Here is a 56,338-nt window from a genome sequence, read left to right on the forward strand (position 1 = left end):
TCGACGTCCAGTGCAGCGGCTTGCGGGCCTCGTCGAGTACGAGGGTCCAGGCGCCGCCCTCGGGGGCCGGGCCCTGCGGCACGTCCGCGAGGGTCTTCAGCGAGAGCAGCTTGAGGCCGCGCTCGGCGCCGAGGAAGTCCGCCACGAAGTCGTCCGCGGGGCGGGCCAGGAGTTCGGCGGGCGTCGCGCACTGCACCAGATGGCCGCCGGTGCGGAAGATCGCGATCTGGTCGCCGAGCCGGACCGCCTCGTCGATGTCGTGCGTGACGAAGACGATGGTCTTGCTCAACTCCTTCTGCAGGCGCAGTAGTTCGTCCTGGAGCTGGGTGCGCACGACCGGGTCGACCGCGCCGAACGGCTCGTCCATGAGCAGGACGGGCGGGTCGGCGGCGAGCGCGCGTGCGACGCCGACGCGCTGCTGCTGGCCGCCGGAGAGCTGGTGCGGGTAGCGCTTGCCCGCGTCGGCGGCGAGGCCGACCGTTTCGAGCAGCTCGGCCGCCCGCGCCCGCGCCTTCTTGCGTCCCCAGCCGAGGAGCAGCGGCACGGTGGCGATGTTGTCGAGCACCGTGCGGTGCGGGAAGAGCCCCGACTGCTGGATGACGTAACCGATGGAACGGCGCAGTTCGGCGGCGTCCTGCTCCAGGACGTCCTTGCCGCCGACCCGGATGGTGCCGGAGGTCGGATCGACCATCCGGTTGATCATCCTGAGGGTGGTCGTCTTACCGCAACCGGAAGATCCGACGAGGACGGTCACGCCGCCTTCCGGCATTTCCAGGGAGAGGTCGTGGACGGCCGTCGTGCCGTTCGGGAAGCGCTTGTGGACCGTATCGAACTGGATCATGAGGTGTCCCTTGCCCGGTCTGCATATCGTCATGCAGAGTTCTCTGTACCTGAATAGGTTGTCAACGGTCCGGCGTTAATCGCTGGTTACTTATGACCGCCAGGCAAGATCCAATGTCCGGTTTGAGGGGAGTTTGGGCTCTATGTCGTCTCGGGATGTGGACACGCCGAGTGCGGTGGCGGCGGACCTCGTGGTTCTGGACGGGGTCAGCACCGGCGTCGCGGACGTCGTGCGCCTCGCCGACGGGACCGCGCGGCCGGTCCCTGGCACCGATGCGATGAAGCGCGTCGAGGAGTCCTGGGACGCGGCCCGGCAGATCGCCGCGACCGGCCGCGTCTACGGCCGTTCCACCGGAGTCGGCGCCAACCGGAACGAGGACGTACCCACCGAGGCCGCCGCCGAGCACGGCCTGCGCCTGCTGCGCAGCCACGCCGGCGCCATCGGCGAGGAGCTCCCCGCCCGCCAGGTCCGCGCCATGCTCGCCGTCCGCGCCAACCAACTGCTGGCCGGCGGAGCGGGGCTGCGGCCCACCGTCGTCACGGCGCTGTGCGAGGCGCTGGAGACCGGGGCGTACCCCGTCGTGAACGAATTCGGATCCGTGGGCACCGGCGACATCGCGGCGCTGGCGCAGGTGGGGCTCGCGCTCGTGGGGGAGCACCCCTGGCGGCGGCCGGAGGGCGGGCACTGCCTCGAGGACCTCGTCCTGGAGGGCGGGCGCTCCCCGCGGGACCTCGTCCCCGCCCCCCAGCCCCTCGACAACAACGACGCCCTCGCGCTCATCAGCAGCAACGCGCTCACGCTCGGACAGGCCGCGCTCGCGCTGCACGAGCTGCGCGGGCTGATCGCGGCCACCCAGGTCGTCGCCGCGCTGTCGCTGCTGGCCGTCGACGGGTCGCACGAGGCGTACGCGGCGCCCGTGCACGCCGCCCGCCCGCACCAGGGGTCGGTCGAAGTGGCCCGGCGGATGCGGGAGTTGATCGGCGCGGCGGACCGGCCGACGCCGCCGCTCGGACGCATTCAGGACCCGTACGGCTTCCGGTGCATCCCGCAGATCCACGGGCCCGCGCACGACGCGGCGGACGCGCTGGAGGCCGTCCTCACGGTGGAGATCAACGCCGCCGCCGAGAACCCCCTCATCTCACCCGAGGACATGGCCGCGTACCACCACGGCGGCTTCTACCAGGCCCAACTCGCCCTTGCCCTCGACCACTTCAGGCTCGCAGTCACCCAGGTGGCGCGCCTGTCCACCTCCCGGCTCTCCACGTTGAACGAGCCGGCGTACACCCGCCTGCGCCCCTTCCTCGCCGACCACGAGCCCGCGTCCTCCGGCGTGATGATCCTGGAGTACGCCGCCGGGGCCGCCCTCGGCGACCTGCGGGCCTTCTCCGCGCCCGCCTCGCTCGGCCACGCTGTACTCTCCCGGGGCGTCGAGGAGCAGGCGAGCTTCGCCTCGCTCGCCGCGCGTCAGACACTGCGGGCGTGCGGTGCGTACCGTCTTGTCGTCGGCTGTGAACTGGTCGCCGCCGTACGGGCGCTGCGCCAGCGCGACCTGCGGCCCGAGCCGGAACTGCCGGTGGGCCGCGCGTTGGAGCTGGCCGAGTCGGTACTCGACCCGGAGCAGGCCGACCGGCCGCTCACGGACGATGTGACGGTGGCGGCCGCGCTGCTCGACCGGTTCACGGACATCTGGAGGGGGAGCACGTCATGAGCGTGGAGGGGAACACGGGCGTGGACGGGAACGCGGGCGTGGACAGGAGTGTCGCGGTGACGGACAGTCCCGCCGCGCGGCTGCAGACGCTGTTCGAGGGGCACCGGCTGACGCCGACCCAGCGGCGCATCGCGCACAGCATGGTGCGGCGCGCGGCCGACGTGCCGTTCCTGTCCAGCGTCGAGCTGGCCGAACTCGCCGGGGTCAGCCAGCCGTCCGTCACCCGCTTCGCGGTCGCGCTCGGCTTCGACGGCTACCCGGCGCTGCGCAAGCACCTGCGCGAGGTCGCGCCGGCGGAGCAGGCGACGGACTCGGGGTCGTACAACGAGTACCAGCAGGCCGTCGAGGCCGAGATCGAGAACCTGAAGCACCTCGCCGAGGTGCTCGCCGACCCGCGCCCGGTCGCCAAGGCGGGCCGCCTGCTCGCCGCGTCCCGCCCGCTCCCGGTACTCGGTCTGCGCGCCGCCGCCTCCCAGGCGTACGGCTTCGCGTACTTCGCCGCCAAGGTCCACCCCGACGTACGACTGCTGCACGAGGGCGGCACGATGCTCCACGACCGCATCGACGCGGCGGTCCGGGCCGGGGCGACCTCCTTGCTGTGCTTCGCACTGCCCCGCCATCCGCGCGAGGTCGTCGACTCCCTCGCCTACGCGAAGGAGGCCGGCCTCACCGTCGTCACCGTCGCCGACTCCGCCTTCGCACCGGTGGCCAAGGTGTCCGACCTCCTCCTCCCCGCCGCCGTCGGCACCGGCCTCGCCTTCGACACGGCCTGCGCCCCCATGCTCCTCGGCCGCGTCCTCCTGGAGGCCATGTGCGACGACCTGCCGGACGCCCAGGCCCGCCTGGAACAGTTCGACGTGCGGGCTGCGGCGCGGGGGTTGTTCGTGGAGTAGGCGGGGGGTGCTGGGCGGGGGCTCGCGGGGGCGAGTGCCGCGTGCCGCAGGGTTTGGTGTCGTTGGGGCGGGCATTGCTTGCCGCGGGTTGCGGCGTCCTGGCGGCGGGCGTCGCGTCCTGCCTCGCTCTTCGCGCGTCCCGCGTGCTGAGGGCGTCGCGTGCCGTGGGGTCTGGCGCCGGCGTCGCACGCTGCCGTGAGCCGTGAGCCGTGAGCCGTGAGCCGTGAGCCGTGAGCCGTGAGCCGTGAGCCGTGAGCCGTGAGCCGTGAGCCGTGAGCCGTGAGCCGTGAGCCCCGCACCCCGAACCGCCCGCCGTGCGGGCGGGCCGTGCGGGTCGCGATCGGTGGGGGGCCTCGGTGGGCGGGTCGGGCTCTCAGATTCGTCTCACCTTTGGTCGCTAGCGTGCGCGCCCGTAGATGCGGTAAACGCTTGGGCACGCTAGGCATGTCTGTAGACGCGAAGGCGCTGGACGGGAGGCGGATCGTGGGGCGCGGAGGGCAGGGGCTGGCTCGGGTGGCCGTCGTCGTGAGGGCCGGGGCGGCACCGTTGTGGTGGTGCGGGGTGTTCGCGGCCGGGGTCGGGGTGCTGGTGCCGGGGCTGACCGGGCGCCGGATCGGGGTGATGGCCGGGGCCGCGCTGTTCATCGTCGCGGCCACCGTGGTGGCGTACTGGCGCAGGAAGCGGTACGCGGCCCTGGTCCGTTCCGCCGCCCGCGCCGGTAAGCACGACGTGCTCCAGGACCGCGCCGTGACGGTGCGCAACTGGCGCCGGGGCCACCGCTGGTGGCTCGTCCTCGCCTTCGTGGCCGCGCTGGGCAGCTCGTTCGCGGTGCCCGCCGCGGGCGGCATGCTGCTCGCCGGTGCGGGCGTCGGCCTGTGGCTGAAGGCCGGCTGGCTGGGGCGCCGCGAACGCGCCGAGGAGGCGCTGATCTGGGTGCGCGTCGACTGGCTCGGCCGACGCGCGGGCGCCCCCGTGGGCAAGCCGGTCAAGGCCTGCCGGGCCACCGGCGTCGCGGCGGGCGACGCCGCGCCCGGCGGAGCGCGGCGCCGCTGACGGCGGCGAAGAGCACCTGCTTGCCCGCCGGAGCGGACCTGCTCGCTACACCTCCAGGTCCGCTTCGATCTTCTTCAACTGGTGCCTGGCCATCGCCAGGTTGGACCGCTTGGAGTCGAGCACCACGTACAGGAAGAGGCCGTTGCCGCCGCGCCCCTTGATCAGCCGGATCAGGTGGTACTGGTCGGACAGCGTGATCAGGATGTCCTCGATCTCGCCCTTCAGCCCGAGGTGCTCCATGGTGCGCAGCTTGGCGCGTACGACGTCGGTGTTGCCGGCCGCCGCGACGGTGAGGTCGAAGCTCTTGCTGCCGCCGATCGTGCCCAGCGCCATTCCGCTGGTGTAGTCGACGAGGGCGGCTCCGGTCGCGCCCTCGATGGATGCCAGCGCCTCTTTGAGCGCGGTTTCGGTGTTGGCCATGGTGCCGTGTTTCCTTTCAGCTTTCCGATGTGGTCGGGGTGTTGGTGGTAGGGGATGTGGTGGTGCGCGCGGGTAGTGCGCCGCGCGCCGTGCGGGTCCGCGAAGTGCCGGAGGCGGTCTTCGCGGACGCCTTGGCCGGAGCGACCGGTTCGCCGCGCGCCGTCGCGGCGTCGACGAGCTCCCCGATCCGGGTGCCGGAGCGGCGCCCCTCCAGATGCAGCCGGCCGACGTTGACCCGGTCCTGTGCCAGCAGGGTCAGCACGGCCGAGGCGCCCGCCGCGTACGTCGCCACATAGCCGTCGACGCCGCGCACGAGCAGCTCGCGGAAGTCGCCCTGCCCGGTGGCGTCCGCCATCCGCACGGCGACCCCGAGGGCGGCCGCGGTGAGCGCGGCCAGGCCTTCCGGCTCCACGCCGGGGGTGTCCTGGGCGAGGACGAGACCGTCGACGCTGGCGGCGAGCGCCCCGGTCAGCTGGGGCACGCGCGCCCTCAACCGGTGGAGTTCGTCGAGGACTTCGGGCTCCGCCGACATCAGCAGTCTCCTCTCGGCACGCTGTCGCAGCGCGCGGATCACAGGGCCTCCCGCGGTTTGGGGCTCACAGGGCCTCCAGCGCGTCTCGGAGCCGCCGCAGCAACGCGACGTCGGGATCGGCGGAGGGCTCGGTGAGCACACTGGGTACGGGAGGCGGCTGCGCCGGGGTCGCTGCCGTCACGAGCCCGGCGGCGGCCAGTCGGCGCAGGTCGACCAGGGTGTGGAACGCGGGCCGCCCCAAGGCGAGCGAGACCTCCGCCGCGGTGCGTACGCCGTCCACCCGGCCGAGTACGGCTTCCTGGCGCAGCGGGACCGATGGCCCGGCGGCCAGGCGGGAGCGCACCAGCGGCGCGGTGTCCGTCGCCGGGTCGGGCCAGATGCGGTGCAGCAGCTCGCGGCGGCGCACGGTCTCGCGCTCCAGCGCGGCCACCGGCACGGGGCGGACGGGGCCGAGCCAGTGCGCGGCCCCGTACCGGAAGCGGGTCGGGGTGCTGCTCGGCCCGAGCACGAAGTACGCCGCGTCGTACAGCGAGCCCAGGTGGCACAGCTCCAGCGCGCCCTCGGCGATCCGGCCGCTGTCGACCAGGAAGCGGCCCACCCGGCGCCGCGCCCCGGCCGCGGCGACGGCCTCCCGCCACACCTCGGCGTCCAGCACGCCGCGGGCGGCGAACAGCACGTCGAGCCCTGGTGTGGCGGGGCTCTCGGCGTGCACCACCTCGCCGTCGGCGAGGTAGAGCGTGCCGCGCTCGCGGATGAGGACGCCGGTGGCCCGCTCGGCGGCGAGCCGGCTGAGCATCGGCGACACGCCGCCCGCGGTGCCCGCCGCTCTGTCCCGCAGGGGGAGCCGGGGCGGCGGAGGTGTCCTGACCGTCGTCATCCCAGCACCAGCCGTCCGGCCATCTCGCCGAGCCGGATGCGGGCCAGCGCGAGATTGCCGTCCGCGCGGGCCAGCCACAGGTGCAGGAACACGCTGCTGTCGAAGGTGGTCCGGACGAACCGCAGCAGGTGGTAGCTGTCGCGGTTACTGATGATCAGGTCCTCGACCGGTGTCTCCCGCTCGGACCAGTCGGAACCGTCGGCCGGGGCGAACGCCCGGTGCTCCGCGGCAAGCCGGGCCAGCTCGGCGGCCTCCGCCGCGGTCGTCTCGTGGTCACCGCCCGGCGCGTCCCCGACGGTGCCCAGGGCCAGGCCGCTGGTCCAGTCGACCACCGCGGCACCCCGGGCACCGGGCAGTGTCATGGCTTCCAGTAGGCACTCGTCGATTCCGGGCACCGTGTCTCCCCTCCCGCCAAGGGTTCGGCCGAGTGACGCCGAGGTTACGCACCGTGTGCGCGAGGGGTGAGGGTTCTGGCATTTCCCTGTGGAACATGCCCCGGGGTGACTAAGGTGGGTCAACTGACCATATTTTCCGGCCTGTTGAAACCGCCCTGGAGGCTTGCCCGGAGCTAAAGCCCCGTGAGCGCCGACGAGTGGGCCCCGCCCGACTCCGCGACGATCTCGTCGAGGGTCTGCGGCTCCCGTACGACCGCGAACCGCACCCCGCCCCGCCCGTCCGGCGCGAAGCCGTAAATGCCCGGTCGGACAAGGGAGTTGTACGCGTAGTGGTGGGCGAAGTAGTACGCGCCCGTGTCCAGCGCGGCCGCGTAGTCGCCCTGTTCGAGCAGCGGCAGCGCGCGCCCCTCGGCGAGGAGGTCGCCCGCGAAGCAGGCGGGGCCCGCGATGTCCTGCACGACGTCCGGTCCCGGCTTGGGGTGGCCCTTCGCGTCGTACGCGGCGATCCGCAGCGGCCAGGCCGCCGGCGCGTACACGGTGCGCGCCGCCACCTGTACCCCGGCGTGTGTGACCGCGACCGCCCGGCCCCCGGCGGACTTCGTGTACTCGACCCGGGCGAGCACCGTCCCGTGCTTGGCGAGCAGCGACCGCCCGAACTCGGTGACCAGCCCGTACCGCCCGTCGAAGAGCCCGGGCACCACCTCGGCGAGCAGCCGCGCGTACTGCGCGTACGTCGGCGCCGTCGCCTCGGAGCCGAAGTTGACCGGCAGACCGCCGCCGATGTCGATCGTGTCGATCTGCCGCCGCCCGAGGCGCCGGTTGATCTCCTCGGCCAGCGCGTACGTCTCCGCCACGCCCTGCGCCATCAGCGACAGCGGGATGCCCTGCGACCCGGAGTGCGCGTGCAGCCGGGTCAGCCAGGGGCGGTCGGCATACGCCCCGACGAGCCACTCGCGCGCCCCTTCGTCCCGCAGTGCGACCCCGAACTTGGAGGTCGCCGTGGCGGTGGACAGCGCCTCGATGGAACCCCCGCCGACCTGCGGGTTCACCCGGATCCCGATCGGGGACCGGGTGGCCGCGGAGCGCACCATCGCGTCGATGCGGTCCAGCTCCTGCGGGTTGTCCGCGTTGACCGCGATCCCCAGCGCCAGCGCCTCGCGCAGCTCGGCGGGCGTCTTGGCGGGGGAGTCGAGCACGGTGCTCTCCGGCGGTACTCCGGCCGCCCGCGCGAGGGCGAGCTCTCCGGGGCTCGCCACCTCCGCGCCGATGCCCTGCTCGTGCAGCAGCCGCAGGACGGGCACGAGCGGGGTCGCCTTCACCGCGAAGGCGTGCAGCACGGGGGTGCCGGGAGCGGTCACCGCGTCGAAGGCGGCCCGCAGGGCGACCGCCGAGCCCCGGATGCCGACGACGTCGAGGAGCGCGACGATGGGGCTTCCGGGCCCGAGGAGTCCCTGCTCCACGGCGGCCCGGACGGCGTCGTCTCGCCGGACGACACGTTGCGCGTCCGGTTCACCGCCGCTGCCGGATCCCTTGCCGGACATCCCGGATCCACTACCGCCGGCAACCCCGGATCCACTGCCGGAAAACACTGCTGTCCCGTCCGCCCCGTCGCTCACCGGATCCCCCGTCCTGTCCCTGTCTGCGCCCATACATCCCAGCCAAACACCCACGACGTGCCCGCGCTGGCCGATGCACCTATTGACTAGCTCTATTCAAGAAGTCAGGATGTGAATATCTACTGCAACAGTCCGCAACAGTCCGCTGGACTACTGCAACAGTCCGATGGAACAGTCCGCTAGGAGGCAGACCATGTCAGGACCCCGCCCCGTCCGAGCGCCGCGCGGTACGGAACTGAGTGCCCTGGGATGGCAGCAGGAAGCCGCCCTGCGGATGCTGCAGAACAACCTCGACCCCGAGGTCGCCGAGCACCCCGACAAGCTCGTCGTCTACGGCGGCACCGGCAAGGCCGCCCGCGACTGGCGCTCCTTCGACGCCATGGTCCGCACGCTGCAGACCCTCAAGCAGGACGAGACGATGCTCGTCCAGTCCGGCCGCCCCGTCGGCGTCATGCAGACCCACGAGTGGGCCCCGCGCGTCCTCATCGCCAACTCCAACCTGGTCGGCGACTGGGCGAACTGGGAGGAGTTCCGGCGCCTTGAGCAGCTCGGCCTGACCATGTACGGCCAGATGACCGCCGGGTCCTGGATCTACATCGGCACCCAGGGCATCCTCCAGGGCACGTACGAGACCTTCGCCGCCGTCGCCGCGAAGAAGTTCAACGGCACGCTCGCGGGCACGATCACCCTGACCGCCGGTCTCGGCGGCATGGGCGGCGCCCAGCCGCTCGCCGTGACGATGAACGACGGCGTCGCGATCTGTATCGACTGCGACCCGCGCGCCATCGAGCGCCGCATCGAGCACCGCTACCTGGACGTCAAGGCGGACTCCCTGGAGCACGCCCTCCAGCTCGCCGTCGAGGCCCGCGACGCCCGCCGCCCGCTCTCCATCGGCCTGCTCGGCAACGCGGCGGACCTGCTGCCCCGCATGCTCGCCGAGGGCGCCCCCATCGACATCGTGACCGACCAGACCTCGGCCCACGACCCGCTCTCCTACCTCCCCGTCGGCGTCGACTTCGACGACATGGCGTCCTACGCCGCGAAGGACCCGGCCGGATTCACCACCCGCGCCCGCGAATCGATGGCGCGTCATGTGGAGGCCATGGTCGGCTTCATGGACGCCGGCGCCGAGGTCTTCGACTACGGCAACTCGATCCGCGGCGAGGCCCAGCTCGCCGGGTACGAGCGGGCGTTCGCCTTCCCCGGCTTCGTCCCCGCCTACATCCGCCCCCTCTTCTGCGAGGGCAAGGGCCCCTTCCGCTGGGCGGCCCTGTCCGGCGAGGCCTCCGACATCGCCAAGACCGACAAGGCGATCCTCGACCTCTTCCCGGAGAACGAGTCCCTGCACCGCTGGATCAAGATGGCCGGCGAGCGCGTCCACTTCCAGGGCCTGCCCGCCCGTATCTGCTGGCTCGGCTACGGCGAGCGGGACAAGGCCGGCGAGCGCTTCAACGACATGGTGGCGTCCGGGGAGCTGGCCGCGCCGCTCGCGATCGGCCGCGACCACCTCGACTGCGGTTCCGTCGCCTCGCCGTACCGCGAGACCGAGGCCATGCTCGACGGGTCCGATGCGATCGCCGACTGGCCGCTGCTGAACGCCATGGTGAACGTCGCCTCCGGGGCCTCCTGGGTCTCCATCCACCACGGTGGCGGTGTCGGCATGGGCCGCTCCATTCATGCCGGCCAGGTGTCCGTCGCCGACGGAACCAAGCTCGCGGGCGAGAAGATCCGGCGTGTGCTGACGAATGACCCCGGGATGGGGGTCATCCGTCATGTGGACGCCGGGTACGACCGCGCCGACGAGGTCGCCACCGAGCGCGGTGTGCGCGTTCCCATGCGGGAAGGCGAGTCCGCGTGAGCCAGCACGATTCCGCGCCTGCGGCGCGGGGCGGCAACCCCCCGGTGGGGGCTGGTGCCTCGTCGCCGGCTGCCGGTGCGGCTGCGGCTGACCGTGGCCCACAGCCTGCGGCGGCTGGTGGGGCGGCCGCCGGGCCCCGGCCCGGCGCCTCCTTTCACGAGATGTGGCGTGAGCTCAAGCTCATCGGGCTGCACCCGGAGTCCGGTGGCTACCGCAGGTTTGCCTGGACTCGGGCCGATGCCGAGTGTCGGGCGTGGTTTCGGGCGCAGGCCGAGGCTCGGGGGCTCAGGTATGAGCTGGACCGGAACGGGAATCAGTGGGCGTGGCTGGGGGACCCGGCCGAAGGGGACGCCGTTGTCACGGGGTCGCATTTGGACTCCGTGCCCGACGGTGGGGCCTTTGACGGGCCCCTCGGGGTCGTGTCGTCCTTCGCCGCGCTGGACGAACTGCGCGGCAGGAACGTGGAGTTCAGCCGACCCCTCGCCATCGTGAACTTCGGCGACGAGGAGGGCGCCCGGTTCGGGCTGGCCTGCGTCGGCTCGCGGCTCGCCGCCGGACAGCTCACCGTCGAGCAGGCGCACAAGCTCACCGACGCCGAGGGGATCACCCTTCCGCAGGCCATGGCAGCCGCAGGCTACGACCCCGACACCATCGGGCCGGACCCGGAGCGGCTCGGCCGGATCGGTGCCTTCGTCGAGCTGCATGTCGAGCAGGGGCGCGCCCTCGACCTGAGCGGCGACCGGGTCGGTATCGCCAGTGCCATCTGGCCGCACGGGCGGTGGCGGTTCGACTTCCGGGGCGAGGCCAATCACGCGGGAACGACACGGCTCGTCGACCGGCGCGATCCCATGCTGTCGTACGCCGAGACCGTCCTCGCGGCCCGCCGCGAGGCCCAACTCGCGGGCGCCGTCGCCACCTTCGGCAAGATCTCCGTCGAGCCGAACGGCGTGAACGCCATCCCCTCCCTCGTCCGCGGCTGGCTCGACTCCCGCGCCGCCGACCAGTCGGCCCTCGACACGGTCGTCACCGGCATCGAGAAGGCGGCCCGCGAGTACGCGGACGCGCACGGTGTCGAACTCGACGTCGTCCGTGAGTCGTTCACCCCCGTCGTGGAGTTCGAGCACGCCCTGCGCGACGAGCTCGCCCGCATCCTGGGCAAGGACAAGGAGCAGGGGCTGACGGTCCCCGTCCTGGGTACCGGTGCGGGACACGACGCCGGAATCCTCTCCGGCACCGTCCCGACCGCCATGCTGTTCGTACGCAACCCCACGGGTGTCTCGCACTCCCCGGCCGAGTACGCCGCCGAGGACGACTGCCTGGCCGGGGTGACCGCACTCGCCGACGTACTCGAAGGGCTGGCCTGCAGGTGACGCAGACGTACTGGCTGGAACACGCCTGGCTCGACACCCACGTCGAGCCGGGCGTGGCCCTGACGGTGTCGACCAGCGGCTCCGCCGCGGGGGCAGCGGGGCGCATCACCGCCGTGCGCACCGGCGTCGGTGCCCCGCCCCCGGGCGCCGTAGTCCTCCGCGGCCTCACCCTCCCCGGGCTCGCCAACGCGCACTCGCACGCCTTCCACCGTGCCCTGCGCGGCACCGTCCAGGTCGGCTCCGGCACCTTCTGGACCTGGCGCGAGGTCATGTACTCCTTCGCGGACCGGCTGACCCCGGACACTTACCACGCGCTTGCCCGCGCGGTGTACGCGGAGATGGCCCTCGCGGGCGTCACGGCGGTCGGCGAGTTCCACTACGTGCACCACGCCCCCGGCGGCACCCCCTACGCCGACCCGAACGCGATGGGTGAGGCGCTCATCGCGGCCGCCGCCGACGCGGGGATCCGCATCACCCTCCTCGACACCGCCTACCTCTCCTCAGGCTTCGGGCAGCCGCCCAACCAGCACCAGTTGCGCTTCTCCGACGGCACGGCCGATGCTTGGGCGGAACGCTGTTCAGTTCTCAAGGACCGGGATCACGCTCGGATCGGTGCGGCCATCCACTCCGTACGGGCCGTGCCCGCCGGGCAGTTGGCGACGGTCGCGCACTGGGCCGAGGAGCGGCGGGCCCCGCTGCATGTGCATCTGTCCGAGCAGACGGCGGAGAACGACGCCTGCCAGGACACGCACGGGTGCACGCCCACCCGGCTGCTCGCCGACCACGGTGTCCTCGGCCCGCGCACCACCGGCGTCCACAACACGCACCTCACGGACGAGGACATCGCCCTGATCGGCGGCTCCGGGACGGGCACCTGTATGTGCCCCACCACCGAGCGCGACCTCGCCGACGGCATCGGACCCGCCGTCGCCCTCCAGCGAGCGGGCTCGCCCCTCTCGCTCGGCTCCGACAGCCACGCCGTCATCGACCTCCTCGAAGAGGCCCGCGCGATGGAGCTGAACGAGCGCCTGCGCACCCGCACCCGCGGTCACTGGACGGCGGCCGCCCTCCTGCGCGCCGCCTCCGCCGACGGCCACGCGGCCCTGGGCTGGGACGACGCGGGCATCCTGGAGGCGGGCGCGCTCGCCGACTTCACGACGATCGCCCTCGACTCGGTCAGAACAGCGGGACCGGTGCCGCGCCTCGGTGCCGAGACGGCCGTATTCGCCGCGACGGCGGCCGACGTACGCCATACGGTCGTGGGCGGCCGGCATGTCGTACGCGACGGCGCGCACACCCTCGTACCGGATGTGCCGACAGCGATCGCGGACGCCGTCGAAGCCCTGCGCGCCTGACGCCCACCCGCAGGCGCACCACTGCCGACAAGGACGCCATGAGCACCGTCATCACCAACATCGCCAGTCTGGTCACCAACGATCCCTCCCTCGGTGACAAGTCCCCCCTCGGTCTGATCCAGGACGCGGCCGTCGTCATCGACGGCGACCGCATCGCGTGGACCGGTGAATCAAGCAAAGCACCCGCCACTGACAATCGGGTCGACGCCGGTGGCCGCGCGGTGATCCCGGGCTTCGTCGACTCCCACTCGCACCTGGTCTTCGCGGGCGACCGCACCCAGGAGTTCAACGCCCGTATGTCGGGCCGCAGCTACACGGCGGGCGGCATCCGCACCACGGTCGCCGCGACCCGCGCCGCCAGCGACGAGGACCTGGAGCGCAACCTCACCCACTACCTCCGCGAGGCCCTCCACCAGGGCACCACCACCTTCGAGACGAAGTCGGGCTACGGCCTCACCGTCGAGGACGAGGCGCGGGCCCTGCGCATCGCCGCCGAGCACACCGACGAGGTCACCTACCTCGGCGCGCACATCGTCTCGCCCGACTACGCCGACGACCCGGCCGCGTACGTGGCCCTCGTCACCGGCGAAATGCTCGACGCCTGCGCCCCGTACGCCCGTTGGGTCGACGTCTTCTGCGAGAAGGGCGCCTTCGACGGCGACCAGGCGCGCGCGATCCTCACCGCCGGCAAGGCGAAGGGCCTGCACCCGCGCGTCCACGCGGGCCAGCTCTCGTACGGCCCTGGCGTCCAGCTCGCCGTCGAGCTGGACGCGGCGAGCGCCGACCACTGCACCCATCTGACGGACGCCGACGTCGACGCGCTCGCGAGCGGCGACACCGTCGCGACACTGCTCCCCGGCGCCGAGTTCTCCACCCGCGCCGAGTGGCCGAACGCCCGCCGTCTGCTCGACGCGGGCGTCACCGTCGCCCTCTCCACGGACTGCAACCCGGGCTCGTCCTTCACCTCGTCCGTCCCGTTCTGCATCGCCCTCGCCGTACGGGACATGCACATGACTCCGGACGAGGCCCTCTGGTCCGCCACGGCGGGCGGCGCGGCGGCCCTGCGCCGCACCGACATCGGCCGCCTCACCCCCGGCGCCTACGCCGACCTGGCCTTCCTCGACGCCCCGAGCCATGTGCACCTGGCGTACCGGCCGGGCGTACCGCTGGTGTCGGAGGTGTGGCGCCGCGGGGCTCCCATCAGCCGGCGCTAGCGGTAGCGGCTCCGGTCACGTAGCGGCAGGGGCAGTGGCAGCGGCTCCGGTCAGGTAGCGGCAGTGGCAGTGGCAGCGGTAGCGGCTCCGGTCACGTAGCGGTCGCGCCCGCCCGCCACCGCTGGTCCTCCCGCCCCTGCTCCGGAGCGAGGAAGAGCCCGTCGCCGTACGGCGTGACCGCGTGGTCCGGGGCGATGTCCGGGCGGATCACGCCGTCGCCGTCGACCGTGAAGCGCAGGTTCATGCCGTTGCGGCCGTAGACCGACCGGCACTCCCAGATGCCGACGCCCCGGTCCGTGGAGCCACGGCTGTCGAGGCAGAAGTCGGGGTCGGCGTACGACTGGAGGACGCCGCGGTCGGTGTCGACGCGCCACATCTGGGTGGGGGACGAGGTGCAGCGGGCCGTGATGACGTCCGTGCCCAGGTCCATGTCGCCGTCGCGGATGTCCAGGCAGCGGCCCGAGTCGGCGTTCACCACCTGGGCGTAGGTGCCGTTCGGGGGATGCGGCGCGGCGCGCGTCGGCGAGGGCTTCGGCGTCTTCGAGGGGGTCTTCGAAGGCTTCGGCTTGGGTGTGGGCTTCGGCGACTTGGTGGTGTGCGTGGGGGTGGGGGACGGGGACGGCGTCACCGACACCGTCGCGGTCACCGTCACCGGTGGCGGCGCCGCGGGAGTGCGTACCGAACCGGCCGTCTGCGCGGGCTCCGATCCGCCCGACGTCAGCAGGAACAGCAGCAGCGGCGCCACCGCGACGCCGAGCGCCGCGGAGGCGAGGACCAGGCGCCGGGAGGGCAGCCAGGCCCAACCGGCCTTCGGCGTCCGGGGAGTTGGCGTCTCGCCCGCGCCGCCCGCCGCGTATGCCGCTCCGCCCCACGGCAGCAGCCCCTCGGCCAGCGCCTCGCGCGGGGTGTCGCGCAGGGCGACCAGTTCCTCGTACGCGGCGGCGCAGTGTGCGCAGTGCGCCATGTGGGCCTGCAGGTCGGCGCTGTAGCGCGGGTTCTCGGGGTGCGCCGCCTCCTCGATCAGCCGGCGGAAGTCCTGACAGCGTGGGTTGCCGGAGCGGGCGAGGCGTGCCTTGAGACAGGCCTGGCGCAGCGTCTGGAACGCGGGCCCCTTGCCGTACGTCACGTCCTGGGGCGTGGCCCCGATGAGCAGCGCGGTCCTGGCGTCGGGCTCCCCGTCGACGACGCCGTACCAGACGAGTCCCTGGACGCGGGTCGGCAGCGCCTGGAACGCGTCGAGCATCGGCGGTACGGGGCCGGCCGGAGGCAGCACGGGACCAGTCGGAGACAGCACGGGTCCAGTCGGAGACGGTGCCGGTCGAGCCGTGGACGGTGCGGAGCCGGCCGGACGCGGCACGGCTGCGCCCGGACCGCCCGCCTCGCGGAGGTGGGCGAGCAGCCCGGGGTCGAGGCGGCTGCCGCGCTCGTCCAGGACCCAGGAGGCGGCCACCCGCCCCGCCAGGAGCAGCAGTTGGTGCCGCCACGGCCCCCGAGGATCGATGCCGCGCTCCGTGTCGCGGGCCGCGAGGGCGAACGCCTGCGCCGTGAGCTGCCGTGCGGCGGACTCGCCCACGGTGCACAGGCGGGCGTACGAGAGGACCGCGGGCCGGTGGCGCAGCCGCAGTTCGCGCAGCGCCGGATACGCGGTCGCGGTCTCGGCGCGCAGCAGTTCGGTGAGCCGCGCGTCCGAGACGGTGGCGAACATGCCGCCACCCTCGGTGCCGCCTTCGTCCCCGTCCCCGCCCGCGGACCCGCCCCTGACCTCGTACCCGTCGCCGCGCGCGTACCCGTCCCCGGTGTCGTCAGCGTCGGTCCGGCCGGCCCCAGCCATTCCCGTGCCTCCTCGCATCCCCATGCTCCGCCCGCCGGAGTCTTGACCTACCGGCGGGTATGGGGGGCCCATAGTGGTGGAGGTGAACCTTTGGGGAAAGGGGTTCCCGCGAGTAACCCGGCCCGATGCCAAGCTGTAACTGCGCCCGGCGCCCCCTCATTTGGGGCACCGGGCGCAATCGACAACCAGAGGCCGTCACTCCTCGACGGTCGTCCTGGGCCGTCACTCCTCGACGGTCAGACCCTTCCGCAGCCGCACGAGCGTGCGCGACAGCAGCCGGGAGACATGCATCTGGGAGATGCCGAGCTCGTCGCCGATCTCGGACTGGGTCATATTGGCGACGAAGCGGAGCGAGAGGATCTTGCGATCGCGCGGCGGGAGTTCGGCTATCAGGGGTTTCAAGGACTCCACGTACTCGATGCCTTCGAGCCCGTGGTCCTCGTAGCCGATGCGGTCCGCGAGCGCGCCCTCGGAGTCGTCCTCCTCGGGCTGGGCGTCCAGCGAACTGGCCGTGTAGGCGTTCGAGGCGGCCATGCCTTCGACGACCTCGTCGTTGCTGAGGCCCAGTCGGTCCGCCAGCTCTCCCACTGTCGGCGCGCGATCGAGCTGCTGGGCGAGTTCGTCACCGGCCTTGGCCAGGTCGAGCCGGAGTTCCTGCAGCCTGCGCGGTACGCGCACGGACCAGGAGGTGTCGCGGAAGAAGCGCTTGATCTCGCCGACGATCGTCGGCATCGCGAAGGTGGGGAACTCCACACCGCGGCTCAGCTCGAAGCGGTCGATCGCCTTGATCAGGCCGATGGTGCCGACCTGGATGATGTCCTCCATCGGCTCGCTGCGGGAGCGGAAGCGGGAGGCGGCGAACTTGACCAGCGCGAGGTTGAGTTCGACGAGTGTGTTGCGGACGTACGAGTAGTCGTGGGTGCCCTCTTCGAGGGACTCCAGCCGCCCGAAGAGTGTCTTGGACAGGGCCCGCGCGTCCACCGGCCCCACCTCGTCGTACGGGGGGATCTCCGGAAGTCCGGCGAGTCCGTCGAAACCGCCGGTTCCTTCGAATCCGCTGGTTCCTGCGGATCCGCTGGTTCCGTCGAAGCCGCTGATTACGTCGAAACCGTTGGTTCCAGCTGTTTCGTCGAGGAGCTCCGGGCGTTCCAGAGGGGGTGTCGACGTCGCTGTCCGGGTCTGCGATGCGTCGAGCCGGGGTGACATGGTGTCCTCCATCGTTCTCGGCATATGGCCGCCGATGCCAATTCGTGCACTGCGGTGTGCGGCGCCTCCAAAGCCGGCCGTGTCGAATAGGTGTCTCTACTAGCCCTACCCGCTTTCGCAAGGCCGCCGCAAGTGCGTTTCATTGCGAAATGTCCATTTTCGGGGGGTTGTTCGGGTGTCAGGGGTCGTGGGGAAGGCGTAGTGTTCCAGTGCGTACATCAGCAGTCGCGACGCTCGGGAGAGAGACGGCATGGACCGCGGGACGGTCGGCAGCGCACAGTCGGGCCGGCTTCTTGTCGAGGTGCGGGAAGAGGGCTCAAGCGCCGTCGTGACCCCCGCGGGTGAGTTGGATCACTACACGGCCGATTTGTTGCGTGAGCCACTCGATGACTGCCTCGAAAAGGGGTACGCCCGCCTGGTCGTCGACTGTTCACGCCTCGAGTTCTGCGATTCCACCGGCCTCAATGTGCTGCTCGGCGCCCGGCTGAAGGCCGAGGCCGCGGGCGGCGGGGTCCATCTGGCCGGGATGCAGCCGGTGGTGGCCCGGGTCTTCGAGATCACCGGGGCAGAGGCCGTCTTCACCGTCCACGAGACGCTCGAAGCGGCCCTGGCCGACTAGTCCGACCGGCCCTCCTCCATCCGAGTAGTGCCTCAGTTTCCCCTGCGTGATCGGCGCGTTACCCGCGTCACATCTTCCGTGTCGAATAAGTGGGTGTTCGGACGGTTCGGTCGGGCAGGAGACATCCTGAATATGTCGGCAGCGCATATGTCGGCAGCCCACGCGGGGAAGGCGGCGCACATGCCGTTGATCCATATGTACAGAGCCTTGAACGCACTGAGTCTTGAAACGTACTGAGTCTTGAATCGTGAACCGGTGAATCGGTGAGGTGAAGCGCTGATGAGCACCACCCGGCCTTACTCGCCGGGCGACCGCGGCCCGGAGTCGGGCGATGGCGGCGCTTCCGGGGTGTCCGGAGACGGCGTGACGCCCGGAGGCGGCGCGCCCCCGGGCGGCGTGGCCGCCCCCTCCGCCCGCCGCCAGGCCCGCAGGCTGAGCTTCGACGGCGAGAGCGGCGTCGTGCCGCTCGCCCGCGACTTCACCCGGCAGGCGCTGTACGCGTGGGGCTGGCTGCCTGCCGCGAGCGCCGACCGGCGGGCCGCCGCCGAGGACGTCCTGCTGGTCGTCTCCGAGCTCGTCACCAACGCCTGTCTGCACGCCGAGGGCCCGGACGAGCTCTGGATCGCCTGCGACAGCAAGGTGCTGCGCGTCGAGGTCTCCGACCGGGGCACGGGCCAGCCCGCCCCGCGCACCCCACACCGCGCCGGACGCCCCGGCGGCCACGGGATGTTCATCGTGCAGCGGCTGTGCCTGGACTGGGGGGTCGTCAGGACTCCGGGGGTCGCGGGCAAGACCGTATGGGCCGAGCTCGGGGCGCCCGCCTAGGGCTCTGGGGGCACCCGCGTAACTGCCACCATGGGTTACCCGCGGTTCGAACCCATCTTCGTACATCACCTCATGCGCGCCGGATCCCCACGGATCCGGCGCGCACTTTGTCTTCCCTCCACAAGTCCCCGGGCGTACCTTGACGGCCGATCTGATGTTCCGTCAGGAATGAGGCCCCGAGGTGTCGTACCGGACGTACCAGAAACGAACCGCCGCGCTCGCGTTCGCCGCGGCCCTGGCCGGCTCGGCGGTGCTGATGGCCGCCCCCGCAGCCCAGGCCGCCGTGGTGAACGTCAACTACCAGTGCAAGACGCCGATCGGTGACAAGAGTGCCGTCTCGCCCATCGACATCAAGAGCGTCAAGAGCGGCAGCGGCTACAAGCTCACCATGTCCTGGCAGAAGGGCGTCTCCTCCAGCCCCGTGGAGCTGGGCAAGGGCGCGATGAGCCCGAGCGCCGTCATCAAGGTGGGCGGCGCGGACAGTGGCACGGTCGCCGTGAGCGGCCCGGCCAACGCCGCCGCGATCCCCGCCAACACCCCCATCAAAATCAGTGACTTGAGCGGCACGTACACGCCGAAGAAGACCGGCAAGGTCACCTTCACCGCGGGTGTGCTCACCATCAAGGCGCTCGGCACGACGACCACGTGCACGCCCTCGAACAACCCCAAGCCCTCGCTGACCCTCGACGTCACGGCCGCGAGCGGCGGTTCCGGGTCGTCGAGTTCGGGCCAGGCCCAGACCGGCTCCGACTCCGGCGGCCAGCTCCCGCAGACCGGCCCCGAGGACTCGGCGATCGCCCTCGGCACGCTCGGCGGCACGGTGCTGCTCGCGGGCGCGGCGGGCGTGCTGTGGCTGACACGGAGGCATCAGGCGGTACGCCGCTGACGTCTTTCGTACGTCGTACGCCCCCCCGTCTCCCGACCACCGCCCCTCAACGAGGCTCCCCCAGAGCCGAAAGCCTGGGGGACCCCCACCGCGCCGCCCCTTCCCACGGGAGCCGCTCGATGCCGTACGCACTCTCCGCCGCCCGCGCGCTGGGCCTGACCTTGCTGTTGCTGGGCATGGCACCGGTGGCCGCGGCCGACGACGGCTGGTCCGTCCTGCCGGCCTCGGGTACCGCGGACACGACGGACGGTCGGCCGTACGTCTACGCGGAGGGCGCGCCCGGCACGGTCCTGCAGGACGCGGTGTCCGTGCTCAACCCGGGCGCGCGGCCGCTCACCGTCCGGCTGCGCGGCGCGGACGGCGACAACACCGCGAGCGGCGGCTTCACCGTACGGAAGAAGCCGAAGGACACGGGCGCCTGGATCGGCTTCGCGCGGGAGGCGGACGGTCGCCGCGTGGCGGTGCGTGAGGTGTCCGTACGGGTTCCCGCGCACACCCGCGCCGATGTGCCGTTCACGGTGAGCGTCCCGGCGGGGGCGGCGCCCGGCGACCATCCCGGCGCGATCGTCGCGAGCGGCGGCGGACGGTCCTCCGCGGTCCGGGTCCACCTGCGGGTGAGCGGACCGACGTTGTCGGCGCTGACCGTCGAGCACGTCGCCGTGCGTGCCGGCCGGATCTCGTACGAGCTGGTCAACCGCGGCACCACCGTCCTCACCCCGAAGGTCGCGGTGCACGCCGACGGTGTCTTCGGCGAGCTCCTCGACCGCGCCCCGCGCACCCTCCCCCTCGAACTCCTGCCGGGCCGCCGCGTCACGCTCAGCGAGCCGTGGCACGACCCCCCGGTGCTGGACGCGGTCGACGTGCGGCTGACGGTGACGGCGGCGGGCGGGGCGCGCGACACGGCGACCGCGTCGGCGCGGTTCGTGCCGTGGGGCGCGGTGGCGGGGGCGGCGGGTGCCCTCGCGGCGGCAATCGGCGCCTTCGTGGCCGTACGGCGTCGCGGGCGTCGCACGGCCGACGGCGGGACGGGTGAACAGCCGCGTACAGAAGTCGAGTTGACGGGAGCGGTGTCGTGAGCGTCAAGGTGCGGATGGCGGCGCTGGGGGTGGTGCTCGCGCTCGTCCTGGTCCCGGCGGCAGGGTTGGGCTCCGCGTCCGCGGCCGGGAAGCCGAGCGTGAAGCTGTCCACGTCCCAGGCGGGGACGGGCGGTTCGATCACGGTGACCGGCAGCGGATGGCGGCCGAAGACCTTGCTGATGATGCTGATCTGCGGGCAGTCCGTGCCGTCCCGGGGTGTGATCGGCGGCACCAACTCCTGTGCCAACGCCGACGGGCGGGCCGTCACCACCGACACGAAGGGGAACTTCAGCAAGAAGCTGCCGGTCACCGAGCCGCCCAAGCCGTGTCCATGCGTGGTGCACGTCGCCACGGTCACGGGGGAGAAGGCGGAGGCGGACGCCATCTTCATGGTGGCCGGGCACTCGGTCGAACCGCTGCCCAAGGAGGAGAGCGGCGGGCGGCTCTCGGTGCTGACGGACACCCGGCTCGACGGGTCGAGCGGCCTGCTCACCTGGTTCGGCTCGCCCCCCTCCCGCAAGCTCGTCTTCACGGTCGGCAACGTCGGCACCGCCCCCGTGAAGAACCCCGTCTTCCAAGTCGGCACCTCCCACGGGGTGTTCGCTCCGCAGTGGGAGGAGCAGCAGTGGCGCGGCACGATCGCGCCCGGCCGGAAGGCGCAGATCACCCTCCCGGTCGAACTGTCGGCCGGGGCGCACGGTGACTACACGGTCTCGCTGAAGTACGGCGGGAAGGTACTCGCCGAGCAGCCGTGGGGCGTGGGCCGCCCCTGGGGCGTGACCCTCTTCTGGATCCTGCTCTGCGTGGTCGTACCGGGCGCGGTCTTCCGCATCGGGATGGCCGTGGTCGACCGGGTGCGGCCGCGCAGGTCGAACGGGCGCGGGAGCGGGCGGCACCGGGGCCTGCGGCTGCCCGAACTCACCGTACACCTACCGAAGTTGAGCACCCAGTCGGCCTCCACGCCAGTGTCGTCGACTACCTCCACGACCCCGACCACCCTGCCGTGGTTCACGCCGGACAGCGATCCGGGGACCGTGGCGAACGGTCAGCTCTCCGCACCGCAAGAGAACAGTCCGACGCCCCCGACCAGGAAGGGAAACACGTGAGAACGCAACGGAGAGTGGTACCGCCAAGGGGACGGAGAGCGAGCGCGGCCGGGGTCGCGCTGATGCTCGGCGGCGCGGGCATCCTGCTGGGAGTGGCCGCGGCCCCGGCGCAGGCCGCCGAGGTGTCCTACAAGACGGAGTGCGTGCCGCCCTCGATCTCCGGGCTGCCCCCGGTCGAGGGCACGACGAAGGTGGAGATCACCGCGCCCGCCGAGGCGAAGGTGGGCGACGAGGTCACCATCACCTGGAAGTTCGTCCAGGCGGCGTCCAAGAATCCTGACGTCATCGACCTGGAGAAGGACACGGTCAAGCCGACGGGCACACTGAAGGCGGGCGGCGCCCAGACGGCGGACATCGCCATGGAAGGGCCCCGGTCGAACCCGGCGATCCCCAAGAACAGCGACATGAAGCTGTCCGACATGACGGGCAAGCTGAAGCTGACGGCGGCGGGTGACGTGACGCTGACCCCGGACGCGTACAACATCAACGTCAGCAAGCCGCTGTCCACCGACACGAAGTGCACGCCCAAGGAGACGGTGCAGTCGGCGGCGACGATCAAGGTGACCGGGAGCGGCGGGAGTACGGGCGGACTCCCGACGGTGACACCGACCCTGCCGACGGGTCTGCCGACGCTCCCGACGGGGCTGCCCACGGGCTCCGCGACCCCCTCGCCGAGCGCGAGCGAGACGGGTGACGACAGCGGCGGATCGAGCACCGGGGGCGACGACGGCGGGTCCAGCACTGGCGGCGACGGCGGCCAGAGCGACTTCACCGGCAAGGAAGTCTCCATCCCCTACGAGTGCAAGACCCCCATCGGCGACAAGAGCGCTACGTCTCCCGTGCAGATCAACGCCAAGAAGAACGGCGGGAGTTTCGACCTCACCGTCCAGTTCAAGAAGTCCGTGATGGACAGCCCGGCCGACATCCCCGCGGACTCGGTCAAGCCGTCGATGGAGGTCGTCCTGGGCGGCTCCGACAAGGGCACGGTCCATGTCGAGGGCCCGACCAACGCCAAGGAGATCAAGTCCGGCGACCCGATCGAGATCCCCGACCTCACCGGCACGTACAAGCCCGGAGCGAGCGGTGAATCGACCCTGTCGCCGGGTGTGTTGACGGTGAAAGCTCTCGGCACGACGACGACGTGCACGCCGTCCAGGACGGAGGTCTCCCTGACCCTGGACACCACGGAACAGGCGAGCGGCGCCTCGGGAGGCGACTCCTCGGGCGGTACGTCGTCGTCGAGCGGCGGCCTCGCAGAGACGGGCTCCGACAGCCATGACGCCCTGAAGGCTCTGGGCCTGGTCGCGGGAACCGTGATTCTGCTCGGCGGCGCGGTGTTCACGTTCATGCCGGGGCGCCGCCTGCGCTGAGCTCGGGAGTTTCTTCGCCCCCTCCGCCCCTGCCCGTCCCGTACCAGCCTTTCGGCTGCGGGTGGGTGGGGGCTGGTCGCGCAGTTCCCCGCGCCCCTTCAGGGGCGCGACCAGCCCCCACCCCCAGCCGCCGAAGGGCCCCGCACTGAGTGGTGCGGGACCCTTCGTTGGGACAAGCGCTACGCGTACGTCAGTGGACGTCGCCCATGAGCTGCTTGACCTTCTTGCGGTACATCCAGACGGCGACACCGGCGATCACGGCGAGCGTGGCCTCCAGGGCGACGATGCCCGTCTTGTTGAGGTCGACCTCGGCGATGGAGAGGAGACCGGTCGTGGCGTCACCGGCGGTGACGGCCAGGAACCAGACACCCATCATCTGGGAGGCGTACTTCGCGGGGGCCATCTTCGTGGTGACCGACAGACCCACCGGGGAGACCGTCAGCTCACCGATGGTCTGCACGAAGTAGATCGCGACCAGCCACATCGCGGCGGCCTTGTGACCGCCCTCGGCGATCGTCAGCGGGGCCAGGAAGAGGAAGAACGAGGCGCCGATGAGGACCAGACCGGAGGCGAACTTCACCGCCGTGCTCGGCTCCTTGCCGCGCTTGTTCAGCGCCAGCCACGCCCAGGCGAAGACCGGGGCGAGCGCCATGATCATGACCGGGTTGACGGACTGGTACCAGGAGACCGGGAACTCCCAGCCGAAGATGGTGTTCTCGGCGGAGGAGTCGGCGAAGATCGACAGGGTCGAACCACCCTGGTCGTAGATCATCCAGAAGACGGCCGCGGCGACGAAGAACCAGATGTACGCGGACATCTTCGACTGCTCGACGCGGTCCAGGTCCTTGTCCCGCTTGATCCGGGAGATGACCATGATCGGGATGATCAGACCGGCGAGCGTGATCGGGACCAGCAGCCAGTTCAGCGTGTAGTGGCCCGAGAAGCCGACGATCGCGTAGAAGACGACGGCCACGGCCGCCCACATCGCGGACTTGCGCAGCGTCGAGGCCTTCTCCTCGGCGGACAGCGGCGTCGGAATGTGGTGCGAGCGCGCGCTGAGGTGACGGCCGCCGAGCAGGTACTGGGCGAGGCCGAGGGCCATGCCGAGCGCGGCGAGCGCGAAGCCCAGGTGCCAGTTCACGTTCTCACCGACGGTGCCGATGATCAGCGGCGCGGCGAAGGCACCCAGGTTGATGCCGATGTAGAAGAGCGTGAAGCCACCGTCACGGCGCGGGTCGTCCGGACCGTCGTAGAGGTGGCCGACCATCGTGGAGATGTTGGCCTTCAGCAGACCGGAGCCGATCGCGACGAGACCGAGGCCCCCGTAGAAGGTGCCGGATGTGGGCAGGGCCAGCGTGAGGTGGCCGAGCATGATGATGACGCCCGCGACGGCGACCGTCTTGCGGGGGCCGAGGACGCGGTCGGCGAACCAGCCGCCCGGCAGGGCGAGCAGGTACACCAGCGACAGGTACACCGAGTAGATCGCGGTCGCGGTGGCCGCGCTCAGGTGCAGGCCGCCCGGTGCGACCAGGTACAGCGGGAGAAGGGCCTTCATGCCGTAGTAGGAGAAGCGCTCCCACATCTCGGTCATGAAGAGAGTGGCCAGTCCGCGGGGGTGGCCGAAGAAGGTCTTCTCGGAACCGGGGGTGCCCGGGGTGACCGAGTCCTTCGTCAGGCTGGACGCCATGGTCGTTCCTTGCTGGTCTGGACGCGCGGCATGAGCGTTGCGCGCCCGGTGGGGGCGGCCGGCACCGGCGGAGACTCGACGTCCGCCCCACGCCCACGGGGAGTCCGCTCCGGATTGCGAAGCGGTGGACGGCGACCACCGGGATCCACGCCCTTCACGCGTCAGCGCGCTCGGGGCCCGGCCACAGGTCATTCCTTTCAAGGCTGGCGAACACCAGCCCGCACACAAAAGAGACCTTCAGCGTCAAATGAGCGCCAAAGGTCACGGTGTGGTGCTACAGGCGTCCGGTCACCATACGCCATGCCAATGCCGCATATGGAAGGACTTGAGACACGGATCACAGGTGATGTTGGAACCATGGACACCCATTCGAAGGTGCTAACAAGGATCGCACCCCACAGCCGCAGGTAAGAATCACACGGGTAGAGGGTGTGAATCACGGATGCCGATCGCCCCACAGCTGCCGTCCGTGGCGGACTACCATCACCCCATGACCCGTGTACTGCTCGCCGAGGACGACGCGTCCATCTCGGAGCCACTGGCCCGCGCACTGCGCCGGGAAGGCTACGAGGTCGAGGTGCGCGAGGACGGACCCACCGCGCTCGACGCCGGAATGCAGGGCGGCGTCGACCTGGTCGTTCTGGACCTGGGCCTGCCCGGCATGGACGGCCTGGAGGTGGCGCGCCGGCTGCGTGCCGAGGGGCACACCGTCCCGATCCTCATCCTGACCGCGCGCGCCGACGAGGTGGACACCGTCGTCGGTCTCGACGCGGGCGCCGACGACTACGTCACCAAGCCCTTCCGGCTCGCCGAACTCCTCGCCCGCGTCCGGGCGCTGCTCCGGCGCGGCGCCGCCGAGCCCGCGCAGCCGCCCGCCACGCACGGCGTGCGCATCGACGTCGAGTCTCACCGCGCCTGGATGGGCGACGAGGAACTCCAGCTCACGGCCAAGGAGTTCGACCTGCTGCGGGTCCTGGTCCGCGACGCCGGACGGGTCGTCACCCGCGACCAGCTGATGCGCGAGGTCTGGGACACCACATGGTGGTCGTCCACCAAGACCCTCGACATGCACATCTCCTGGCTCCGCAAGAAGCTGGGCGACGACGCGGCGAATCCCAGGTACATCGCGACGGTACGGGGTGTGGGCTTCCGCTTCGAGAAGAGCTAGCGGCGGAAAGTTTCAGCCCGTCCGGCGTTTGAGGACGAGCGCGTCAGCGCGATAGCGGGGGTCTGGGGGCGCAGCCCCCAGTTACGGGACGGGTAGGGGCGGAGGGGGCGGAAAAAGCCCTCCACCCGGCCCAGTGCAACGTCAAGGCACACTGGTCCACGTACAGCCACCTGCCCGGAGGGCCCCGTGCGTCGCCGTCTCATCCAGTCCACGCTCGCCGTCGTGCTCGTCGTGATCGCCGTCTTCGGCGTATCCCTCGTCATCGTCGAGACCCGCACGATCAGCAACAGCGCCCAGGAAGGGGTGGACTCCGAGGCGCTCCGGCTGGCGAGCATCGTGGACAGCCGCATCCTCGGCGACGAGAACATCACCGGCGAGATCCTCAAGAACCAGGTCTCGGACAAGCGCTACGCCGTGATCAGGATTCCCGGCCGGCCGCCCATCGAGGTCGGCACCGAGCCCACCGGCGACGTCATCCACTCCACCGCCGAGGGCGAGGAGGGTGAGACGGTCACCGTCCAGGAGCCGCGCTCGTCGGTGACCCGCGAAGTCGGCCGTACGCTCCTGATCATCGGCGCCGTCGCCCTGCTGGCGATCGTCGCCGCCGTCCTCCTCGCCGTCCGCCAGGCCAACCGCCTGGCCTCCCCGCTCACCGACCTCGCCGAGACCGCGGAACGGCTCGGCTCAGGCGACCCCCGCCCGCGCCACAAGCGGTACGGCGTCCCGGAGCTGGACCGGGTCGCCGATGTCCTGGACGGCAGCGCGGAGCGGATCGGGCGCATGCTGACCGCCGAGCGCCGCCTTGCCGCCGACGCCTCCCACCAGCTCCGTACGCCCCTCACGGCGCTCTCCATGCGGCTGGAGGAGATCACGCTCACCGACGACCCGGACACGGTGAAGGAGGAGGCGACGATCGCGCTGACGCAGGTCGAGCGGCTCACGGACGTCGTCGAACGCCTGCTCACCAACGCCCGCGACCCGCGCACCGGCTCCGCCGTCTCCTTCGACCTCGATGAGGTCATCAAGCAGCAGCTGGAGGAGTGGCGCCCGGCCTACCGCAGCGCGGGCCGCGCCATCGTCAGCTCGGGCAAGCGGCATCTGCAGGCGGTCGGCACGCCGGGCGCGGTCGCGCAGGTCCTGGCGGCCCTCATCGAGAACTCCCTCATGCACGGCGGCGGCACCGTCGCCCTGCGCACCCGCGTGACCGGCAACCAGGCGGTCATCGAGGTCACGGACGAGGGTCCCGGCGTCCCCACCGACCTGGGCGCCCGCATCTTCGAGCGCACGATCAGCGGCCGCAACTCCACGGGGATCGGCCTCGCCGTCGCCCGTGACCTGGCGGAGGCCGACGGGGGCCGCCTGGAGATGCTCCAGGCGCAGCCGCCGGTGTTCGGGCTGTTCCTGTCGCGTACGCCGCTGAAGCGGCCGCCGAGGGATGAGGAGACGGAGCCGACGGTGCGGTAAAAGAACGCCGGGACGGGCGGGCGAGCTGGAAACCCGCCGCGGAGCGGCGGAGATCTGGCGCGGAGCGCCAGGAGACGGGGGCCTCGGAGCGCCGGGGAGCCAAGGCTTCTAGTTCACCTTGACCCGCGGACGCGGCTCCGCGTCCAGGAACGATTCCGCACTGGCCACCGCCTCGCGCGCCGGCAGCGCCCGGAACACCCACGTGCGGTACGACCAGAACCGGAACAGCGTCGCGACGCCGATGCCGAGGAACTTGAAGACGTTGCTCTGCAGCGGGCTGTCCCAGCCGAACCCGTACGTCGCCGCGTACAGCACGCCGTTCTCGATGACCAGCCCCACCACGCTGAACAGCAGGAAGAGCGTCAGCTCCTTGGTGCGGCCGCCCTTGTCACGGTCCCGGTAGGTGAAGTAGCGGAACCCGATGTAGTTGAAGACGATCGCGACGACCGTGGCGATGACACTGGCCCGCACGACCTGCAGCCCGGTGACATGGCGTACGAGGTTGAACACGAGCAGGTTGACGAGCAGCCCCGCCCCGCCGACCGCCCCGAACTTGGCGATCTCGCGAAACAGCAGGTCGAACCGGCGGCGAACCGCGCTGCGAGGCCTCGCATGAGACCCCGAAGAAGCACTGCCCATGGTGTCGCCAGCCCCCGTCGGTGGATGTGTCGGTCGAATACGTCAACTCAGCCATGCTAACCAGCGCCCCCGTCCGGCGCCTGTGTACGGACTCACAGGTAAGAAAAGTGGCGGTCACCGGCACGGAAAGTCAGCCTTACGGGCACGGAAACCGGCCACCATGGCGCGGCCGATACCCTAGGTGCGTGACGTTCCCGGTAGTCGGCATGGTCGGCGGGGGGCAGCTCGCTCGTATGACACACGAGGCGGGCATCCCGCTCGGCATCAAGTTCAAGCTCCTCAGTGACACCCCTCAGGATTCCGCGGCGCAGGTCGTCAGCGATGTCGTCATCGGCGACTATCGCGACCTCGACACGCTGCGTGACTTCGCGCGGGGCTGCGACGTGATCACCTTCGATCACGAACACGTACCCACCGAGCACCTGCGGGCCCTGGAGGCGGACGGCATCCCCGTCCGCCCGGGGCCCGACGCGCTCGTGCACGCCCAGGACAAGGGCGTGATGCGCGCGAAGCTCGACGAGATCGGTGTGCCCTGCCCACGGCACCGCATCGTGAGCGACCCGCAGGACGCGGCAGCCTTCGCGGAGGAAGGGGACGGCTTCCCGATCATCCTCAAGACCGTCCGCGGCGGCTACGACGGCAAGGGGGTGTGGTTCGTCCGCTCCGTCGAAGAGGCCCACGAGCCCTTCCGCGCCGGCGTCCCCGTCCTCGCCGAGGAGAAGGTCGACTTCGTACGGGAACTCGCGGCGAACGTTGTCCGCTCCCCGCACGGCCAGGCGGTCGCGTACCCCGTCGTCGAGTCGCGGCAGGTCGACGGCGTCTGCGACACGGTGATCGCCCCCGCGCCCGGCATACCGGACGAGCTGGCCCTCCAGGCCGAGGAGCTCGCCCTGCGCATCGCCAAGGAACTCGGCGTGGTCGGTCATCTGGCCGTCGAGCTCTTCGAGACGACCGACGGCCGCATCCTCGTCAACGAACTGGCCATGCGCCCGCACAACTCGGGCCACTGGACCCAGGACGGCGCGATCACCTCCCAGTTCGCCAACCACGTCCGCGCGGTTCTCGACCTCCCCCTCGGCGATCCGCGCCCGCGCGCCAGGTGGACGGTCATGGTGAACGTCCTCGGCGGCGACTACCCGGACATGTACTCCGCGTACCTGCACTGCATGGCCCGCGACCCCCAGCTGAAGATCCACATGTACGGCAAGGACGTGAAGCCCGGCCGCAAGGTCGGCCACGTCAACACCTACGGCGACGACCTCGACGACGTGCTGGAGCGCGCCCGTCACGCTGCCGGATACCTGAGAGGCACGATCACCGAATGAGCCCGGTTGTAGGCATCGTCATGGGGTCGGACTCCGACTGGCCCGTCATGGAGGCCGCCGCGCAGGCGCTCGACGAGTTCGAGATCGACTACGAGGTCGACGTCGTCTCCGCACACCGGATGCCGCACGAGATGATCGCGTACGGCGAGCAGGCCGCGGAGCGTGGGCTCAAGGCGATCATCGCGGGCGCGGGCGGCGCCGCCCATCTGCCCGGCATGCTCGCGTCGGTCACCCCGCTGCCCGTCATCGGCGTGCCCGTCCCGCTGAAGTACCTCGACGGCATGGACAGCCTGCTGTCGATCGTGCAGATGCCGGCCGGTGTGCCGGTCGCGACCGTCTCCGTCGCCGGCGCACGCAACGCGGGCCTGCTGGCCGTCCGGATGCTCGCCGCGCACGACGAGGAACTCCTCGGCCGTATGCGGGAGTTCCAGCAGGAGCTCAACGACCAGGCCACCGAGAAGGGCAAGCGGCTGCGCGCCAAGGTCGAGGGCGCGAACAGCGGCTTCGGCTTCGGGAAGTGACGCGCATGTCGCCTCTCGACCAGGCCCGGGAGCTGCTCGCCGAGTTCCCCGTCGTCGACGGCCACAACGATCTCCCCTGGGCGCTGCGCGAGCAGGTCCGCTACGACCTCGACGCCCGCGACATCGCCGCCGACCAGAGCGCCCACCTGCACACGGACCTGGCGCGCCTGCGCGCCGGCGGCGTCGGTGCCCAGTACTGGTCGGTGTACGTCCGCTCGGACCTGCCCGGCGCGGTCACCGCGACGCTCGAACAGATCGACTGCGTACGGCAGTTGATAGCCCGTCACCCGTCCGACCTGCGCGCCGCGCTGACCGCCGCCGACCTGGAGGCGGCGCGGACGGAGGGCCGTATCGCCTCGCTCATGGGTGCGGAGGGTGGCCACTCGATCGACAACTCCCTCGGTGTGCTGCGGGGGTTGTACGCGCTCGGCGTGCGCTACATGACCCTCACCCACAACGACAACATCGCGTGGGCGGACTCGGCGACCGACGTCCCCGCCGTGGGCGGTCTGTCGGCCTTCGGCCGTGCGGTCGTCCGGGAGATGAACCGCGAGGGCATGCTCGTCGACCTCTCGCACGTGGCCGCGACGACGATGCGCGACGCGCTCGACACCTCCGTCGCTCCGGTGATCTTCTCCCATTCCTCCTCGCGCGCCGTGTGCGACCACCCGCGCAACATCCCGGACGACGTCCTGGAGCGGCTGCCCGCCAACGGGGGAGTGGCGATGGTGACGTTCGTACCGAAGTTCGTCCTCCAGGCGGCGGTCGACTGGACGGCCGCGGCCGACGAGAACATGCGCGCCCACGGCTTCCACCACCTCGACACGACCCCCGAGGGCATGAAGGTCCACCGCGCCTTCGAGGAGAACAACCCGCGCCCGATCGCCACGGTGGCGACGGTCGCCGACCACCTCGACCACATGCGCGAGGTCGCCGGCATCGACCATGTCGGCATCGGCGGCGACTACGACGGCACCGCGTTCACCCCGGACGGCCTGGACGACGTCTCCGGTTACCCGAACCTGATCGCCGAGCTGCTGGACCGCGGCTGGTCGAGGGCCGATCTCGCCAAGCTGACCTGGCAGAACGCCGTACGGGTGCTGGGCGCGGCCGAGGACGTGGCCCGCGACCTCCAGGCGCTGCGGGGCCCGTCGAACGCGACGCTGGAGCAGCTGGACGGCTGACGCAGCCGCTGGTGGGCGGGGGTGCCCGGGGGGCGTACCCCCAAACGCCCCGCCCACCAGGAAGGCCCGCGGGCTCCGTGCCACGGTGGCGGTAGTGCGATCTTCACCATCCACCCCACGGAGTCCGTCATGGCAGACCTGCAGGACGAACTGCACGCCACCGCCGAGGTGGGAGAGCTCGGCCGGCCCGTTGCCTGGCCGGAGGCGGAGTCCCTGGAGACCACGGAGACCGACCTCGGGACCGACGCGGAGTCCGATGCCCGGACTGACGCCGGGACCGACGCCGGGACTGACGCGGAGTCCGACGCCGGGACCGACCCGCTGGAGCGGGCCCACGCCTTCCTCGTCGGCCACCCCGTCGCCGACGGCTACAGCGGTCTGCCGTGGGCGCTGCGCCACCTGCCCTGGTTCGACCTGGAGCTGGGCGAGTGCGCCGTGGACACGGATGTGCCGCGGATGCGGGAAGGGCACGTCGGCGCGCTGTTCTGGTCGCTGCACCTGCCCGAGGGCCTCGCCGGGGACCGTGCCGTCGGCGCGACCCTGGAGCAGCTGGATCTGGTGAAGACGGTGGTCCATGCGCACCCCGAGGGCCTGCGCATGGCGCACAGCGCCGCCGAGATCACCGACGCCCGGCACTGCGGCCGCGTCGCCGTCGTGCTCGGCCCCGCCGGAGCGTCCGCGCTCGGCGACTCGATGGGCATCCTGCGCGCCCTGCACACGCTCGGCCTGCGCGTCCTCACCCTCGCGGGCGCCTCCTGGGCGAGCGAGGCGGGCCTGACCCGGTTCGGCGAGGAGGTGCTCCGCGAGATGAACCGCCTCGGCGTCCTCGCCGACCTCTCCGGCACCTCGAACGCCACGATCGGCCGGGCCCTCGCGGCCTCCAAGGCCCCGGTCGTGTTCACCCGCTCCGCGGCCTGGGCGCTGCGCCCCCACCCGGCCAACCTCCCCGACGACCTCCTCGCCGAACTGGGCACGGCCAAGGGCCTGTGTCTCATCCCGCTCACGGCCGAGCAGACGGGCCCCTCCGTCCGGGACGTCGCCGACCACCTCGACCACGTCCGCGCCCTCGCGGGAGCGGAGTGCGTCGGCCTCTCGGGGACGTACGACTCCGGAGCCGCCCACCCGCAGGACCTGGGCGACGCCTCCTGCTACCCGCGCCTGATCGCCGAGCTGTTCTCCCGCGGCTGGTCCGAGACCGACCTCGCCCTGCTCACCTGGGGCAACGTCCAACGGGTGCTGCGCGGCGCGGACTTCACGGCCCGCGTCGCCCAGCAGCGCCGCGAGCCGTCGTCGGCGAAGATCGCCGACCTGGACGGATAGCCGGCCGTTCACGGGTGCTCGATCCGCGTCCACGGGTGCTCGATCCGCGTTCACGGATGCCCGACCGCGTTTGCGGGCGCTCGTTTACGGGTGCGTGGGTGCGCGCTCCGCGTCTACGGGTGCGCGATCCGGCAGAGGCAGAACGGATGCCCCGCCGGGTCGGCGTACACCTGGAAGTCCTTCTTCTCCCGGTCCTCCAGGTCCAGCGGCCGCGCCCCCAGCGCCAGCACCTTCTCGTGGGCCGCGTCGACCTCCGCCCAGGTGGACCCGGCGTCGAAGTCGATGTGGAACTGCTGCGAGTTCCGGTCGGCGCGCGGCCACTCCGGCGGGGTGTACCCGTCCGCCCGCTGGAAGGCGAGCCGCGGCCCGTCCGGAATCCGGAGTACGACCCAGTCGTCGTCCTCGGCCCGTGGCGTACCGCCGCCCACCTGGGCGTAGAAGGCGGCGAGCGCGCGCGGATCGGGACAGTCGATCACGACGGAACGGAAACGTGCCACAGCAGGCATGAGACCTCCAGGGTCAGCAGGCGCAGAGACAGAACGGGTGCCCCGCCGGGTCGGCGTACACACGCCAGGAGCGCGACCGGTCCTCGGCGTCCAGCGGCTTCGCGCCGAGCGCGAGCACGCCCTTCTCCGCCGCGTCCAGGTCCTCGACGGTCAGATCCAGATGGAACTGCTGCGAGTCGTCGGGCGCCGGCCACTTCGGCGGTACGTGTCCGGGGGCGGCCTGGAACGCCAGCGGCCGGCCGCCGGGCACCTCGAGGTCGACCCAGTCGCCCCCGCCCTGGACCGTGCCGCCGAGCACCTCGGCGTAGAACCCGGCGAGGGCGCGCGGGTCGGGACAGTCCAGGACGACGACGCCCAGTTTGGCGAGAGCCATGACTTCCTCCCAATGGAGATGAGTTACCTGTAGACCGCTTTAAGCGGTAACCATGGTTACTGCATGCTCCCGCATAAGAGGTAACGTCGCAACCATGAATGACCGCGCACCCGCACCCGGCGGCCTGGCCCTGATCCAGTCCCTGGTGAACACCCTCGACATCGAGTCGGGCGCGGACGCCCTGGACACGGCCGAGAGTCGGGCGCGCTTCGAGCTCGGGGAGTCGGAGGTGGAGGCGGCACGCGAACTGCGGGAGTCGCTCCGCGTGGCGTGCCTGGCGCACGCGGGCCATCCCGCGCACCGGACAGTGATCCCGCTCGGGGAACTCCTCGCGCAGGCGCCGCTACGGGTGACGATCGACGAACGGGACGGCAGTGCGGGCTTCGCCCCCGCCACCTCCGTACCCCTCATGTCCCGTGTCGCGGCGGCCATCGCAGAGGCGCTCGTCGAGGGCACCTGGCCACGTCTGAAGGCCTGCGAGTCGCCGACCTGCCACTGGGCGTACTACGACCGTTCCCCGGCCGGCTGGGGCCGCTGGTGCTCGATGTCGGTGTGCGGGGCGCGCGCGAAGATGCGGCGGTACCGCGCCAAGTAGCCGTGCGGAACGGTTGGTCGAGCGGTCACCGCTCGGCGCACGGCGAAGTGGTGCAGAATGCAACAGACGCCGGTCCGGCCGACTGAGCCTCGGCCGGACCGGCGTCGTCCGTGCGTGTCGCCCGCGCCGCGTCAGGTGACCAGCAGGCGGTTGAAGAACGAGCGGTAGTGGCGCAGCGCCTGGCGCAAGTCCTCGGTGTCCACCTGCTCGCCCCGATTCCACTGTCCCTCCAGTTCCTGTTTGTGATCGGCGAAGGTGGCGGCGAGCTTCTGCATCACGTCCGCGACCAGGGCGTCGGCGGTGTGCACGGCGTCGCGCGGGTCGTCGACGAACGTGCTCTGCACCTCCTGCCAGCGCGCGCGGAACGCTTCCTCGTCCTCCGCGGTGAGGAGTTGGGGAGCCTCTGCCTCCTCCTCGGCCTGGACGTCCGAGCCTCGGGCCTCGTCCCGGGTGCCGGAGTCGTCGGCCGTGGCCTCGGCCGGGGCACCGGAGTCGGCTTCCACGTCCTCGGGCGGGCCGGAGTCGGCTTTCACGTCCTCGCGCTCGCCGGACTCGCCCGCCAAATTCGTGCCCTCGCCAGGGAAGGTCGGCACTTCGGACCGCGTCTCCCTCGTGTCGCTCGTCTCCCTCGTCTCCCTCGTCTCCCTCGTGTCGTTCGTATCGTCCGTGCCCCGGTCGCGAGGCTGGGCAAGGTCCTCGGTGGACAGGCCGCTCTCGGCGGCGGTGTCCGGTGTGTCGTGACGTTGCATCTCTGCTCCGTTCCCGCGTTCGCGAGCCGCTCAGGCCCGGGCGTGGCGGGCTTGGCCCCCGTCGGAGAGCAGTTCTTCGAAGAGGGCGCGGTAGTGCACCATGGCTCCGCGCAGTTGCTCCGTGGTCGCCTGGTGCCGAACGCTGAGCTCGTCCACCTCATGGGCGGCCCGGTAGTGCTCCAGCGTGCGGCCGTGCTCGACCGAGAGGTCCTTGAGCTGCTGCTCGAAGTCCTGGGTCGGATAGCCGCGTTCGTCCATCAGTGAGGTCACCAGACGGTCCGCGTCGTGCACGGCGTCCTCGGGATGGTCCACGAAGGTCTCCTGCACGCTGGTCCAGTCCCGGGCGTACCGATCCCTGACGCTGGTGTCCAGTGGCTTGATGTCCAGCGAGTCGTGCCTCTTCTCGCGGGCCCTGAGCTCGCGTTCGCCGGCCATGCGGGTGTCGGCGTTCTCCACCGTCCGTTCGTACTCCGGACCGAAGCGCTCGCGCAGTTTCCGGCGGCGTACGAGCAGCGAAGCCGCCACGGCGACCAGGGCGATCACCACCACGATGGGAATGATGATCGCCAGAAGTGTCCCTGTCGACATCGGGCAGAACCTCCTCTCGGGGGGCGTGATATGCCCTTATTGATGCTGAATTCCCCCGACTCTTCGGCTAAAACGAAGCAGAAAACGCGCGGGAACGCCCTCACCTCGGTGACCGCCCGGGGGCGTCCGGCTCGGGTGGGGCGCGCAGCTCGCCGAGTACGGACCAGGCGACCGACACCATCGGAACGGCCACGACCGCGCCCACCACACCCGCCAGGACGCCGCCGGCGATGACGGAGACGGCCACGACCACGGGGTGCAGCCGGACCGCCCAGCTCATCACCAGCGGGTGCAGCACGTGGCCCTCGATCTGGCCGATGACGACGATCAGGGCGAGCACCATGATCGCGACGACCGGCCCCCGTGAGGCCAGCGCGACGACCGTGGCCACCGCCAGCGCGATGGGCGAGCCCACCAGTGGGATGAACGCGGCGAAGAACTCCAGCAGCATCAGCGGCAGGGCCAGCGGCACGCGCAGCGCGAACAGGGCGATCCCGACCAGTACGGCATTGGTGGCCGCCACGATGATGATGCCCCGCGTGTACCCGTCGAAGGTCCGCCACGCCGCCCGTCCCCCGCGCGCCCACGGATCCCGCGCGCCCTCCGGCAGCAACTCCTGGAACCAGGACCAGAACCTGTCCCCGGAATGAATGAAGAAGAGCGAGCAGAACAGCGCGAGCACCGCCACGGTGAGCACCTCCACCAACCGCCCGGCCGTGCTGAGCGCGCTGCTGATCAGCAGCGAACGGTGCTCCGAGATGAACGTGGCCACCTTGCCCCGAAGATCCGACACCACCTCATGGCTCACGTGGAAGGGAGCGCCCTCCAGCCAGCGTTCGATCCGCGCGATGCCCCCGGAGAACTCCTGCCCCAGGTCGTCCCACTCTCCGGCCACCAGGCTGCCGATCAGCGCCAGCAGCCCCAGCGCCACCACCAGGCTCCCCACGACGCTCACCGCGACCGCCGCGGGCCTCGGCAGCCACCGCGCCAGCAGATTGGCCGCCGGACGCAGCACCGAGGTGATGACCAGCGCGAGGAACAGCGCCACGGCGACCAGCTGCAACCGACCCAGGATCGTGAAGCCCGCGTACACGGCCGCCCCGAGCACCAGCAGCCGCCATGCGTACGCCGCGGTCACCCGCAGTCCGTGATGCACGGCCACGCCCTCGCGGTCCCCGGCACGCCGCATCGCGGTCCCGGCCGCACGTGCCCGTGCCACGGCCCCCACCCCACGGGCGGGCCGGCTTCCCAGCACGATGAAACGCATCCGTCGTCCGCCACGACCGGAGCCGGGAGCCGGGCCGGGCGAAGCCGGCCGGCGGCGCGAACGACGCGATCCGTCGCTCACCTGTGTGTCACCGCCTCCCGTCGGCGGGACCACGCGGCTACGCGTTCCCGAAAGGGGCACCTTCGAACACAAGGGGCGTCAGGGACAGCGTGGGGCGGTACGAGGAGCCGTCGCAAGCCGGGACGGACGCGGTCGTACGCCATCCGGCCCCCGGAGCCGGTCGATCGGCGACGGACGGCGGGTACCCGACGGAGCCTGGGAGGAGGGCGTCGGGGCCGGTGCCTAGGCGGTGGGTCGCCCCATCGCCCGGTACGTCCACCCGGCCCGGCGCCACACCTCGGGGTCGAGGGCGTTGCGCCCGTCGAGCAGCACCCGGTCCGCGGCCGCCTCGCCGAGCACCGCCGGGTCCAGGTCACGGAACTCGCGCCACTCCGTCAGGTGCAGTACGACGTCGGCGCCGCGCACGGCCTCGACGGCGGAGTCCGCGTACCCGAGCGTCGGGAAGAGCCGCCGCGCGTTCGCCATGCCCTTCGGGTCGTAGACGGTGACCTGGCCGCCCTGGAGGTGGATCTGCCCGGCGACGTTCAGCGCGGGCGAGTCCCGTACGTCGTCCGAGTCCGGCTTGAAGGTGGCGCCGAGCACGGCGACCCGCTTGCCGAGGAACGACCCGCCCCCGAGCGCTTCTCGCGCCATCTCCACCATCTGGCCGCGGCGCCGCATGTTGATGGAGTCGATCTCGCGCAGGAAGGTGAGCGCCTGGTCGGCCCCGAGCTCACCGGCGCGCGCCATGAACGCGCGGATGTCCTTGGGCAGACACCCGCCGCCGAACCCGATCCCGGCCCGCAGGAACTTCTTCCCGATCCGCTCGTCGTGTCCTATGGCCTCGGCCAGCTTGGCGACATCGCCGCCGGCGGCCTCGCAGACCTCGGCCATGGCGTTGATGAAGGAGATCTTGGTGGCGAGGAAGGAGTTCGCCGAGGTCTTCACCAGCTCGGCGGTCGGGAAGTCGGTCACCACGAAGGGCGAACCCTCGGTGACCGGCGTCACGTACACCTCGCGCAGCAGCTTCTCGGCGCGCTCGCTGCGCACACCCACGACGATCCGGTCGGGGTGCAGCGTGTCGTTCACGGCGAAGCCCTCGCGCAGGAACTCCGGGTTCCAGGCGAGCTCGGCGTCCTCACCGGCGGGCGCGAGCTCCACGAGCCGGGCGGCCAGCCGCTCCGCCGAGCCGACGGGCACGGTGGACTTGCCGACGACGAGGGCGGGCCCGCGCAGATGCGGCGCGAGCGCCTCGAAGGCGGCATCGACGTACGACATGTCGCAGGCGTACTCACCGTGCTTCTGCGGGGTGTTCACACAGACGAAGTGGACATCGCCGAAGTCGCCGACCTCGGCCCAGTCCATGGTGAAGCGGAGCCGTCCGGTGGAGCCCTCGATCCCCGCGACATGCTTGCGCAGCAGCTCCTCGAGCCCCGGCTCGTACATCGGGACCTCGCCCCGCTGGAGCATCTCGATCTTCTCCGGCACCACATCGAGCCCGAGGACCTCGAAACCGAGCTCGGCCATGGCCGCGGCGTGCGTGGCGCCGAGATAGCCGGTGCCGATCACGGTGATCTTGAGGGCCATGGGTGCTCCTGGGTTCTTCGGCCGTGGGTGCGGTGCCCGAGCATAGTCGGGGCGTGCGGGGCCCCCTCACCGGGCAGATCTCCCCCGTGTTTTCCCCCCTGTCGCCAAGCTCACGTATCACTCGTGTGGGCGGGCCCCTAAAATTTGGGTTACTTAACGGTAGTTAGCGTCACCATCACAGCATCCTTGGAGCGTGAGAGACCTTGGCCGGATCGGCTGATTTCGACCTGTACCGTCCGTCCGAGGAGCACGACATGCTCCGGGACGCGATCCGCTCGCTGGCCGAGGCGAAAATCGCGCCGTACGCCGCAGCGGTGGACGAGGAAGCCCGTTTCCCCCAGGAGGCCCTGGACGCGCTGGTCGCCTCCGACCTGCACGCGGTGCACGTACCGGAGACGTACGGCGGCGCGGGCGCCGACGCGCTGGCCACGGTGATCGTCATCGAGGAGGTGGCGCGGGTCTGCGCGTCCTCCTCCCTGATCCCGGCCGTGAACAAGCTGGGCTCGCTCCCGGTGATCCTCTCGGGCTCCGAGGACCTGAAGAAGAGGTACATGACCCCCCTCGCCAAGGGCGACGGGATGTTCTCGTACTGCCTCTCCGAGCCGGACGCCGGTTCGGACGCCGCGGGCATGAAGACGAAGGCGGTCCGCGACGGCGACTTCTACGTCCTGAACGGCGTGAAGCGCTGGATCACGAACGCGGGCGAGTCCGAGTACTACACGGTGATGGCGGTGACGGACCCGACGAAGCGCTCGAAGGGCATCTCGGCCTTCGTCGTCGAGAAGTCGGACGAGGGCGTCTCCTTCGGCGCCCCGGAGAAGAAGCTCGGCATCAAGGGCAGTCCCACGCGCGAGGTCTACCTGGACAACGTCCGCATCCCCGCGGACCGCATGATCGGCGAGGAGGGCACGGGCTTCGCCACCGCGATGAAGACCCTGGACCACACCCGCATCACGATCGCCGCCCAGGCCCTCGGCATCGCCCAGGGCGCCCTCGACTACGCCAAGGGCTACGTCCAGGAGCGCAAGCAGTTCGGCAAGCCGATCGCCGACTTCCAGGGCATCCAGTTCATGCTCGCCGACATGGCCATGAAGATCGAGGCCGCCCGCCAACTGACGTACGCGGCCGCCGCCAAGTCGGAGCGCGGCGACGCCGACCTGACCTTCCAGGGCGCGGCCGCCAAGTGCTTCGCCTCGGACGTGGCCATGGAGGTCACCACGGACGCCGTCCAACTCCTCGGCGGCTACGGCTACACCCGCGACTACCCGGTCGAGCGCATGATGCGCGACGCCAAGATCACCCAGATCTACGAGGGCACGAACCAGGTCCAGCGCATAGTGATGGCGCGCAACCTCCCGTAACACACCACGTGGGCAAGGGACTTGAGGGGCACTCTCCCGGGGTGCCCCTCTTCTCGTGATCAGTCCTTCGTCCACCGCGCCCTCGTACACGTGGACGTAGAAGAGCAGTTGCCGGAAGTGTTCGCGCCGGTCCAGGTTGACCCGGAGCGTCTCCCCGTCGGACGAGGCTCCGGTGCGGTCGTCCTGGCCGAGCTCCACGCGAAGTCCGACGGCCCCAGCGCCCGCGGCCGCATCACCTTCCGCGTCTGATCCTCCACGAACGCCCACGCTTCACCGCCCGAGACAGGCTGCCCCCATGACCGACCACGCGATCACGGACCTGCCCGCCTTCCCGTACCACCCGGACCCCCTGGCCACCGGCTCGTTGATCCCCTCGGACACCGAGTGCCTGAGCTGCGGACACCGACGGGGATACGTCTACACCGGTCCCGTGTACGCGGTGGCGGACATCGACGACGAACTCTGCCCGTGGTGCATCGCGGACGGCAGCGCCGCCGAGCGTTTCGAGGCCGTCTTCACGGAGGTGGAGGGTCAGGTGCCGATGGACGTCGTACGTGCCGTGGAGCAGCGCACGCCCGGCTTCGCCGGCTGGCAGCAGGAGCGCTGGCTGACCCACTGCGGCGATGCCGCGCTGTTCCTCGGCCGCGCGGGCGCCCCCGAACTGGAGCCCTACCCGGACGCCGTGGAGACGCTGCGACAGAACCTCGGGATGCTCGGCGACACGGAGGCCTTCCTCGCCGCCCTGGACGCCGAGGGCCAGCCGACGGCGTACCTCTTCCGCTGCCGCCACTGCGAACAGCACCTGGCCTACGCGGACTTCACCTGACGCGGCACACTGTCTTCGATCTCGCCGAGCGCGCCATGTGGGCGGACCGGGCCGAGGCGTACGCCGACAGTTTCGCGCGGCTGTGTGCCTACCCCGTGGAGCGGCTGCTCGACGCCGCCGGGGTCCGGCCGGCACCCGCACCCTCGACGTCGGGACCGGCACCGGCACGGTAGCCACCGCGGCACACCGCCGCGGATCTGGAGCGCCCGGCGCGGCGCCGGCCAGGACCTTCTCGTGGTCACTTCACAGGAACCGGCGACGGTGGCCCGGATCCGGCAGCACTACGAGCGGCTGGGTGCGGAATTCGCCGTGGGGAGGGGGAGTTGGCGCTGCCGCACGGCGCGCTCCTCGCGTGGGCGGAGGCGTAGCCGCGGCAGGCGCCGGCTGCGGTCACAGCGTGCCCAGTGCGCGCCGCAGATCCTCCGCTTCGCGGAAGTGGACCGCTTGCATGCCGAGCGCGGCCGCCGCCTCCACGTTCTCCAGGGTGTCGTCGACGAACAGGCAGCGTTCGGCGGGGACACCGGCCCGTTCGACGGCGATGTCGTAGATGCGCCGGTCGGGCTTGGCGATGCCGACCCGCGCGCTGCTGACGACATCGTCGGCGAGATCCGTCAGGCCCAGCGACTCCAGGTCCTCCTCCAGCTGGACGGAGGCGTTGGAGACGAGGACCAGGCGCACCTGGGCGGCGCGGGTTCGGCGCAGCAGCGTCACGACCGTCTCGTCGGCGTGGAAGGGAGAGTCGACGAGAGCGTTGGCCAGCGCGAAGGCCGTCACCTCGGGCACGAGTCCGGTCAGGCCCGACGCGACCGACCACGCCCATTCGTTCGGCGTGATCCGGCCGAGCAGCAGCGGCAGAACCGTCTCCGGGGCGAAGGCCACCTTCATGGTGGTGCCCTCGGCCAGCCCGGCGGCACTCTCCAACGCGGTCACGGGGGACGAGTCGTAGACCCGGACCACGTTGTCGACGTCACAGAGCACCGCGTCGAAGGGCCGTCTGCGAGAGGTGGGAGACATGGTGCTCAGTTGCCCGACACCGTCACCTTCTCGTCGTTCTTCAACTCGTTCACCAGGGTCTTCACCTTGGCCTTGTCCCAGACGAGGTTGCCGCCGGAGGAGCCGGAGATCGGCATGTTCATGGACTTGCCGTCGCCACCGGTGACGCCCTTCATGGCCCAGAACATGTCGGCCAGGTCCCACAGGCTCATGTCCTTGTCGACGGTGAGACTGTCGAGGCCCGCGCTCATGGTCGGGTACAGCTTGAAGGGGTTCAGGACCGTCGAGGGGGTCGCGACCTGGTGGGCCAGGGCCGCCAGGAACTTCTGCTGGTTCTTCGTGCGCTCCAGGTCCGAGGCCGCGAAGGCGTGCCGGGTGCGGACGAAGGCCAGCGCCTGCTCGCCGTTCAGCGTCTGCTTGCCCGCCTTGAAGTCGGCCCCGGAGTACTTGTCCTTGAAGCCCTTGTCGAGGGTCATGTCGACGCCGCCGACCGCGTCGACGATGTTCGCGAAGCCCGCGAAGCCGATCTCGACGTAGTGGTCGATGCGCAGACCGGTGTTGTACTCGATGGTGCGGACGAGCAGTTCGGGCCCGTCCTCCGCGTACGCCGCGTTCAGCTTCACGTGCCGGCCCGAACCCTTGTACGTCTTGCCGGAGTCGGACCCCACGAACGTGGGGATCTCGACGTCCGAGTCGCGCGGCAGCGATATCAGCGTGGAGCCGTTGTCCCCGGTGTGCAGGATCATCATCGAGTCCGTGCGCTTGCCGTCGGCGGACCCGGTGTGCAGCTTCTTCTTCTCCTCGGCGGACATCCCGGCGCGGCTGTCGGAACCGACGATCAGATAGTTCGTGCCCTCGCCCGCGTCGGGCCGGTCGATGACCTTCGAGAGATCCACGTCACGGTGGAGCTTGGAGTCGGCCCAGAAGTACGTGGTGACGGAGACCACAACGAACAGGGTGACCAGCGTGATCGCGATCCACTTGATGCGGCGGCGCCAGTTCGGGCGCGGCCGGTAGTCCTGGTAGTCCGCGTCCGGATCGTTGTCGTTCGGCACGAAGCCGCCGCGGCCGCCGCCGTAGACCTGGCCCGTGTTGTAGCCGGAGTCGTACCCGTCGTCGTATCCGTCGTCGTACGTCGGCTGTGGGGGCACCCCGCCGTACGGCGGCGCGGTCGGGCCCGGAGCGGGCGTCGCCGGGCCGCGCCGGACCTGCCGCATGACGCGGGCGCTCTCAGGCTGTGCGCCTGCGCTGCCGCGTCCGTAGCGGTTGCCGCCGTTGCTTCGGTTGTCGTCGGACCACCCGTCGGGCCAATCGTTCATGCGGACCAGTGTGCAGGGCCGCACTGTGTGCCTTACAAGAGAGTGGGGAGATCTGGGTCACGCCTGTTGCAGAGCTGATGCAAAGCAGGCCTTGCGCGCCCCGGCATAGGGTGGACGCCATGACAGACCAGGCCCCCACCCCGGAATCCGATATTCCGGGCAAGCCGACCTCCGCGTCCCGAACCACCCTCAGTCACATCATGACCCACAACGACACCAACCTTCTCGGCACGGTGCACGGTGGAGTCATCATGAAGCTCGTCGACGACGCGGCGGGCGCGGTGGCCGGGCGGCACTCCGGGGGACCCGCCGTCACCGCTTCCATGGACGAGATGGCCTTCCTGGAACCCGTCCGCGTAGGCGACCTCGTCCATGTGAAGGCTCAGGTGAACTGGACCGGTCGTACCTCCATGGAGGTCGGCGTCCGCGTCCTCGCCGAGCGTTGGAACGAGTCCACGCCACCCCAGCAGGTCGGCTCGGCCTATCTCGTCTTCGCCGCCGTCGACGCCGACGGGAAGCCGCGGCGCGTCCCGCCGGTCCTCCCGGAGACCGAGCGCGACGAGCGTCGCTGCCAGGAGGCCCAGATCCGCCGCACCCACCGGCTGGCCCGCCGTCGCGCGATCATGGAGCTGCGCGAGAAGCGCGCGGCGGAGGGTCTCGACGACTGACCATTCGGAGCGCCCGGGGCCGAGGTTTGGTGCGGTGCCTTACGGACACACCACCTGGTCCCCCGTCGTCACCCCGAGCTCCCCCTGATACGGATTCTCCACCCGCACCCGCCTGACCTGCCTGAAGTCCGCCCCGGCGGTCACCTTCAGCACCGCCCCCTGCCGCTTGACCGCGCGCAGTTCGGCGCCGGGCAGCGCCGCCGCGAGGGACTTCGCCGAGCGGTCCCAGCGGGGGTCGTACGAGATGACGGTGCGCCGGACGGTCGGGGTCGGCGCGCTGGTGGGCTGGTGCGTCGTACGGAACCCGATGGCGGCCAGTGCGCCGTCGACGCGCTTGCCGAGGCCCGCCGTGGCCGTCCCGTTCTGGACCTGGACCTGGATCTGCTGCGGGGCCACGTCGACGCGTACGGCCCTGGGCCGCGCCTTGCGCACAGCGAGCGGCTTGTCGTCGCGCAGCGCCTGGAAGAGCCGCCCGGCCTTGGCGGGGTCCCACTTCAGCGTCGAACCGACGCCCTTCACGACGTATCCCATCTGCCCGATCGGCACGGTCGTGAACTCGGAGGAGGAAGGGGAGAAGTTCCGCATCGCCCGCCCGAGGTCGAGCAGTTCGTCCGTGCCGAAGCCCTTGTCCGCGCGGACCGAGCCGAGCACGGCCCGTGTCACGTCACGGAACTTCATCGGGTTCAGCAGCACCCCGGACGACGTGGCCCGTTCCACCAGCGCCGCGAGGAAACGCTGCTGACGCTGCATCCGGCCGAGGTCGGAGGCCCCGTCGACATGCCGTGCACGGACGTACTGCAGTGCCTGCCCGCCGCCCAGCAGGTGCGAGCCCGCCGCCAGGTCGAGTCCGGTGTACGTGTCCTTCAGTGGCCCTGTGGTGCAGATCTCCACGCCGCCGAGCACGTCCACCGTCTTCATGAAGCTGGTGAAGTCGACCTCCAGATAGTGGTCGATCTTGACGTGGGTCATGTTCTCGACGGTGCGCACGGTCAGATTCGGGCCGCCCTCCGCGTACGCCGCGTTGAGCCTGACCGGGTGGGCGCCGTGCCGTTTGCCGGTGGTCTCGTCGGTGTGCGCGGGCGTCTCGGCGTACGAGTCGCGCGGCAGGCTGACGATGCTGGCCCGGTCCCGGTCCTCCGAGATGTGCACGATCATGATCGTGTCGGTGCAGTGGCAGGGCGCGCCGCCCAGCCGGTACCTTCGCCGGTCCGCCTCCGTGATCTTGTCCCGGCCGTCGGTGCCGACCAGCAGCACGTTCATGCCGTGGCCCGCCTCGGGGCGGTTCTTCATGTCCTTGAACGGGTCGACTCGGGCGATGTCCGCGTCCAGGCTGGTGACCACCGCGTGCCCGATGCCCGCCGAGGCGAGGACCACCACGGAGAGGGTGGTCACCATCCGCATGGCCCAGCGCGGCTTCTTGCGCCGTACGGGGGGCCGTGCGGCGGGCCGCCGCGAGCGGGACGGCTGCGGGTGGCGCTGAGGGCGTGCGGGGGAGCGGGGCGGGCTGGGCAAGGGGGACACCTCCGCGTAGGCCGGGCGTGGGGATCCGTGAGCACCGTAGGGCCATACGATCTGCGGCCCGGGCCGTAGGCCGGGCGGCGCGCGCCCGTGTCCCCCATTCGCGGTAACGTGGCGCCCGATGAGCGAGAAGTCTGACGTGCGGCCCCCCGCTGTTTCTGTGATCATGCCCGTCCTCAACGAGGAGCGGCATCTGCGCGGGGCCGTCCAAGCGATCCTGGCGCAGCAGTACGACGGCGAGATGGAGGTCGTGATCGCCCTCGGTCCCTCCACGGACCGTACGGACGAGATCGCCGCCGAGCTCGTACGCGAGACGGCGTCCAGTGAAAACAAGCGGGTCCACACCGTGCCGAACCCGACGGGGCGTACGCCCGCGGCGCTGAACGCCGCGATCAAGGCGTCCCGGCACCCCATCGTCGTACGCGTCGACGGGCACGGCATGCTCTCGCCGAACTACATCGCGACCGCCGTACGCCTCCTGGCGGAGACCGGCGCGCAGAACGTCGGCGGCATCATGCACGCCGAGGGCGAGAACGACTGGGAGCACGCGGTCGCCGCCGCGATGACCTCGAAGATCGGCGTCGGGAACGCCGCCTTCCACACGGGCGGCGAGGCCGGGCCCGCCGAGACCGTGTACCTCGGGGTCTTCCGGCGCGAGGCCCTTGAGCAACAGGGCGGCTACAACGAGGAGTTCATACGCGCCCAGGACTGGGAGCTGAACTTCCGGATCCGGGAAGCGGGCGGGCTCATCTGGTTCTCGCCCGAGCTGCGGGTGTCCTACCGGCCGCGGCCGAGCGTGCGCGCCCTCGCCAAGCAGTACAAGGACTACGGGCGCTGGCGGCACGTCGTCGCCCGCTACCACGAGGGCTCCATCAACCTGCGCTACCTCGCCCCGCCGACCGCCGTCTGCGCGATCGCGGCGGGTGTCGTGGTGGGCGCGGCGCTGACCCCCTGGGGATTCCTGATCCCCGGCGGCTACCTCGCGGCCATAACGCTCGGCTCGGTGCCCGCCGGCAAGGGGCTGCCATTGAAGACGCGCCTCCAGATCCCCGTCGCCCTCGCCACCATGCACATGTCGTGGGGCTTCGGCTTCCTCACCAGCCCGAAGGCGCTGGCCAGGAAGGTCATCGCGTCACGGCGTCCGGCGGTGCTCAGCTCCAACTGAGCCCTTTTCTATGCGAGTGGGGCCCCTCTCGAAGTCGAGAGGGGCCCCACTCGCATATATGGGCTACCAGGTGTAGTCCGGGTCGACGTGCATGCACGCCGACGTGTCCGAGCCATTGAGCGCGTCCGCCGACTTCGGCGTCTTGTCGTCGTCCTCGGGCGCCTTGTACGTGGTGCCGTCCCGCCAGTCGGCGCCGACAACCAGGGTGACCCCGGAGACGTCCGTCGACTTCTTCACGGCGCTCGTCGGGATCCCGAGGGCCTTGGCGAGCCGTTGGGCGTCGCCCTCCAGATCGGCGCTGGGGTAGCGGACGACCGTCGTGGCCTCGGTCGTCGCCGTCGTCGTGTCGGCCGTCGCCTGGGTGAAGCCCTTGCCGACGAGCAGTTGGGTCACGGCGCTCGCCCGCCCGCTGACCGGGGCCAGCGTGGAGGTGCGCGTGCCGTTCTGCACGATCACGCCGATCTTGTCGTCATCCGCGGCCGGGTCGGAGGACGACTTCTCCGCGGTGGACTTCTTCTTGCCCTTGCCGTCCAGCGCGATGTCCTCGCGGACCAGCCGGAAGAGCTTCGCCGCGTCCGTCGGCTTGGGCAGCACCCGGTTGCCGTCGGAGGAGTACACCCACGGCATGGTGGTCATGGTGATGCGGTTCGTCGGGACCTTCTTGAGCTCTTTGCTGAGGTCGTAGAGCTTGGTCACCGTGCCCAGGCCGTCGTCGACGGTCAGCGCCTTGGTCGCCGTCTCCGCGAGGTTCTTCAGCTTGCCCGGGTTGCTGAGCGTGGCGTTCTCACGCAGCTGGCGGACCATCGAGTTCATGTACATGTGCTGGGCCTTGGTCCGGCCTATGTCGCTGCCGTCCTCGAAGCCGTATCGCGTCCGCAGCCACTGCAGAGCCTGCTTGCCCTTGATGGACGTGGTGCCCTCCTCGAGCTTCAGGCCGGAGCCGTGGCCGGAGGAGGTGTGCGAGTAGATGTTGGCGTCCACGCAGACCGGGACGCCACCGATGGCATCGGCCATCGACACCACACCCGCGAAGTCGACCATCATGAAGTGGTCGATGTGGATGTCGGTCAGCTTCTCCCACGTGGCGACCGTGCAGCCGGGGCCGCCACGGCCCAGCGAGTCGTTCGTCATCGCGAGCGATGTGCTCGCGGCGTACGTCTTCTCGGTGTCCGGGTCGGTGCACTTGGGTATCCGCACCAGCGTGTCGCGCGGCATGCTGACCACCGACATGTTGCTGCGGTCCGCCGAGACGTGCAGCAGCATCTGGACGTCCGCGCGGGGCGCCGCGCCGAAGGTGTCCTTGGCGCCGCCGAGCTTCTGGTTCTCCGCGGAGTCCCGGGCGTCCGAACCGATCAGCAGGATGTTCAGCGGGGTCTGGCCCGCCGCGTTCGGCTTGGACTCGGCGGCGCGGTCCTTCGCGTCGCCGATGTTCAGGTCGTCCTTCTTTATGTTGCCGTTGAGGTGCTGGTAGTAGAGATAACCGGCACCGGCGGTGCCGAGTATCAGGACCGCCAGGACCGTCGCCGACCAGCGCAGGATGCGGCGTCTGCGACGCGGGCGTCCCCCGCCCCCGCGCCGGCTCCCACCGCCGCCACCGTGCCGGCCGTGCCCCTGCGGCTTGAGGGGCATCGTGTCGTCGGCTGTCCGAGTCGATGGAACGGGCTCGCCGCTCTCGTCGTACAGGCCGTCGTTCCAGTCCAGTTCGCCGGCTCCACCGGGACTGCCGGCTCGCCGGACGCGTGGTCGTGCTCCCTCCCCACGCACACTGCTCTGCGCCATCTCCCTGCCCCTCCCCACCCTGCGCCTGACAAACGGGCCCGTCCCACGTCCGGTCGGACGCTTCGCGCGTCCTGTTGGACACACTCGGCGTCCTGCAGGACACCCCCTAGCGTCCTGCCGGACGCACCTGCGTCCTGTGAGACGTCTGACGGACCCGTTAGGTCATCAGCTGGCGCACACCGTCTTGTCCGCCGTGGACTTCTCGACGTCCGGCGCCTTCGTCGACGTGCTCATCGAGACACCGGCGCCCTTGAAGTCCTTGCCCAGGGTCAGCACGATCGCGGGCAGACCCTGTGAGTTCTTCTCGCTCTTGCCAGGCTTCATCGCGGAAGCGGACAACCCCATGAGGTCCGCCAGTTTGCGCGCCTGATCGGCCTGGTCGGGAGAGTACTCCAGGGTCGTCTTGCTGAGTGTTTCGTCAGCGTTTCCGAGCTGGCTGGACTTGAGCACGCCCTCATCATTCTGCAGCCAGTTAAGAGTTTCCTGTGCGGAGCCGGATTCGGCGCCGCCGTTGTAGATGTTGACGCGGATGTCGGCGGCGGCGGAGCGGGAGCCCTTGAGGCGGGCGGCCACCGCGGCCTTCTCCTTCTTCTCCTTCTGCTTCACCGCGGTGAAGGAGACGTCGTTCTTGATGGCGTCGAAGACCGCCTGGGACGTCGTCGGGTTGACGACGACCGTCGCGTGGACCTTCTCGGCGGGGTTGTCGATCACCGGCACCGTGGTGAAGCTGATGTTCTTCGTCGGCACCTTCTTCAGCTCCAGGGCCATGTCCTTGAGCGTGCTCACCTTGCCGATGCCGGTGTCCACGGTGAGCGCCTTGGTGGCGGCCTCGGCCAGCTTGACCAGCTTGGTGGGGCTGGTGAGGGTGTCGCTGGAGCTCATCTTGCGCATCAGGGAGCCCATGAACTGCTGCTGCACCTTGATGCGGTCGAGGTCGCCCTGGTTGCCGAAGCTGTGCCGGGTGCGCACGAAGGCCAGCGCCTGCTCACCCTCGATCGTGTGCTTGCCCTTCGAGAGTTTGAGGTGCGAGTCGGGGTCGTTGACGTCCTTGGCGAGACAGACCTCGACGCCGCCCACCGCGGACGTCAGCGTCTTCACCGCGTTGAAGTCGACCATCATGAAGTGGTCCGGTGTGATGCCGGTGACTTCCTTGACCGTGAGCATGGTGCAGCCCGGGTTGCGGCCGTCCTGCCCGAGGCTCGTGTTGAAGCGGACGTTCTCCGTGCCCCGGATGAACTTTTCGCTGCCGTCGGCCTGCTTGCTCTTGCAGTCTGGGACGTTGACGATCAGGTCACGCGGAATGCTCATCGCGGTCGCGTTCGTACGGTCCTTGGAGACGTGCAGCAGGATGTTGGTGTCGGCGTGCCCGACGCTGTTCTTGTCGCCGTAGCCCTCGTTGCCCTTACCGGTGCGCTTGTCCGTGCCGATGATCAGGATGTTGAAGGCCTCGTCCTTGCTGAAGCCGTTCTTGCCCGCGCTGCCGATGTCCGTCGTGTTGACGTTGCCCTCAAGGTGCTTGAGGTAGGCGTACGCGGCGGCCGAGACGGCCACCAGCACGAAGGCCATGGTGCCGCCGGTCCACAGCAGTATCTTCTTCGCCTTCGACTTCTTCGGCTTCGTACGGCCCCGCCGCCGCCCGGGAACAGGCTCCGGCGGTTCCATGCGGCGTCGGCGCGGCCCCGGCACGTCGGTGCCGGGCCTTTCCCTCTCCCGGCCCGGCGCGGTGCGGTTACGCGCTCCCGCGGGGCCGGCTCGCCGCGGTCTCGGGACTCCCGACTGCGGTGCGGAAGGGGTCAGTCGCAGTTCGTATTCGCCGGTGTTCGGGTTGAGCACCCACTGGTCTGCGGGGTCGATGTTGTCCGCCCGCCCACGGCCTTGCGCGTCCACGGTTGTCTGAATCCTCCGTCGGGGCCACGCGGCGCCTTTCCCCCCTCTGAAGGCGCTCGGGTCTCGGTCAAGCAGTGCGCGACCCCCAGGACGGACCTCGTGGCCGGGTGCACCGGATCGCTCACACTATCCGCCCAGTTCAGCGTGGGGCGACGGCGGTGACAAATTCCACGTCCCTACAACTGGGCAATCCGCCCTATTTCTCAAAGACTTCTTAGCGCGGCAGTTCCTCGCCTTGGTGTGTGCTTTACCCGCAGGCGTCCTCGGCCGCCGTGTTCCCACGAAAAGTCGGCGCGGGGGAGGGGGTCTCGGAGGTGTCCCCGGCCCGCTTTGCCCCCGACTTCCTGTCGTCGTGCGACTCCTCTTCGTAGTCGTACGCGTCTTCGTTCGAGTTACTGGCCCGCGTGTTCGGGTTACTGGCCCTCGTGGTGGGATCCCCCTTTGCGGCGGAATCCTCCGGAAGGTTCTTCGAGACCGCTATCGGCTCGTCCGAACGCAGCCGTGCGAAGAGTTGCGCAGCCGCGGGCTCCACGAGCTGGTCGCGATTGGCGTCGTGGACGTACGACGTCCGGGGCACCGTCAGGAATTGCACATGTTCTGTGGGGATTTCGCGCATGCCGCGCACCAGGTCGTACAGCCCGCGCAGGCTCGCCAGTCCCGGGTCGGTCGTGAGCGACGAGGTGGCCGCGTCGAGCACGGGATAGAGCTTCGTCGGATTGAGCAGGACGTCATCGCTCTGCACCTTGTTGACGAGCGCGCCGAGGAAACGCTGCTGACGGTCCATCCGGTCGGTGTCGCTGCCGTCGCCGATGCTCTTGCGGGCGCGGACGTAGCCGAGGGCCTGTTCGCCGTCGAGCGTGACCCTTCCCGCGGGCAGCTTCAGCTTGGCGGCCTTGTCGTCGATGGGTTCCTTCAGACACACCTCGACGCCGTCCACGGCGTCGACCATGTCCTTGAACCCATGGAAGTCGACGACCATGTGGTGGTCGACGCGGATGTTCGTCAGCTTCTCGACGGTCCGGATCGTGCAGGCGGAGCCACCCATCTCGAAGGCGGAGTTGAACATCGTGAACATGGGCTGGGTGCGGGTGCCGTCCGGGCGCCGGCAGCTCGGCACGTTCACCATCAGGTCGCGGGGCAGCGAGACGGCGGTCGCGCTGCCCCGATCCGCCGCGAGGTGCAGCAGGATCGTGGTGTCGGACCGCTCGGTCCCGGAGTCCCGCCCGTACTTCCGGTTCCCGTCCCCCGAGCGCGAGTCCGACCCGATCAGCAGGATGTTCTGCGCGTCGTGCACCAGCGAGGTGGGCCGCTCCTTCTCGTACCGGGCGAGCTCGGCGGCGGCGTCGTCGTCCGACGTGATGTTCCCGTTCAGCTTCTCGTACGCCGCCCAGCCGACCCCCACGGCGCCGAGCACCACGACGGCCACACCGATCGCCGTGTAGCGCAGCCAGCGCCGCTGCCGACGTATGAGACCGGCCCCGGTGGGCGACGCCCCCAGCCCCGACCCTTCCGGGCGTCCGGAGGGCATGCCTTCGGTGTCGGTCACGTCTGACTCCACCCCTCATGGCGTACGAGCATGTCGCGCAGCGGTGCTCTTACGACCATGTCCCGACGCCGGGGAGGGGGGCGGCCGCTGATGGGCCGAATGGGGGACAGCCGTACATGGCTGCGGGCATGCGCGCCGCCAGGGGGGCTTCCCACCGTCGTAGCTGCGGGCATGCGTGCCGCTAGGGGCGGCACGTGGGCGCTGGGGGTACCCCCTGCTCGAAGAGCTTGGGGGAGGCACCCTGCACGCGCCGGTAAGCGCACCCCCCGACGGCACCCCCAACGCAGGGCGCCCTGTGACCGCGCCCCGAAGCGTCAGCGAGCCGTAGCAGTCACCCGCTCACTCTCGATCCGCTTGGCGACCGCGTCCTCACCGAGCTGCTCCAGATGGCGGCACAGCACCACGGACCCCCCGGTCGCGAGCGGCGCGTACAACCCGGCGCTGAGCCCCTCCCACGTGTCGTACGGAAGAGCCGACAGAATGCGCGAGCCCGGCCCGGTCAGGTCGAGCGCAGCCGCCTCCGAACGGGCCATCTCGACGACCTCCGCCCCCGTGTACTCACCCCCGGCGACGATCAACGCCGGCTCCTCCGGGTCCACAGGCCCGTACGGCACGAAGCGGTCGCCCTGCGTCGGCACCTCGACGGCGTAGTCGGCGTACCCGGCGGGCGGCGTCGGGAAGCGGCGTCCCAGCGGCGCGAGCGAGAGGGCGATGCGCTCACCGGAACAGGCGAGCCCGTCCTCGAACCGCCCGGGCCCGGCGACGACGTGATCCGCCGCGGCCGGGTCGCCCCCGACATCCGCGATGACACCCACCGACGAGCACGCGAGCAGCCACACCGCCGTCTGCCAGTGCGCGGGCAGCAGCAACGCGACCCGTTCGCCGGGCTCGGCGGACAGCTCGCCCTGGAGCAGATTGGCGGTCTTGGCCACCCAATTGGCGAAGGTGGCCACGGACAATTCGATACGTTCGCCCGTGGCGTCGTCGTAGAAGGTCACCAGGGGGCGCGCGGGGTCCGCGGCGAGCGCGGATCGCAGCAGGTCGGCGGGGGTGCGATCGGTGGCATTCACGCGCGCAAGCGTACGCGGGGCAGCGCGCGGGGCGGACCGCCCCGGCCTCTGATTGGCCTCCGGTTCGCCACCGGTTCGGATGAGCGGTGCCCGACGGCCCGTCAATTCCCCAATGGACAGATATGTATGACTATGTCCACGATCAGGGGCATGCGTGGATTCCTTGCTTCCTCGGCCGGCGTCACCTGCGCGGCCGCACTCGCCCTTCCGCTGGCCCTGCCCACCCCGGCGCAGGCCGGGCCGGCGATGACGTCCGAGCCGACCGCCCCCGGCAGCACCCAGTCCCTGCCGCTCACCCCGCTCCCCGGCGAACGCACCCCCGGCTCCGCCGTACCCGATCAGGGGCTCACCCAACGGGACGTACGCCCGTTCTCGCTGGTCGGCGTCATCTGGGACAACCCGGACAGCGAGCTGCGCGGCCGCGTCCAGGTCCGTACCCGAGCGGTCGGGACCGGCCACTGGTCCGACTGGCAGGACGTCGAAACGCACAACCACGAGCACGCGGCCGACCCGGATACCGCCGAGGGCGAGTCGGGCCGGGTGCACGGCTCCACGGCGCCGCTGTGGGTGGGGAACTCGGACGGCGTCGAGGCCCGCGTCCAGGCGGACGAACGGGCGACGGCCCCGGGCGACTCCCCCCTCCCCAAGGGCCTGCACCTCGAACTCGTCGATCCCGGCGCGGACCCCCCGCGCACGGGCGCGGGCAGGGCCGCTACGGGCGAGGGCGCACCGGCGGCCCGCACACGCGAGGCCGCACCGGCAGGCAACGCACGCGCGACCACGCCGACAGACGCCCCGACCGCAGACGCGCTGAGGGACGACCCGACCACGGGCATGCCGGCAGGCGACCTGACCGCAGGCATGCTGATGGACGATCCGACCGCAGGCATGCTGATGGGCGACCCGACGGCAGACATGCCGGAAGCCGGCCCGGCCGACGACACCCCCGTGGACGCCCCGCTCATCGACGCCCAGGCAGCCGCCCCGCTCACCGAAGCCCAGGCAGACGCCCCGCGGACCGACGGCCAGGCGGACGCCCCGCGGACCGACGGCCAGGCGGACGCCCCGCAGGAAGGCGCCCTGTCCGACGAGAGTGCCGCCGCATCCGCCGCCAACGCCGACCTCGCACCCCTCGGCGCCCTGGAGATCCCCGCACTCTCCAAGAAGGAGACGGAGCGCGAATTCCTCGCCGCGCACGAGGACGAGCAGCGTGCGAAGCCGTACATCGGCGCGCGCCCGCGCATCATCACGCGCCGCAGCTGGGGCGCCGACGAAAGCCTGCGCGAAGGCGGCTTCGTCTACACGAAGAAGGTCAAGGCGGCGTTCGTGCACCACACGGCGTCGGGCAACAACTACAGCTGCTCCCAAGCCCCTTCGGTCATCCGCAGTATCTACCGCTACCACGTGGTGAGCAGCGGCTGGCGCGACATCGGCTACAACTTCCTCGTCGACAAGTGCGGAAACATCTACGAAGGCCGCGCCGGGGGTGTGACGAAGCCCGTCATGGGCGCCCACACCCGCGGTTTCAACAGCGACAGCATGGGGATCGCCGTCCTCGGCAGCTTCGGCAAGACGAAGCCGTCCGGCGACGCGGTCACCGCCATCGCTCGGCTCACGGCATGGAAACTCGGCCTCTTCGGAGCGAATCCGCGTGGCAAGACATACCTGAAGTCGGGCGGTGGCAATCTCTACCGAAAAGGAAAGAACGTACGACTGAATGTGATCTCCGGCCATCGGGACGGGTTCGCCACGGACTGCCCAGGACGGCTCCTGTACGGCAAGCTCGGCACGGCCCGCCAAGCGGCTGCCCGCTACCAGGGCAGGTAGGAGAGCGGGCGAGAGCCGACCGGGAGCAGCAGAGATCACCTGAGGTCGACAGAGGGCCATCGAAGGACACCGCACGGCCATCGAAGGCGCCATCGAACGGTCTGCATACACTGGCCGGCCGAAACACAGTTCGGCCGGTCCCGGCAGGAAGCAGAGACGACAGGTGACAGAAGCGATCCTCCTGGTCGGCGGCAGAGGCACCCGGCTGCGCCCCCTCACGGTGCACACCCCGAAGCCCATGGTCCCGGCGGCCGGGGTCCCGTTCCTCACCCACCAGCTGGCGCGGGCAAGAGCCGCCGGCGTGGAGCACATCGTCCTGGCGACCTCCTACTTGGCCGAGGTCTTCGAGCCGTACTTCGGCGACGGCTCCTCGCTGGGCCTCCACCTCGAGTACGTCACCGAGGAAGAGCCCCTCGGCACGGGCGGCGCCATCCGCAACGTGGCGTCGCGACTCCACTCGGGCCCCGACGACCCGGTCCTGATCTTCAACGGCGACATCCTCACCGGCCTGGACATCCGGGCGCTGGTGGCGACCCACGAGACGACGGGCGCGGACGTCTCCCTGCACCTGACGCGGGTGGCGGACCCGAGGGCGTACGGCCTGGTCCCGACGGACGGCACCGGCCGCGTCACGGCCTTCCTCGAAAAACCCCAAACCCCTGAGGAGATCGTCACCGACCAGATCAACGCGGGGGCGTACGTCTTCCGCCGCGCGGTCATCGACACGATCCCCGAGGGCCGCCCGGTCTCGGTGGAACGAGAAACCTTCCCCGACCTGCTCGCCACCGGCGCCCACCTCCAAGGCATGGTGGACTCCACCTACTGGCTGGACCTGGGCACCCCGCAGGCCTTCGTCCGCGGTTCCGCGGACCTCGTCCTCGGCCGCGCCCCCTCCCCGGCCGTCCCCGGCCGCTGCGGCGACCGCCTGATCCTGCCCACGGCCACGGTCGCCTCCGACGCCAAACTCACCGGGGGCACGGTGGTGGGCGAGGGCGCGTACGTCGGCGAGGGCGCCCGTGTCACGGGCAGCACGATCCTGGAGGGCGCCGTTGTGGAACCCGGCGCCGTCATCACCGACTCCCTCATCGGCGCCCGCGCCCGCATCGGCGAACGCACCATCCTCACCGGCGCCGTCATCGGCGACGGCGCGGCCATCGGCCCCGACAACGAACTCCGAGACGGCGTACGAGTCTGGTGCAACGCCCAAATCCCCCCGGCCGCCCTCCGCTTCTCCTCGGACCAATAGCCCCCACGCGCTCCCGTCCCGGGGGCCCGCTCCTTAAGAGCCGGTCGGGGCTGAATCTTTCAGCCCGTCCGGCGCTTGAGGACGAGCGCGGAGCGCGATACGGGGGGTCTGGGGGGCGGAGCCCCCAGGGGCGATGGGGGTCCCCCCTGCTCGAGCGAAGCCGAGAGCTTGGGGGAGGGTAGGGGCGGAGGGGGCGAAAAACCCTTTCGGAGCCCAGGCAAAACCGCGCCCCCGATCACAGCCGCCCGATATCCCCCCGCGGCATCCGCGGCACCCGTCGCGGCGGCGTACGCCCCGCCAACAGAATCAACCGAGCCGCCCGATGCCGCTGCCCCGCATACGGCTCGAGCAACGAGAGCATCACGGAGTCATCCGCATCCCGGTCACCCGCCAGGGCATACCCCACGATCCCGGGAAGATGAAGATCCCCCACGGTCACGGAATCCGCCGCCCCATGACTGCGCTGCACCACCTCCGCAGAGGTCCACGGCCCCACCCCGGACACCAACTCCAACCGAGCCTGAGCCCGCAGGGGATCGAACGCCACCGCCTCCTCAAGCCGCGCAGCAACCCGCACGGCCCGAAGAATCGTAGAAGCCCGCTTGTTGTCCACCCCGGCCCGATGCCACTCCCAGGACGGAATCAACGCCCACGTCCGCGGCGCGGGCATGACGTACATCCGCTCCGGCGCGGGCCCGGGCGCCGGCTCCCCGAACTTCCGTACGAGCAACCGCCACGCCCGATAAGCCTCATCGGTGGTGACCTTCTGCTCGAGCACGGACGGAATCAGCGACTCCAGCACGAGCCCGGTACGCGTCAGCCGCAACCCCGGCCGCCGATGCCGCGCGAGCGCGACGAGCCGGTGCCGCGGTTCGAAGGCGTCGGGATCGTCCGCCGCCCCGAGCAGTTCGGGGAGCTGATCGAGCAGCCACTCGGCGCCCGGCCCCCATGCCTCGCCCCGCACCACCCCGCCCCGCAGCGCGACCCGCAGGGTCCCGGGCCCGGCCGGCGTACGACTGGTCCGCCACACGGCCCCGTCCGGTGTCGCC

51 protein-coding genes (2 of these 51 cut by a window edge) are annotated in these 56,338 nt (G+C 70.8%); 27 read left to right on the plus strand and 24 right to left on the minus strand.

Features of this window, described 5'->3' with window-relative positions; all coding sequences use genetic code 11:
* Positions 1-841: the 5' portion of an ABC transporter ATP-binding protein gene (locus tag ACFY0T_RS30385; protein WP_388877368.1), read on the minus strand. 194 nt of this gene lie to the left of the window's left edge; only the first 841 of its 1,035 coding nucleotides appear in the window; it begins with the start codon at positions 839-841; the stop codon falls past the left edge of the window.
* 142 nt (positions 842-983) lie between these two features.
* Between ACFY0T_RS30385 and ACFY0T_RS30390 the strand changes: the two genes are divergently transcribed.
* The 3 genes from ACFY0T_RS30390 (at position 984) to ACFY0T_RS30400 (ending at position 4,495) form a co-directional block, all read left to right on the plus strand.
* Positions 984-2,549, plus strand: coding sequence for an aromatic amino acid ammonia-lyase (locus ACFY0T_RS30390; protein WP_388877371.1), 1,566 nt, complete (start codon positions 984-986; stop codon positions 2,547-2,549).
* Positions 2,546-3,442, plus strand: a complete 897-nt coding sequence (locus ACFY0T_RS30395) for a MurR/RpiR family transcriptional regulator (RefSeq protein WP_388877374.1) — start codon at positions 2,546-2,548, stop codon at positions 3,440-3,442. Before ACFY0T_RS30390 ends, ACFY0T_RS30395 begins: the two co-directional genes overlap by 4 nt.
* Positions 3,443-3,886: 444 nt before the next feature.
* Positions 3,887-4,495 carry a hypothetical protein gene (locus ACFY0T_RS30400; RefSeq protein WP_388877377.1) on the plus strand — a complete coding sequence of 203 codons (609 nt, stop codon included), beginning with the start codon at positions 3,887-3,889 and terminating at the stop codon, positions 4,493-4,495.
* A 45-nt stretch (positions 4,496-4,540) separates the two neighbouring features.
* Here the strand turns inward: ACFY0T_RS30400 and ACFY0T_RS30405 are convergent, their stop codons facing one another.
* From ACFY0T_RS30405 to ACFY0T_RS30425, 5 genes are all read right to left on the minus strand, one after another.
* Positions 4,541-4,915, minus strand: coding sequence for a hypothetical protein (locus ACFY0T_RS30405; RefSeq protein ID WP_388877380.1), 375 nt, complete (start codon positions 4,913-4,915; stop codon positions 4,541-4,543).
* Positions 4,916-4,931: 16 nt separating this feature from the next.
* On the minus strand, positions 4,932-5,447 hold the full coding sequence (locus ACFY0T_RS30410) for a roadblock/LC7 domain-containing protein (protein WP_388877383.1): 516 nt from the start codon (positions 5,445-5,447) through the stop codon (positions 4,932-4,934).
* Between the two features lie 64 nt (positions 5,448-5,511).
* On the minus strand, positions 5,512-6,243 hold the full coding sequence (locus ACFY0T_RS30415; protein WP_388877565.1) for a transcriptional regulator: 732 nt from the start codon (positions 6,241-6,243) through the stop codon (positions 5,512-5,514).
* 77 nt (positions 6,244-6,320) lie between these two features.
* Complete coding sequence (locus ACFY0T_RS30420; RefSeq protein ID WP_388877386.1) at positions 6,321-6,719, minus strand: hypothetical protein; 399 nt, start codon at positions 6,717-6,719, stop codon at positions 6,321-6,323.
* Positions 6,720-6,892: 173 nt separating this feature from the next.
* Positions 6,893-8,260 (minus strand): diaminopimelate decarboxylase, encoded by a 1,368-nt coding sequence (locus ACFY0T_RS30425; protein ID WP_388877388.1) that lies wholly within the window; start codon positions 8,258-8,260, stop codon positions 6,893-6,895.
* A 268-nt stretch (positions 8,261-8,528) separates the two neighbouring features.
* On the opposite strand from ACFY0T_RS30425, the gene hutU reads away from it, so the two are divergent.
* The 4 genes from hutU (at position 8,529) to hutI (ending at position 14,132) form a co-directional block, all read left to right on the plus strand.
* On the plus strand, positions 8,529-10,193 hold the full coding sequence (hutU, locus tag ACFY0T_RS30430) for a urocanate hydratase (RefSeq protein WP_388877391.1): 1,665 nt from the start codon (positions 8,529-8,531) through the stop codon (positions 10,191-10,193).
* Positions 10,194-10,354: 161 nt separating this feature from the next.
* The gene (locus ACFY0T_RS30435) at positions 10,355-11,563 is read left to right on the plus strand and encodes an allantoate amidohydrolase (protein WP_388877393.1); all 1,209 of its coding nucleotides are present in this window, start codon (positions 10,355-10,357) and stop codon (positions 11,561-11,563) included.
* Positions 11,560-12,918, plus strand: a complete 1,359-nt coding sequence (locus ACFY0T_RS30440) for a formimidoylglutamate deiminase (protein WP_388877396.1) — start codon at positions 11,560-11,562, stop codon at positions 12,916-12,918. The genes ACFY0T_RS30435 and ACFY0T_RS30440 overlap by 4 nt, the downstream gene beginning before the upstream one ends.
* A gap of 38 nt (positions 12,919-12,956) precedes the next feature.
* Positions 12,957-14,132 (plus strand): imidazolonepropionase, encoded by a 1,176-nt coding sequence (hutI, locus tag ACFY0T_RS30445; RefSeq protein ID WP_388877399.1) that lies wholly within the window; start codon positions 12,957-12,959, stop codon positions 14,130-14,132.
* Between the two features lie 91 nt (positions 14,133-14,223).
* Here hutI and ACFY0T_RS30450 read toward each other — a convergent pair whose 3' ends face one another.
* Positions 14,224-15,837: a ricin-type beta-trefoil lectin domain protein gene (locus tag ACFY0T_RS30450; RefSeq protein ID WP_388877567.1), complete on the minus strand. Its 1,614-nt coding sequence runs from the start codon at positions 15,835-15,837 to the stop codon at positions 14,224-14,226.
* A gap of 348 nt (positions 15,838-16,185) precedes the next feature.
* The gene (locus ACFY0T_RS30455) at positions 16,186-17,181 is read right to left on the minus strand and encodes an RNA polymerase sigma factor SigF (RefSeq protein ID WP_388877401.1); all 996 of its coding nucleotides are present in this window, start codon (positions 17,179-17,181) and stop codon (positions 16,186-16,188) included.
* A 238-nt stretch (positions 17,182-17,419) separates the two neighbouring features.
* Between ACFY0T_RS30455 and ACFY0T_RS30460 the strand changes: the two genes are divergently transcribed.
* The 6 genes from ACFY0T_RS30460 (at position 17,420) to ACFY0T_RS30485 (ending at position 23,051) form a co-directional block, all read left to right on the plus strand.
* Positions 17,420-17,788 (plus strand): STAS domain-containing protein, encoded by a 369-nt coding sequence (locus tag ACFY0T_RS30460; protein ID WP_388877404.1) that lies wholly within the window; start codon positions 17,420-17,422, stop codon positions 17,786-17,788.
* Between the two features lie 279 nt (positions 17,789-18,067).
* Positions 18,068-18,613 (plus strand): ATP-binding protein, encoded by a 546-nt coding sequence (locus tag ACFY0T_RS30465; protein ID WP_388877407.1) that lies wholly within the window; start codon positions 18,068-18,070, stop codon positions 18,611-18,613.
* A 181-nt stretch (positions 18,614-18,794) separates the two neighbouring features.
* Positions 18,795-19,499 (plus strand): LPXTG cell wall anchor domain-containing protein, encoded by a 705-nt coding sequence (locus ACFY0T_RS30470; protein ID WP_388877410.1) that lies wholly within the window; start codon positions 18,795-18,797, stop codon positions 19,497-19,499.
* Between the two features lie 119 nt (positions 19,500-19,618).
* Positions 19,619-20,575, plus strand: a complete 957-nt coding sequence (locus tag ACFY0T_RS30475; protein ID WP_388877413.1) for a hypothetical protein — start codon at positions 19,619-19,621, stop codon at positions 20,573-20,575.
* Positions 20,576-20,589: 14 nt separating this feature from the next.
* Positions 20,590-21,681, plus strand: a complete 1,092-nt coding sequence (locus tag ACFY0T_RS30480) for a hypothetical protein (RefSeq protein ID WP_388877570.1) — start codon at positions 20,590-20,592, stop codon at positions 21,679-21,681.
* 62 nt (positions 21,682-21,743) lie between these two features.
* Positions 21,744-23,051, plus strand: coding sequence for a hypothetical protein (locus ACFY0T_RS30485; RefSeq protein ID WP_388877573.1), 1,308 nt, complete (start codon positions 21,744-21,746; stop codon positions 23,049-23,051).
* Positions 23,052-23,241: 190 nt separating this feature from the next.
* Here ACFY0T_RS30485 and ACFY0T_RS30490 read toward each other — a convergent pair whose 3' ends face one another.
* Positions 23,242-24,738 carry an oligopeptide:H+ symporter gene (locus ACFY0T_RS30490; protein ID WP_388877415.1) on the minus strand — a complete coding sequence of 499 codons (1,497 nt, stop codon included), beginning with the start codon at positions 24,736-24,738 and terminating at the stop codon, positions 23,242-23,244.
* A gap of 490 nt (positions 24,739-25,228) precedes the next feature.
* Between ACFY0T_RS30490 and ACFY0T_RS30495 the strand changes: the two genes are divergently transcribed.
* Both ACFY0T_RS30495 and ACFY0T_RS30500 read left to right on the plus strand, forming a co-directional pair.
* Positions 25,229-25,906, plus strand: a complete 678-nt coding sequence (locus tag ACFY0T_RS30495; protein ID WP_058928367.1) for a response regulator transcription factor — start codon at positions 25,229-25,231, stop codon at positions 25,904-25,906.
* Positions 25,907-26,092: 186 nt separating this feature from the next.
* The gene (locus tag ACFY0T_RS30500) at positions 26,093-27,370 is read left to right on the plus strand and encodes an ATP-binding protein (protein ID WP_388877418.1); all 1,278 of its coding nucleotides are present in this window, start codon (positions 26,093-26,095) and stop codon (positions 27,368-27,370) included.
* 108 nt (positions 27,371-27,478) lie between these two features.
* Here ACFY0T_RS30500 and ACFY0T_RS30505 read toward each other — a convergent pair whose 3' ends face one another.
* Positions 27,479-28,009 carry a GtrA family protein gene (locus tag ACFY0T_RS30505; RefSeq protein ID WP_388877421.1) on the minus strand — a complete coding sequence of 177 codons (531 nt, stop codon included), beginning with the start codon at positions 28,007-28,009 and terminating at the stop codon, positions 27,479-27,481.
* A 185-nt stretch (positions 28,010-28,194) separates the two neighbouring features.
* Here ACFY0T_RS30505 and ACFY0T_RS30510 point away from each other — a divergent pair, with 185 nt between their 5' ends.
* From ACFY0T_RS30510 to ACFY0T_RS30525, 4 genes are all read left to right on the plus strand, one after another.
* A complete protein-coding gene (locus ACFY0T_RS30510; protein ID WP_388877424.1) occupies positions 28,195-29,334 on the plus strand; it encodes a 5-(carboxyamino)imidazole ribonucleotide synthase in 1,140 nt (379 codons plus the stop codon).
* Positions 29,331-29,855, plus strand: a complete 525-nt coding sequence (gene purE, locus ACFY0T_RS30515) for a 5-(carboxyamino)imidazole ribonucleotide mutase (protein WP_388877427.1) — start codon at positions 29,331-29,333, stop codon at positions 29,853-29,855. The genes ACFY0T_RS30510 and purE overlap by 4 nt, the downstream gene beginning before the upstream one ends.
* 5 nt (positions 29,856-29,860) lie before the next feature.
* Positions 29,861-31,039, plus strand: coding sequence for a dipeptidase (locus ACFY0T_RS30520; RefSeq protein ID WP_388877430.1), 1,179 nt, complete (start codon positions 29,861-29,863; stop codon positions 31,037-31,039).
* Positions 31,040-31,168: 129 nt separating this feature from the next.
* Entirely contained in the window at positions 31,169-32,359 is a 1,191-nt protein-coding gene (locus tag ACFY0T_RS30525; RefSeq protein ID WP_388877433.1) for a dipeptidase, read from the plus strand.
* A gap of 113 nt (positions 32,360-32,472) precedes the next feature.
* Here ACFY0T_RS30525 and ACFY0T_RS30530 read toward each other — a convergent pair whose 3' ends face one another.
* The gene (locus ACFY0T_RS30530) at positions 32,473-32,865 is read right to left on the minus strand and encodes a VOC family protein (protein WP_388877436.1); all 393 of its coding nucleotides are present in this window, start codon (positions 32,863-32,865) and stop codon (positions 32,473-32,475) included.
* Between the two features lie 13 nt (positions 32,866-32,878).
* On the minus strand, positions 32,879-33,238 hold the full coding sequence (locus ACFY0T_RS30535; RefSeq protein ID WP_388877439.1) for a VOC family protein: 360 nt from the start codon (positions 33,236-33,238) through the stop codon (positions 32,879-32,881).
* Positions 33,239-33,332: 94 nt separating this feature from the next.
* Here ACFY0T_RS30535 and ACFY0T_RS30540 point away from each other — a divergent pair, with 94 nt between their 5' ends.
* A complete protein-coding gene (locus ACFY0T_RS30540) occupies positions 33,333-33,833 on the plus strand; it encodes a CGNR zinc finger domain-containing protein (protein WP_388877442.1) in 501 nt (166 codons plus the stop codon).
* 131 nt (positions 33,834-33,964) lie between these two features.
* Here the strand turns inward: ACFY0T_RS30540 and ACFY0T_RS30545 are convergent, their stop codons facing one another.
* The 4 genes from ACFY0T_RS30545 to ACFY0T_RS30560 all read right to left on the minus strand — a co-directional run bounded on the left by ACFY0T_RS30545 (position 33,965) and on the right by ACFY0T_RS30560 (position 38,084).
* Positions 33,965-34,582, minus strand: coding sequence for a hypothetical protein (locus tag ACFY0T_RS30545; protein WP_388877445.1), 618 nt, complete (start codon positions 34,580-34,582; stop codon positions 33,965-33,967).
* Positions 34,583-34,612: 30 nt separating this feature from the next.
* Entirely contained in the window at positions 34,613-35,170 is a 558-nt protein-coding gene (locus ACFY0T_RS30550; RefSeq protein ID WP_388877449.1) for a hypothetical protein, read from the minus strand.
* A 100-nt stretch (positions 35,171-35,270) separates the two neighbouring features.
* Positions 35,271-36,389, minus strand: coding sequence for an AI-2E family transporter (locus tag ACFY0T_RS30555; protein ID WP_388877452.1), 1,119 nt, complete (start codon positions 36,387-36,389; stop codon positions 35,271-35,273).
* A gap of 351 nt (positions 36,390-36,740) precedes the next feature.
* On the minus strand, positions 36,741-38,084 hold the full coding sequence (locus ACFY0T_RS30560; RefSeq protein ID WP_388877455.1) for a UDP-glucose dehydrogenase family protein: 1,344 nt from the start codon (positions 38,082-38,084) through the stop codon (positions 36,741-36,743).
* A 203-nt stretch (positions 38,085-38,287) separates the two neighbouring features.
* Here ACFY0T_RS30560 and ACFY0T_RS30565 point away from each other — a divergent pair, with 203 nt between their 5' ends.
* The 3 genes from ACFY0T_RS30565 (at position 38,288) to ACFY0T_RS30575 (ending at position 40,271) form a co-directional block, all read left to right on the plus strand.
* Entirely contained in the window at positions 38,288-39,445 is a 1,158-nt protein-coding gene (locus ACFY0T_RS30565; protein WP_388877458.1) for an acyl-CoA dehydrogenase family protein, read from the plus strand.
* Positions 39,446-39,535: 90 nt separating this feature from the next.
* Positions 39,536-39,694, plus strand: coding sequence for a hypothetical protein (locus tag ACFY0T_RS30570; RefSeq protein ID WP_388877461.1), 159 nt, complete (start codon positions 39,536-39,538; stop codon positions 39,692-39,694).
* Between the two features lie 46 nt (positions 39,695-39,740).
* Entirely contained in the window at positions 39,741-40,271 is a 531-nt protein-coding gene (locus ACFY0T_RS30575; RefSeq protein ID WP_388877464.1) for a CbrC family protein, read from the plus strand.
* 390 nt (positions 40,272-40,661) lie between these two features.
* Here ACFY0T_RS30575 and ACFY0T_RS30580 read toward each other — a convergent pair whose 3' ends face one another.
* Positions 40,662-41,285, minus strand: a complete 624-nt coding sequence (locus tag ACFY0T_RS30580) for an HAD family hydrolase (protein ID WP_388877467.1) — start codon at positions 41,283-41,285, stop codon at positions 40,662-40,664.
* Positions 41,286-41,290: 5 nt separating this feature from the next.
* Complete coding sequence (locus tag ACFY0T_RS30585) at positions 41,291-42,583, minus strand: LCP family protein (RefSeq protein ID WP_388877470.1); 1,293 nt, start codon at positions 42,581-42,583, stop codon at positions 41,291-41,293.
* 119 nt (positions 42,584-42,702) lie between these two features.
* On the opposite strand from ACFY0T_RS30585, the gene ACFY0T_RS30590 reads away from it, so the two are divergent.
* On the plus strand, positions 42,703-43,251 hold the full coding sequence (locus ACFY0T_RS30590; protein WP_388877473.1) for an acyl-CoA thioesterase: 549 nt from the start codon (positions 42,703-42,705) through the stop codon (positions 43,249-43,251).
* Positions 43,252-43,290: 39 nt separating this feature from the next.
* On the opposite strand, the gene ACFY0T_RS30595 is transcribed toward ACFY0T_RS30590, so the two are convergent.
* Positions 43,291-44,652: an LCP family protein gene (locus tag ACFY0T_RS30595; RefSeq protein ID WP_388877575.1), complete on the minus strand. Its 1,362-nt coding sequence runs from the start codon at positions 44,650-44,652 to the stop codon at positions 43,291-43,293.
* 238 nt (positions 44,653-44,890) lie between these two features.
* On the opposite strand from ACFY0T_RS30595, the gene ACFY0T_RS30600 reads away from it, so the two are divergent.
* Complete coding sequence (locus ACFY0T_RS30600; protein WP_388877476.1) at positions 44,891-45,934, plus strand: glycosyltransferase family 2 protein; 1,044 nt, start codon at positions 44,891-44,893, stop codon at positions 45,932-45,934.
* Between the two features lie 63 nt (positions 45,935-45,997).
* Here ACFY0T_RS30600 and ACFY0T_RS30605 read toward each other — a convergent pair whose 3' ends face one another.
* From ACFY0T_RS30605 to ACFY0T_RS30620, 4 genes are all read right to left on the minus strand, one after another.
* Entirely contained in the window at positions 45,998-47,713 is a 1,716-nt protein-coding gene (locus tag ACFY0T_RS30605) for an LCP family protein (protein WP_388877479.1), read from the minus strand.
* A gap of 165 nt (positions 47,714-47,878) precedes the next feature.
* Complete coding sequence (locus ACFY0T_RS30610) at positions 47,879-49,600, minus strand: LCP family protein (protein ID WP_388877482.1); 1,722 nt, start codon at positions 49,598-49,600, stop codon at positions 47,879-47,881.
* A 247-nt stretch (positions 49,601-49,847) separates the two neighbouring features.
* Positions 49,848-51,128, minus strand: a complete 1,281-nt coding sequence (locus tag ACFY0T_RS30615; RefSeq protein WP_388877578.1) for an LCP family protein — start codon at positions 51,126-51,128, stop codon at positions 49,848-49,850.
* A 332-nt stretch (positions 51,129-51,460) separates the two neighbouring features.
* Positions 51,461-52,216: a TIGR03089 family protein gene (locus tag ACFY0T_RS30620; RefSeq protein WP_388877485.1), complete on the minus strand. Its 756-nt coding sequence runs from the start codon at positions 52,214-52,216 to the stop codon at positions 51,461-51,463.
* Positions 52,217-52,366: 150 nt separating this feature from the next.
* Here ACFY0T_RS30620 and ACFY0T_RS30625 point away from each other — a divergent pair, with 150 nt between their 5' ends.
* Together ACFY0T_RS30625 and ACFY0T_RS30630 are read left to right on the plus strand one after the other, a co-directional pair.
* On the plus strand, positions 52,367-54,043 hold the full coding sequence (locus ACFY0T_RS30625) for an N-acetylmuramoyl-L-alanine amidase (RefSeq protein ID WP_388877488.1): 1,677 nt from the start codon (positions 52,367-52,369) through the stop codon (positions 54,041-54,043).
* A gap of 163 nt (positions 54,044-54,206) precedes the next feature.
* Complete coding sequence (locus tag ACFY0T_RS30630) at positions 54,207-55,289, plus strand: sugar phosphate nucleotidyltransferase (protein ID WP_388877491.1); 1,083 nt, start codon at positions 54,207-54,209, stop codon at positions 55,287-55,289.
* A 235-nt stretch (positions 55,290-55,524) separates the two neighbouring features.
* Here the strand turns inward: ACFY0T_RS30630 and ACFY0T_RS30635 are convergent, their stop codons facing one another.
* Positions 55,525-56,338 carry the 3' portion of a DNA-3-methyladenine glycosylase family protein gene (locus ACFY0T_RS30635; protein ID WP_388877493.1) on the minus strand. 188 nt of this gene lie beyond the right edge of the window, so the window shows 814 of its 1,002 coding nt (coding positions 189-1,002); its start codon lies off the right edge, out of view; its stop codon occupies positions 55,525-55,527.

Source organism: Streptomyces sp. NPDC001530 (assembly GCF_042894545.1).
GTDB lineage: Bacteria > Actinomycetota > Actinomycetes > Streptomycetales > Streptomycetaceae > Streptomyces.

What these genes read in the sequence shown, in the direction of transcription:
- ACFY0T_RS30390 (WP_388877371.1), top strand. Translation starts at nt 984, where the DNA reads ATGTCGTCTCGGGATGTGGACACGCCGAGTGCGGTGGCGGCGGACCTC.
- ACFY0T_RS30395 (WP_388877374.1), top strand. Translation starts at nt 2,546, where the DNA reads ATGAGCGTGGAGGGGAACACGGGCGTGGACGGGAACGCGGGCGTGGAC.
- ACFY0T_RS30400 (WP_388877377.1), top strand. Translation starts at nt 3,887, where the DNA reads ATGTCTGTAGACGCGAAGGCGCTGGACGGGAGGCGGATCGTGGGGCGC.
- ACFY0T_RS30405 (WP_388877380.1), bottom strand. Translation starts at nt 4,915, where the DNA reads ATGGCCAACACCGAAACCGCGCTCAAAGAGGCGCTGGCATCCATCGAG.
- ACFY0T_RS30410 (WP_388877383.1), bottom strand. Translation starts at nt 5,447, where the DNA reads ATGTCGGCGGAGCCCGAAGTCCTCGACGAACTCCACCGGTTGAGGGCG.
- ACFY0T_RS30415 (WP_388877565.1), bottom strand. Translation starts at nt 6,243, where the DNA reads ATGCTCAGCCGGCTCGCCGCCGAGCGGGCCACCGGCGTCCTCATCCGC.
- ACFY0T_RS30425 (WP_388877388.1), bottom strand. Translation starts at nt 8,260, where the DNA reads ATGTCCGGCAAGGGATCCGGCAGCGGCGGTGAACCGGACGCGCAACGT.
- hutU (WP_388877391.1), top strand. Translation starts at nt 8,529, where the DNA reads ATGTCAGGACCCCGCCCCGTCCGAGCGCCGCGCGGTACGGAACTGAGT.
- ACFY0T_RS30435 (WP_388877393.1), top strand. Translation starts at nt 10,355, where the DNA reads ATGTGGCGTGAGCTCAAGCTCATCGGGCTGCACCCGGAGTCCGGTGGC.
- hutI (WP_388877399.1), top strand. Translation starts at nt 12,957, where the DNA reads ATGAGCACCGTCATCACCAACATCGCCAGTCTGGTCACCAACGATCCC.
- ACFY0T_RS30450 (WP_388877567.1), bottom strand. Translation starts at nt 15,837, where the DNA reads ATGTTCGCCACCGTCTCGGACGCGCGGCTCACCGAACTGCTGCGCGCC.
- ACFY0T_RS30455 (WP_388877401.1), bottom strand. Translation starts at nt 17,181, where the DNA reads ATGGAGGACACCATGTCACCCCGGCTCGACGCATCGCAGACCCGGACA.
- ACFY0T_RS30460 (WP_388877404.1), top strand. Translation starts at nt 17,420, where the DNA reads ATGGACCGCGGGACGGTCGGCAGCGCACAGTCGGGCCGGCTTCTTGTC.
- ACFY0T_RS30465 (WP_388877407.1), top strand. Translation starts at nt 18,068, where the DNA reads ATGAGCACCACCCGGCCTTACTCGCCGGGCGACCGCGGCCCGGAGTCG.
- ACFY0T_RS30475 (WP_388877413.1), top strand. Translation starts at nt 19,619, where the DNA reads ATGCCGTACGCACTCTCCGCCGCCCGCGCGCTGGGCCTGACCTTGCTG.
- ACFY0T_RS30480 (WP_388877570.1), top strand. Translation starts at nt 20,590, where the DNA reads ATGGCGGCGCTGGGGGTGGTGCTCGCGCTCGTCCTGGTCCCGGCGGCA.
- ACFY0T_RS30485 (WP_388877573.1), top strand. Translation starts at nt 21,744, where the DNA reads ATGCTCGGCGGCGCGGGCATCCTGCTGGGAGTGGCCGCGGCCCCGGCG.
- ACFY0T_RS30490 (WP_388877415.1), bottom strand. Translation starts at nt 24,738, where the DNA reads ATGGCGTCCAGCCTGACGAAGGACTCGGTCACCCCGGGCACCCCCGGT.
- ACFY0T_RS30495 (WP_058928367.1), top strand. Translation starts at nt 25,229, where the DNA reads ATGACCCGTGTACTGCTCGCCGAGGACGACGCGTCCATCTCGGAGCCA.
- ACFY0T_RS30505 (WP_388877421.1), bottom strand. Translation starts at nt 28,009, where the DNA reads ATGGGCAGTGCTTCTTCGGGGTCTCATGCGAGGCCTCGCAGCGCGGTT.
- purE (WP_388877427.1), top strand. Translation starts at nt 29,331, where the DNA reads ATGAGCCCGGTTGTAGGCATCGTCATGGGGTCGGACTCCGACTGGCCC.
- ACFY0T_RS30520 (WP_388877430.1), top strand. Translation starts at nt 29,861, where the DNA reads ATGTCGCCTCTCGACCAGGCCCGGGAGCTGCTCGCCGAGTTCCCCGTC.
- ACFY0T_RS30525 (WP_388877433.1), top strand. Translation starts at nt 31,169, where the DNA reads ATGGCAGACCTGCAGGACGAACTGCACGCCACCGCCGAGGTGGGAGAG.
- ACFY0T_RS30530 (WP_388877436.1), bottom strand. Translation starts at nt 32,865, where the DNA reads ATGCCTGCTGTGGCACGTTTCCGTTCCGTCGTGATCGACTGTCCCGAT.
- ACFY0T_RS30535 (WP_388877439.1), bottom strand. Translation starts at nt 33,238, where the DNA reads ATGGCTCTCGCCAAACTGGGCGTCGTCGTCCTGGACTGTCCCGACCCG.
- ACFY0T_RS30540 (WP_388877442.1), top strand. Translation starts at nt 33,333, where the DNA reads ATGAATGACCGCGCACCCGCACCCGGCGGCCTGGCCCTGATCCAGTCC.
- ACFY0T_RS30545 (WP_388877445.1), bottom strand. Translation starts at nt 34,582, where the DNA reads ATGCAACGTCACGACACACCGGACACCGCCGCCGAGAGCGGCCTGTCC.
- ACFY0T_RS30550 (WP_388877449.1), bottom strand. Translation starts at nt 35,170, where the DNA reads ATGTCGACAGGGACACTTCTGGCGATCATCATTCCCATCGTGGTGGTG.
- ACFY0T_RS30560 (WP_388877455.1), bottom strand. Translation starts at nt 38,084, where the DNA reads ATGGCCCTCAAGATCACCGTGATCGGCACCGGCTATCTCGGCGCCACG.
- ACFY0T_RS30575 (WP_388877464.1), top strand. Translation starts at nt 39,741, where the DNA reads ATGACCGACCACGCGATCACGGACCTGCCCGCCTTCCCGTACCACCCG.
- ACFY0T_RS30580 (WP_388877467.1), bottom strand. Translation starts at nt 41,285, where the DNA reads ATGTCTCCCACCTCTCGCAGACGGCCCTTCGACGCGGTGCTCTGTGAC.
- ACFY0T_RS30585 (WP_388877470.1), bottom strand. Translation starts at nt 42,583, where the DNA reads ATGAACGATTGGCCCGACGGGTGGTCCGACGACAACCGAAGCAACGGC.
- ACFY0T_RS30590 (WP_388877473.1), top strand. Translation starts at nt 42,703, where the DNA reads ATGACAGACCAGGCCCCCACCCCGGAATCCGATATTCCGGGCAAGCCG.
- ACFY0T_RS30595 (WP_388877575.1), bottom strand. Translation starts at nt 44,652, where the DNA reads ATGCGGATGGTGACCACCCTCTCCGTGGTGGTCCTCGCCTCGGCGGGC.
- ACFY0T_RS30600 (WP_388877476.1), top strand. Translation starts at nt 44,891, where the DNA reads ATGAGCGAGAAGTCTGACGTGCGGCCCCCCGCTGTTTCTGTGATCATG.
- ACFY0T_RS30605 (WP_388877479.1), bottom strand. Translation starts at nt 47,713, where the DNA reads ATGGCGCAGAGCAGTGTGCGTGGGGAGGGAGCACGACCACGCGTCCGG.
- ACFY0T_RS30615 (WP_388877578.1), bottom strand. Translation starts at nt 51,128, where the DNA reads ATGCCCTCCGGACGCCCGGAAGGGTCGGGGCTGGGGGCGTCGCCCACC.
- ACFY0T_RS30625 (WP_388877488.1), top strand. Translation starts at nt 52,367, where the DNA reads ATGCGTGGATTCCTTGCTTCCTCGGCCGGCGTCACCTGCGCGGCCGCA.